The organism is Mycobacterium sp. (genome assembly GCF_052144515.1).
Classification (GTDB): domain Bacteria; phylum Actinomycetota; class Actinomycetes; order Mycobacteriales; family Mycobacteriaceae; genus Mycobacterium.
Map to the genome: position 1 here is coordinate 55617 of NZ_JBKQQD010000417.1, position 43261 is coordinate 98877.

The 43261-nt window shown below is 63.5% G+C and carries 37 protein-coding genes, 4 tRNA genes and 3 pseudogenes (1 of these 44 running past the window's edge); 24 read left to right on the forward strand and 20 right to left on the reverse strand.

The features are described 5' to 3' along the window. From purL to ACLP9N_RS27880, 3 genes are all read left to right on the forward strand, one after another. Nucleotides 1–199, forward strand: partial view of a phosphoribosylformylglycinamidine synthase subunit PurL gene (gene purL, locus ACLP9N_RS27870; RefSeq protein ID WP_442410428.1) — the 3' portion only. The gene continues 2066 nt to the left of window position 1, outside the view; the window shows 199 of its 2265 coding nt (coding positions 2067–2265); its start codon lies off the left edge, out of view; the stop codon is at nt 197–199. Beyond that, the gene (locus ACLP9N_RS27875; protein WP_442410429.1) at nt 196–816 is read left to right on the forward strand and encodes an Rv0804 family intramembrane glutamic endopeptidase; all 621 of its coding nucleotides are present in this window, start codon (nt 196–198) and stop codon (nt 814–816) included. Before purL ends, ACLP9N_RS27875 begins: the two co-directional genes overlap by 4 nt. Before the next feature lie 105 nt (nt 817–921). Beyond that, a complete protein-coding gene (locus ACLP9N_RS27880; protein ID WP_442410399.1) occupies nt 922–1878 on the forward strand; it encodes a phosphodiesterase in 957 nt (318 codons plus the stop codon). On the opposite strand, the gene ACLP9N_RS27885 is transcribed toward ACLP9N_RS27880, so the two are convergent. Next, entirely contained in the window at nt 1793–3424 is a 1632-nt protein-coding gene (locus ACLP9N_RS27885) for a stealth family protein (RefSeq protein WP_442410400.1), read from the reverse strand. The two genes, ACLP9N_RS27880 and ACLP9N_RS27885, sit on opposite strands and share 86 nt — an antisense overlap. A 407-nt stretch (nt 3425–3831) precedes the next feature. Between ACLP9N_RS27885 and ACLP9N_RS27890 the strand changes: the two genes are divergently transcribed. The 3 genes from ACLP9N_RS27890 to purM all read left to right on the forward strand — a co-directional run bounded on the left by ACLP9N_RS27890 (nt 3832) and on the right by purM (nt 7071). Beyond that, nucleotides 3832–4221 (forward strand): sterol carrier family protein, encoded by a 390-nt coding sequence (locus ACLP9N_RS27890; protein ID WP_442410401.1) that lies wholly within the window; start codon nt 3832–3834, stop codon nt 4219–4221. A 147-nt stretch (nt 4222–4368) separates the two neighbouring features. After that, nucleotides 4369–5895 (forward strand): amidophosphoribosyltransferase, encoded by a 1527-nt coding sequence (gene purF / locus ACLP9N_RS27895; protein WP_442410402.1) that lies wholly within the window; start codon nt 4369–4371, stop codon nt 5893–5895. 81 nt (nt 5896–5976) lie between these two features. Then, on the forward strand, nt 5977–7071 hold the full coding sequence (gene purM, locus ACLP9N_RS27900; RefSeq protein WP_442410403.1) for a phosphoribosylformylglycinamidine cyclo-ligase: 1095 nt from the start codon (nt 5977–5979) through the stop codon (nt 7069–7071). A 67-nt stretch (nt 7072–7138) separates the two neighbouring features. Here the strand turns inward: purM and ACLP9N_RS27905 are convergent, their stop codons facing one another. Next, nucleotides 7139–7336 carry a DUF3073 domain-containing protein gene (locus ACLP9N_RS27905; protein WP_442410404.1) on the reverse strand — a complete coding sequence of 66 codons (198 nt, stop codon included), beginning with the start codon at nt 7334–7336 and terminating at the stop codon, nt 7139–7141. A gap of 155 nt (nt 7337–7491) precedes the next feature. Then, complete coding sequence (gene ygfZ, locus ACLP9N_RS27910; protein ID WP_442410405.1) at nt 7492–8595, reverse strand: CAF17-like 4Fe-4S cluster assembly/insertion protein YgfZ; 1104 nt, start codon at nt 8593–8595, stop codon at nt 7492–7494. Between the two features lie 86 nt (nt 8596–8681). Between ygfZ and ACLP9N_RS27915 the strand changes: the two genes are divergently transcribed. After that, nucleotides 8682–9554, forward strand: a complete 873-nt coding sequence (locus ACLP9N_RS27915) for an aminodeoxychorismate lyase (RefSeq protein ID WP_442410430.1) — start codon at nt 8682–8684, stop codon at nt 9552–9554. Between the two features lie 389 nt (nt 9555–9943). On the opposite strand, the gene ACLP9N_RS27920 is transcribed toward ACLP9N_RS27915, so the two are convergent. From ACLP9N_RS27920 to lmeA, 7 genes and pseudogenes are all read right to left on the reverse strand, one after another. Further along, complete coding sequence (locus ACLP9N_RS27920; RefSeq protein ID WP_442410431.1) at nt 9944–10552, reverse strand: FABP family protein; 609 nt, start codon at nt 10550–10552, stop codon at nt 9944–9946. Nucleotides 10553–10750: 198 nt separating this feature from the next. After that, nucleotides 10751–11053 (reverse strand): DUF1416 domain-containing protein, encoded by a 303-nt coding sequence (locus ACLP9N_RS27925; RefSeq protein ID WP_442410406.1) that lies wholly within the window; start codon nt 11051–11053, stop codon nt 10751–10753. 1 nt (nt 11054) lies between these two features. After that, nucleotides 11055–11896 (reverse strand): annotated as a pseudogene (locus ACLP9N_RS27930) (sulfurtransferase). A gap of 38 nt (nt 11897–11934) precedes the next feature. Continuing rightward, nucleotides 11935–12408 carry a DUF4395 domain-containing protein gene (locus tag ACLP9N_RS27935; RefSeq protein WP_442410407.1) on the reverse strand — a complete coding sequence of 158 codons (474 nt, stop codon included), beginning with the start codon at nt 12406–12408 and terminating at the stop codon, nt 11935–11937. A 96-nt stretch (nt 12409–12504) separates the two neighbouring features. Continuing rightward, nucleotides 12505–12618, reverse strand: coding sequence for an Ms5788A family Cys-rich leader peptide (locus tag ACLP9N_RS27940; RefSeq protein ID WP_442410408.1), 114 nt, complete (start codon nt 12616–12618; stop codon nt 12505–12507). Nucleotides 12619–12623: 5 nt separating this feature from the next. Continuing rightward, complete coding sequence (locus ACLP9N_RS27945; protein ID WP_442410409.1) at nt 12624–13049, reverse strand: thioredoxin family protein; 426 nt, start codon at nt 13047–13049, stop codon at nt 12624–12626. Then, nucleotides 13046–13858 (reverse strand): mannan chain length control protein LmeA, encoded by an 813-nt coding sequence (lmeA, locus tag ACLP9N_RS27950; protein WP_442410410.1) that lies wholly within the window; start codon nt 13856–13858, stop codon nt 13046–13048. Before lmeA ends, ACLP9N_RS27945 begins: the two co-directional genes overlap by 4 nt. A 148-nt stretch (nt 13859–14006) precedes the next feature. Here lmeA and ACLP9N_RS27955 point away from each other — a divergent pair, with 148 nt between their 5' ends. From ACLP9N_RS27955 to pstB, 6 genes are all read left to right on the forward strand, one after another. After that, nucleotides 14007–14840 carry a winged helix-turn-helix transcriptional regulator gene (locus tag ACLP9N_RS27955; RefSeq protein ID WP_442410411.1) on the forward strand — a complete coding sequence of 278 codons (834 nt, stop codon included), beginning with the start codon at nt 14007–14009 and terminating at the stop codon, nt 14838–14840. Then, nucleotides 14837–15784 (forward strand): mycothiol synthase, encoded by a 948-nt coding sequence (mshD, locus tag ACLP9N_RS27960; protein WP_442410412.1) that lies wholly within the window; start codon nt 14837–14839, stop codon nt 15782–15784. The genes ACLP9N_RS27955 and mshD overlap by 4 nt, the downstream gene beginning before the upstream one ends. 211 nt (nt 15785–15995) lie before the next feature. Then, a complete protein-coding gene (gene pstS / locus ACLP9N_RS27965) occupies nt 15996–17093 on the forward strand; it encodes a phosphate ABC transporter substrate-binding protein PstS (protein ID WP_442410432.1) in 1098 nt (365 codons plus the stop codon). A gap of 28 nt (nt 17094–17121) precedes the next feature. After that, a complete protein-coding gene (gene pstC / locus ACLP9N_RS27970) occupies nt 17122–18165 on the forward strand; it encodes a phosphate ABC transporter permease subunit PstC (RefSeq protein WP_442410433.1) in 1044 nt (347 codons plus the stop codon). Next, a complete protein-coding gene (pstA, locus tag ACLP9N_RS27975; RefSeq protein WP_442410413.1) occupies nt 18162–19076 on the forward strand; it encodes a phosphate ABC transporter permease PstA in 915 nt (304 codons plus the stop codon). The genes pstC and pstA overlap by 4 nt, the downstream gene beginning before the upstream one ends. A 12-nt stretch (nt 19077–19088) precedes the next feature. Further along, nucleotides 19089–19865, forward strand: a complete 777-nt coding sequence (gene pstB, locus ACLP9N_RS27980) for a phosphate ABC transporter ATP-binding protein PstB (RefSeq protein ID WP_442410414.1) — start codon at nt 19089–19091, stop codon at nt 19863–19865. A 5-nt stretch (nt 19866–19870) separates the two neighbouring features. Here pstB and phoU read toward each other — a convergent pair whose 3' ends face one another. From phoU to ACLP9N_RS28005, 5 genes are all read right to left on the reverse strand, one after another. Then, nucleotides 19871–20539: a phosphate signaling complex protein PhoU gene (phoU, locus tag ACLP9N_RS27985; RefSeq protein ID WP_442410416.1), complete on the reverse strand. Its 669-nt coding sequence runs from the start codon at nt 20537–20539 to the stop codon at nt 19871–19873. Between the two features lie 59 nt (nt 20540–20598). Further along, on the reverse strand, nt 20599–22632 hold the full coding sequence (locus ACLP9N_RS27990) for an LCP family protein (RefSeq protein WP_442410417.1): 2034 nt from the start codon (nt 22630–22632) through the stop codon (nt 20599–20601). A 188-nt stretch (nt 22633–22820) separates the two neighbouring features. Next, the gene (gene dusB, locus ACLP9N_RS27995; protein ID WP_442410418.1) at nt 22821–23954 is read right to left on the reverse strand and encodes a tRNA dihydrouridine synthase DusB; all 1134 of its coding nucleotides are present in this window, start codon (nt 23952–23954) and stop codon (nt 22821–22823) included. 6 nt (nt 23955–23960) lie between these two features. Continuing rightward, the gene (locus tag ACLP9N_RS28000) at nt 23961–24977 is read right to left on the reverse strand and encodes an acyl-ACP desaturase (RefSeq protein WP_442410419.1); all 1017 of its coding nucleotides are present in this window, start codon (nt 24975–24977) and stop codon (nt 23961–23963) included. A 98-nt stretch (nt 24978–25075) separates the two neighbouring features. Next, nucleotides 25076–25690, reverse strand: a complete 615-nt coding sequence (locus tag ACLP9N_RS28005; protein WP_442410420.1) for a TetR/AcrR family transcriptional regulator — start codon at nt 25688–25690, stop codon at nt 25076–25078. A 69-nt stretch (nt 25691–25759) separates the two neighbouring features. On the opposite strand from ACLP9N_RS28005, the gene ACLP9N_RS28010 reads away from it, so the two are divergent. Further along, on the forward strand, nt 25760–26797 hold the full coding sequence (locus tag ACLP9N_RS28010; protein WP_442410421.1) for an oxygenase MpaB family protein: 1038 nt from the start codon (nt 25760–25762) through the stop codon (nt 26795–26797). A 26-nt stretch (nt 26798–26823) separates the two neighbouring features. On the opposite strand, the gene ACLP9N_RS28015 is transcribed toward ACLP9N_RS28010, so the two are convergent. Beyond that, on the reverse strand, nt 26824–27027 hold the full coding sequence (locus tag ACLP9N_RS28015; RefSeq protein WP_442410422.1) for a zinc transporter Slc39a7: 204 nt from the start codon (nt 27025–27027) through the stop codon (nt 26824–26826). Between the two features lie 44 nt (nt 27028–27071). Continuing rightward, nucleotides 27072–27473 carry an ArsR/SmtB family transcription factor gene (locus tag ACLP9N_RS28020; RefSeq protein ID WP_442410423.1) on the reverse strand — a complete coding sequence of 134 codons (402 nt, stop codon included), beginning with the start codon at nt 27471–27473 and terminating at the stop codon, nt 27072–27074. Between the two features lie 129 nt (nt 27474–27602). Between ACLP9N_RS28020 and ACLP9N_RS28025 the strand changes: the two genes are divergently transcribed. Next, the gene (locus ACLP9N_RS28025) at nt 27603–28502 is read left to right on the forward strand and encodes an SAM-dependent methyltransferase (protein ID WP_442410424.1); all 900 of its coding nucleotides are present in this window, start codon (nt 27603–27605) and stop codon (nt 28500–28502) included. Between the two features lie 26 nt (nt 28503–28528). Here the strand turns inward: ACLP9N_RS28025 and ACLP9N_RS28030 are convergent, their stop codons facing one another. Next, nucleotides 28529–29377, reverse strand: coding sequence for a TIGR04255 family protein (locus ACLP9N_RS28030; protein WP_442410434.1), 849 nt, complete (start codon nt 29375–29377; stop codon nt 28529–28531). Nucleotides 29378–29552: 175 nt separating this feature from the next. Next, a tRNA-Lys gene (locus ACLP9N_RS28035) sits at nt 29553–29625 on the reverse strand. A gap of 121 nt (nt 29626–29746) precedes the next feature. Here ACLP9N_RS28035 and ACLP9N_RS28040 point away from each other — a divergent pair. From ACLP9N_RS28040 to ACLP9N_RS28080, 9 genes and pseudogenes are all read left to right on the forward strand, one after another. Continuing rightward, nucleotides 29747–29819, forward strand: a tRNA-Glu gene (locus ACLP9N_RS28040). A 32-nt stretch (nt 29820–29851) separates the two neighbouring features. Beyond that, nucleotides 29852–29928: transfer RNA gene (locus ACLP9N_RS28045), tRNA-Asp, on the forward strand. 26 nt (nt 29929–29954) lie between these two features. Continuing rightward, nucleotides 29955–30031: transfer RNA gene (locus tag ACLP9N_RS28050), tRNA-Phe, on the forward strand. An 840-nt stretch (nt 30032–30871) separates the two neighbouring features. After that, complete coding sequence (locus tag ACLP9N_RS28055; RefSeq protein ID WP_442410425.1) at nt 30872–32185, forward strand: cation:proton antiporter domain-containing protein; 1314 nt, start codon at nt 30872–30874, stop codon at nt 32183–32185. Nucleotides 32186–32520: 335 nt separating this feature from the next. Beyond that, nucleotides 32521–34293: an NAD(P)/FAD-dependent oxidoreductase gene (locus ACLP9N_RS28060; RefSeq protein WP_442410426.1), complete on the forward strand. Its 1773-nt coding sequence runs from the start codon at nt 32521–32523 to the stop codon at nt 34291–34293. Between the two features lie 343 nt (nt 34294–34636). Continuing rightward, a complete protein-coding gene (locus ACLP9N_RS28065; RefSeq protein WP_442410427.1) occupies nt 34637–40255 on the forward strand; it encodes a type I polyketide synthase in 5619 nt (1872 codons plus the stop codon). An 85-nt stretch (nt 40256–40340) separates the two neighbouring features. Continuing rightward, nucleotides 40341–41192 carry an ABC transporter ATP-binding protein gene (locus tag ACLP9N_RS28070; protein ID WP_442410435.1) on the forward strand — a complete coding sequence of 284 codons (852 nt, stop codon included), beginning with the start codon at nt 40341–40343 and terminating at the stop codon, nt 41190–41192. Then, nucleotides 41192–42049: an ABC transporter permease gene (locus ACLP9N_RS28075; protein ID WP_442410436.1), complete on the forward strand. Its 858-nt coding sequence runs from the start codon at nt 41192–41194 to the stop codon at nt 42047–42049. Before ACLP9N_RS28070 ends, ACLP9N_RS28075 begins: the two co-directional genes overlap by 1 nt. A gap of 334 nt (nt 42050–42383) precedes the next feature. Continuing rightward, nucleotides 42384–42637 (forward strand): annotated as a pseudogene (locus ACLP9N_RS28080) (TPM domain-containing protein); the annotation flags it as partial. Nucleotides 42638–42935: 298 nt separating this feature from the next. On the opposite strand, the pseudogene ACLP9N_RS28085 reads toward ACLP9N_RS28080, so the two are convergent. After that, nucleotides 42936–43261 (reverse strand): annotated as a pseudogene (locus tag ACLP9N_RS28085) (hypothetical protein); the annotation flags it as partial.

A 43261-nucleotide genomic window follows, 5' to 3' on the forward strand; every position in this document is an offset into this window, starting at 1 on the left:
GGGCCGGGTGCTGGTGGCGGTGCCGCGCACCGAGGAGAGCCGGTTCCGTGCGATGTGCGAGGCGCGGGGATTGCCGGCGGTCCGCATCGGCGTCGTCGATCAGGGTTCCGACGCGATAGAGATACAGGCCCTGTTCACCGTGCCCCTGGCGGAACTGCGCGCGACGTCCGAGGCGGTGCTGCCGCGAATCTTCGGCTGAGTTTCCGTCGGGTACAAGCTCTTTCGTTAGCCGCTAGCCTGGTTGGTTGGAGCTTCCTGAGTCCCCGGCTGCCCGCCGTTTGGCGGGCAGCGTTGCAGGCTGGTGTGGGTGGGCTGCTGGCGCTGGTGACCCGTGCGCCGCTAGGCCTGCGTCCGCCTCGGTTATGGGCGGGGTTGCGGCTGGGGTCTGCGGCTGGAGCCGTCGCGGCCACCGCGATAGCGGCGACCACCTCGCTGCCGGCGGTGCGGCGGTCGATGTCTCATCGCGACTTGCCGGCATCGGTGCCGGGCTGGCTGGTTTTGCGGATACCCGTCGGCACGGTCTGGGCCGAGGAGGCCGCCTTCCGTGCGGCACTGGTGACGGCCGGTTCCACGGCCTTCGGCAACTCCGGTGGACGGCTCCTGCAGGCCGCGGCTTTCGGGCTTTCCCACATCCCGGATGCGCGCGCGATGGGTGAGCCGGTGGTGGCCACCGTGCTGGCCACCGGTATCGGGGGCTGGTTGTTCGGACGGATCGCCGACCGTTCCGGGAGCCTGGCGGCCCCACTCCTGGTGCACCTGGCCATCAACGAGGCTGGTGCGGTGGCGGCCCTGGCCGCGCGGCGTCGTTTCCGGTAGGCGCGTGGAACGGCTCACAAGCGCGCGGGTTTGGGCAGCAGCACAGTTATACTCAATGTTTCTTCTATGTAAACCGCTCGATCATGGAAGGGGTTGGCACCTCCGGTGCACAGACTCAGGGCCGCGGAGCATCCGCGGCCGGATTACGTCCTTCTGCACATCAGCGACACTCATCTCATCGGAGGGGACGACACTCTCTACGGGGCTGTTGATGCCGACAGCCGGCTTGGCGAGCTGCTCGAGCAGCTGAAGGAGTCCGGGCTACGCCCCGACGCGATCATCTTCACCGGCGATTTAGCCGATAAGGGCGAGCCGGAGGCATATCGAAAACTGCGCGGTCTGATCGAGCCGTTCGCGGCCGAGCTGGGTTCTGAACTCGTCTGGGTGATGGGCAACCACGACGACCGTGCCGAATTGCGCAGGATGTTGCTGGACGAGGCGCCCTCGATGGCACCCCTGGACCGCGTGCGCATGATCGACGGGCTGCGGATGGTCACCCTGGATACGTCGGTGCCGGGACATCATTACGGCGAAATCACCGCATCCCAGTTGGATTGGCTGGCCCGACAATTGGAAACCGAAGCCCCGGACGGCACCATTTTGGCGTTGCATCATCCGCCGATTCCGAGTGTCTTGGACCTGGCCGTCACGGTGGAACTGCGCGACCAGGCTTCGCTCGGGCGGGTGCTCAAGGGCAGCGATGTTCGTGCCATTCTGGCCGGGCACCTGCACTACTCGACGAATGCCACCTTCGTCGGCATCCCGGTGTCGGTCGCCTCGGCTACCTGCTATACCCAGGATCTGACGGTCGCCGCCGGGGGAACGCGCGGCAAAGACGGTGCGCAGGGTTGCAACCTCGTGCACGTGTATCAAGACACGGTCGTGCACTCGGTGATTCCGCTTGGCACCGGAAAAACCGTGGGCACCTTTGTGTCTCCCGAGCAGGCGCGACGCGAAATCACCGAAAGCGGCCTCTTTATCGAGCCGTCGTCGCGGGATTCCTTATTTGCGCACCCTCCAATGGTGCTGACGCCATCTGCGCCGCAAATCCTTGTCGACTGACGTCGTCCGCCGCGACCTTCTCCCAGGGCGCCGGTATCGGGAAATAGCGTTCCAGAAAACCCACGACGCGGTCTGCCCGCTCGTGGGCGGAGACCTCGGGAAAACTACTGTCGTTGAGACAGAAAAAGTCGTACCCGCGTCGCTTGCGCAGCTCGGAAAGTAGGTTGAGGCCGACGTGCGTGGTGGTATTCACGTAGAGGACTTTGGCCTTTTCTTGCTGGACGGCGCGTCCGGTCATGAGCGCGTAGTAGTGGTAGAACGAGTTGGTCACTGAGATATCGGTGCCGGAGCGGAACGGACTCGCCTGAGTGCGAGCGAATTCGTCGGGGAATTCGCGTTCCATCTCGATCAGCACGCTTTTGCGCAGCGGGACCGCAGTGTGCTCGAGGTGACGGGTGATGACGTGCCCGAACCGCTCGAAGAGGATCTGTCGGTTAACCCGGGCCGCATTCTCAAAGCCGCTGCGCGTGGGATCGTTTGCGCCGAGCCCGATCCGGGTCTTGGCCTCGATGAACCTCGTGACCCCACCCGGGGAGAAGAACATGCTGGCTTTGAGCGGCCGACCGAAGAACATGTCGTCGTTGGAGTACAGGAAATGCTCACTGAGGCCGGGGATGTTGTGCAGCTGGCTTTCCACCGCGTGCGAGTTATAGGTGGGCAGCGCTGCCCTGTCCGAAAAGTGTTCCTCCGCGGGGACAATGGTGATCACGGGGTGCTCAGCCAACCACGGTGGTGGGGTCGAGTCCGTCGCGATGAAGATGCGACGGACCCACGGAGCAAACATGTTCACCGAACGCAAAGCGTATTTCAACTCGTCGATCTGGCGGATTCGTGCCTCAGCCGCGTCGCCTTCACCCACCACGACCTGTGACATTTGCGCGGCACGTCGCGCCCGAAATTCCGGATCACTACCGTCGACCCAGGAGAACACCATATCGATATCGAACGTCACGTCGCTGGCGTGGGGAGCGAACATTCCCTCAATGGTCGGCCATTTATACCCGTAAAGCTTGACGGTTGTTGGCTTTATTTCATTGCGTGGCAGCACCTTGCGGGTTAGCGAGTTTTCCACCGGACAGCAGACCAGGGTCTCCTCAAACACCCAGAACTGGATTTCGACACCGAACCTCGGCCCGTACCGGAACCCTCCGGGCGCGATCCGCCGTCGGTACAACCGCACAATCCGTGGGTCGACCAGCCGGGAAAGATTGCCATCGGCCACCAACACGGGAGAAATTCCGCGCTGATCAATGGTTTTGGCATACATCGGCTCGCTGGCGCAGGCCGCCGCCAGTGCGCGCTCGACCGTCGGGCGCAGCTCGATGCTGATGGCGAGAATCGGCCGGCCTTTGTGGCTGCGGATAAGCAGGAAGGGAATGTCGGCCCGGTTCAACACCTTTCGCAGAAAAACCAGATCCTCGATCTGGGCCTCGTGCGGGGTCAACCTGGATTCCAGGCGGGCAATCTTCCCCCGTCGGGTAACGATGATGGGATCGAGGGTGCGCCGCGCGGGCCGACCCCCGTCGCGCGACACGATCTTGGACATCAGAACACCGCCTTAATTGATTGCGACCACGGCACCGCGAGAATCCCACACATTGAGCGTCGGTGCAGAACGAGAAACCCCACGCCAACAGGGCTCACAACTACATCGTGCCGGTAGTCCGGCAAGGCAGTCGATTTAGTGACTCGGAGAAACCTGTCTGCAACCTCTCGGTTGCACTCGTGTCATATCTGGTTCAGTTCCGGGCTTCACCTGGTTCGGTTGTCATGGCGCGTGTCTCGTCGGGGCTTGATGGTGTAGCCAACAACCCGCCCGCGGAGCAACCATCGTCAACTTCGTCTTCGGTGTGAAGGTCCCGCGGAATGGCAAATACCCGCCGACGCCGATCAGCGTCATCGCCGTCGGTGTCACCAGGCCGATGGTCTCGCATGATTTTGAGACCCTAAGGTATGGCAGCCCGAGATAGCGCTGATCCGACAGAGACCCGGCAGGCCGTGCTGGCCGTCGCGGACTGGCTGCGTGACGAAACCTGTCCTGCGCCCGAACGGGACGCTCTGGCGAAGGCGGTTCGGCTCACCGCGCGCACCCTTGCGGCACTGGCCCCCGGAGCCAGCGTGGAGGTCCGGATACCGCCGTTTGTCGCGGTGCAGTGTGTTGCCGGGCCTCGGCACACCCGCGGAACACCCCCCAATGTCGTCGAGACCGACCCGCGGACCTGGCTACTGCTGGCTGCCGGGCTGTTGCCCCCAGCCGAGGCGAAGGCCACCGGGGCGCTGGCGCTCTCGGGCTCCCGGGCCAGTGAGATTGAGCACTGGCTGCCCCTGATAGCTGTCAGCTAAATATAACCCTGAACTGCAGGTTTAGGGTGATGGACTCGATTTTGCCGAGTTTTCCACGGTCAACACGCCCGGTCGATTCCGCGGCGGCGCCGTCGTGCCCGTAGACTCCTGTACGTCACCATCCGTTCCCCGGGGAGCCGCCGAACCGTGACCGTCCAGGAACCCGAGCAGGACCTGAACTCACCCCGCGAAGAGTGTGGCGTATTCGGGGTCTGGGCCCCGGGCGAAGAAGTCGCCAAACTCACCTACTACGGCCTGTACGCGTTGCAGCACCGCGGGCAGGAAGCCGCGGGGATCGCTGTTGCCGATGGCTCCCAGGTGCTGGTCTTCAAGGATCTCGGCCTGGTCAGCCAGGTGTTCGACGAGCAGACGTTGGCAGCGATGGAGGGCCACGTCGCCATCGGCCACTGTCGCTACTCCACCACGGGCGACACCACGTGGGAAAATGCCCAGCCCGTGTTCCGCAACACCGCGGCGGGCACCGGGGTTGCGTTGGGGCACAACGGGAATCTGGTCAACACCGCTGCCCTTGCCGCGCGCGCCCGCGAAGCGGGGCTGATCGCAAAGCGCTGCCCGGCCCCGGCGACAACGGACTCCGACATCCTGGGCGCGCTGCTGGCCCACGGTGCGGCTGATTCCACCCTGGAACAGGCGGCGCTGGAGCTGCTGCCGACCGTGCGCGGAGCGTTCTGTCTGACGTTCATAGACGAAAACACCCTCTACGCGTGCCGTGACCCCCATGGGGTGCGGCCGCTGTCGCTTGGGCGGCTGGACCGCGGCTGGGTGGTGGCCTCCGAGACGGCCGCGCTCGACATCGTCGGCGCCTCGTTCGTCCGCGACATCGAACCGGGCGAACTGCTGGCGATCGACGCTGACGGCGTGCGGTCCACCCGTTTCGCCAACCCCACGCCCAAGGGTTGCGTCTTTGAATACGTGTATTTGGCGCGGCCGGACAGCACGCTCGCCGGCCGGTCCGTGCACGGCACCCGGGTGGAGATCGGTCGTCGGCTGGCCCGCGAATGCCCGGTCGACGCCGACCTGGTGATCGGCGTTCCGGAATCGGGCACTCCCGCCGCGGTCGGATACGCACAGGAGTCCGGCATCCCTTATGGGCAGGGCCTGATGAAGAACGCCTACGTCGGGCGGACATTCATCCAGCCGTCGCAGACCATCCGCCAGCTCGGCATCCGGTTAAAGCTCAACCCACTCAAAGAGGTGATCCGGGGCAAGCGGCTGATCGTCGTCGACGACTCGATTGTTCGGGGGAACACCCAGCGGGCCCTGCTGCGCATGCTGCGCGAGTCCGGCGCTCTTGAAGTGCACGTGCGCATCGCCTCACCGCCGGTGAAGTGGCCCTGCTTCTACGGCATTGACTTCCCGTCGCCGGCCGAGCTGATCGCCAACGCGGTCGAAGACAAAGAGGAGATGCTTGAGGCGGTACGGCATGCCATCGGGGCCGACACGCTGGGTTACATCTCGCTGCGGGGCCTAGTCGCCGCTTCCGAGCAGCCCGCTTCGCGGCTCTGTACCGCATGCTTCGACGGCAAATACCCGATCGAGCTGCCCAGCGAGACCGTGCTGGGCAAGAACGTCGTCGAGCACATGCTCGCCACTGCGGCGCGTGGGTCCGAGCTGGGCGATCTGGCTGCCGGCGAAGTCCCCGTTGGTCGCTGACGAGAATCACCCGTCGATTACCTTTGACCAGGTTGTGCAACTGATCCCGGCCGTGAGCGCCGCCCGGTAGCCTTTATCGCGATGACGGACTCCGGAAAAACCCACGGAAACGAGTTGGGCGCACTCGGCATCACGTATGCGTCCGCCGGGGTGGACATTGAGGCGGGCGACCGCGCCGTCGACTTATTCAAGCCGCTGGCAACCAAGGCCACCAGACCGGAGGTGCGCGGCGGGCTGGGCGGATTCGCCGGATTGTTCGCTCTTCGCGGCGGCTACCGCGAGCCGGTGCTCGCGGCCTCCACCGATGGTGTGGGCACCAAGTTGGCGGTCGCTCAGGCGATGGACAAGCACGACACCGTCGGCCTGGATTTGGTGGCGATGGTGGTCGACGACCTAGTGGTGTGCGGCGCCGAGCCGCTGTTCTTGCAGGACTACATCGCCGTCGGTCGAACAGTGCCCGAACGACTGAGCGCTATCGTCGGCGGTATCGCCGAGGGGTGTGTGCGCGCGGGCTGCGCACTGCTTGGCGGCGAGACCGCCGAGCACCCCGGCCTGATGGAGCCGGACCACTACGACCTGTCGGCCACCGGCATCGGCGTGGTCGAAGCCGACGACGTCCTGGGGCCCGACCGCGTGAAACCCGGGGACGTCATCATCGGGCTGGGGTCTTCCGGCCTGCATTCCAACGGCTACTCGCTGGCCCGCGCGGTGCTTCTGGAAATCGACCGGATGAACCTGGCCGGCTATGTGGAGGAGTTCGGGCGCACGCTGGGCGAAGAATTGCTGGAGCCCACCCGCATCTACGCCAAAGACTGCCTGGCGCTGGCCGCCGAAACCCACGTCCGCACGTTTTGCCATGTCACCGGCGGCGGGCTGGCCGGCAACTTGCAACGCGTCATCCCGCACGGGCTGATCGCCGAGGTCGACCGCGGAACGTGGACGCCCGCACCGGTGTTCGCCATGATCGCCCAGCGTGGCCGCGTCGCGCGCGAGGAGATGGAGAAGACGTTCAACATGGGCGTCGGCATGATCGCCGTCGTCGCGCCCGAAGACACCGACCGGGCCCTGGCCATCCTGACCGCGCGACACCTGGACTGCCGGGTGCTGGGGACCGTCTGCAAAGGCGGTAAAGACGCCCCGCGCGCCAAACTGGTCGGGCAGCACCCGAGATTCTAGGAATCGGGACTAGCTGGAACGAGCAGCGTGCCGATGCGAAGCGCATCGGCACGGGAAGTGGGATGGACTAGCGGCGCCAGTCGTCCTGGTCGCTCCATGAATTGTCGGGGCTGTCATCACCGTCCAAGCCGTCCAGCCCGTCGGAGTCGTCGCCGCTCGTACCTGACAGCTCGCGCTGAAGCCGCTGAAAGTCGGTCTGCGGGGAGCTGTATTTAAGTTCTCGAGCAACCTTGGTCTGCTTTGCCTTTGCCCGGCCGCGGCCCATGGGGGAACCCCCTCGCGCAATAACGGAGCGGCCTACGAGTAGGCGGCTCCGATCTCTTGGTGTCGTTTATTGTCCTGCCGACAGTTTACCGTGCTTCATGGTGGGGCGTCGGCGCCCCCCGCCGCTGTCGTGGACAACTTACAAGACTAGTCACGCTATCGCCCGCGCAACCGTTCAAGGGCCAGTCGTCCGGCGCCGATCTCGTCGGTGGGTGGCAGGGAGTCGGCATCGATCACCGCGGCGACTTGGGCGTCTGGGCCCTGCGGACCCGTCACCAGTTCGGTGTCTGCCGTCAGGCCGCGCTTGAGCAGCGCCAGCGCGATCGGCCCCAAGTCCACGTGCTCGACGACGGTTCCGAGGCGTCCGACGGCGCGCCCGCCGGCCAGCACCGCATCGCCTGTCGAGGGCCGCTCCACCGACCCGTCGAGGTGCAACAAGACCAGCATGCGCGGCGGTTTGCCCAGGTTGTGCACCCGTGCGACGGTCTCCTGCCCGCGATAGCAACCCTTGTCGAGGTGCACGGCTCCGTCGCCGGGACCGCCGATCCAACCCACTTCGTGCGGGATGGTGCGCTCATCGGTGTCGACGCCGAGGCGGGGGCGCAGCCCTGCCACTCGGTGAGCTTCATAGGCCCACACGCCGGCCGATCGCACGCCCGCCTGCGCCAAGCGGCCCTGCCAGTCGGCCGACGCGGTACGCGGCACCAGCAGATCCAGTTCTAGTTGGCCGGCTGGAGCCCCGGGCGTCCGGCGTAGGAAGCCACCGCCGGCGATGGAAACCGCCATCGACTCGGCCGGCAGGGCATCCAGGCCCAACACATCGAGCACCGCGCGGTCAGCCAATCGCGGACCCAGCAGGGACAGCACCGCAGTGTCGGCGGCGCTCGGGGTCACGTCGGACCAGAACACCATCTTGCGTAGGTATTCCAGCAGCGGCTCACCCCGCCAAGGTTCGGTGTCGAGATGGGTGGTGCCACCGAGCTCGGTCTGGATCCAGTGGTCCTCTACCCGGCCTTGACCGTCAAGGCTGAGATTCTGCGTGCTGGCACCGTCGGGGAGTTCGCTGACGTGCTGGGTCGAGATGCTGTGCAGCCAGCTCTGCCGGTCGTTACCGGTCAGGGTGAGCACCGCGCGGTGTGAACGGTCCACCAGCACGGCATCGGTTTCGGCGGCGCGCTGCTCGCCCAGCGGATCGCCGAAGTGCCAGATCGCACCCGCGTCGGGTCCGGGATCGGGCGCAGGGACTGCGTGGCGGTTCACACGTCAACTCTACGGACCGCCCGCCGAGCGTGAAGCTCGCTTCACGCTCGCGGCTAGGCTTCTCGTCCATGGCTAGGCAGACGACTGTGATCGTCACGCTGGACGGTGGCGTACACGCGCCGGGGACACCGCTGCTGCACCCCGATGACCTTGCCGTGGTTCGCGGCGACGGCATCTTCGAGACGCTGCTGGTTCGCGACGGCGGGGCATGCCTGGTCGAGTCGCATCTGCAACGGCTGACCCAGTCGGCCAAATTGATGGATCTGCCTGAGCCGGACCTCCCCAGCTGGCGGCACGCGATCGACGTGGCCGCGCGGCAATGGGCCGCGGGCAGCGCTGACGACGGCGCGCTGCGGATGATCTACAGCCGCGGGCGCGAAAGCGGCTCGGCGCCAACCGCCTACGTGATGGTCAACCCCTTGCCCGACCGGGTGGCCGCGGTCCGCCGCGAGGGGTTAGCGGCGGTGACGCTGGACCGCGGGTTGCCCGCCACTGGTGTCGACGCAATGCCCTGGCTGCTGGCCAGCGCCAAGACGCTGTCGTATGCGGTCAATATGGCCGCGCTGCGTCACGCCGCGCGGCAGGGTGCCGGTGACGTCATCTTCGTCAGCTCGGACGGCTACGTTCTGGAGGGCCCGCGCTCGACGGTGGTGATTGCCACCGACTCACACGAAAATGCGGACAGTGATCTCTGCCTGCTGACACCGCCACCGTGGTATCCGATACTGCGCGGAACCACGCAGCAGGCTCTCTTCGAGGTGGCCCGCACCAAGGGCTACGACTGTGACTACCGCGCCTTGCGGGTCGCCGATCTCCATGGTGCCCAAGGGATCTGGTTGGTATCGAGCATGACCCTGGCCGCCCGCGTGCACACCCTCGACGGCCGGCGACTGCCCCGCTCGCCGATCGCCGCGGAATTCGCCGAACTGGTCGACGCCGCGATCGTCAGCGACCGCTGAGCCGGTGAATTCCTGTTGTGGTCAGGCCGGACTGCGGGTACGTTCGGCCGTACACAAGGAAGGAGGTGGTCCGCGAATTGTTAGCTTCATGGACATGTGAGGTGGCTACGCGCTAGCTGCACCGGCTCGGAAGAGCTAGCGATCGTGCGCTGGCGAATTCCCCGTAGCCACCCGGCCCCCGAGCTTCCGGTTTTGTCCAACCAGGAGCTTTGCTCGGGGGCCGCTCCATGTCTTGGTGGCCTTAGAGGCGGACCGCATCCGCCGACCTCGGGGGATGCCCAATCTGAGCCGACGAGCGTGGGGCCTATGAACGATTTCAAGGGCAGTTCGCGTACTTAGGGCCCACGTTCGGCGAGATTTCGATCTGGTTGGGTGAAACCCCCACGCTGTCAGCCGGCGAAGCGAGACAGCCGCGCCGACAGATGCGGCACCAGCCCGCCGTCGGCGTCCACTCGCTCCTCGACGTAGGCCAGGTCGCCGCCCTCCACGATGCCGTAGAGCCGTTTGGCGCCACCGACCAGCACGCCGGATCTGCTGCGCGCCAGGGCATCGGTGACCAATTCCCACGACGACTGGGTACGTGGCCGCCCGTAGAACAATTCGACGTAACCGGCCGAATGGGCCAACAGCAATTCGATGGCCTGGGACTCGGTCGGGTCGTCCGGGTCGCTGACAAACCGCCAGAAGCCCGTCTCACGCAGGCCGGGTTCCAGGTAGGCGCCCGTGTCGCTGAGTCGCCAGGACCGGGCTTCCCAATTCAGATAGTCGCCGCCGTCGTGGGAGACCACGATCTGCTGGCCGAACCGGTAGTCGCCGTCGGCCGCGCGGCCCTCGCCTTCGCCGCGCCACACGCCGACCAGGGGCAGCAGCGCCAGCAGCGCGTCATTCAGGTTGGCGCCCTCGCGCAGATTCGCCGTATCGGCGGGGAGGGGCAGATCGTCGAACGCCGGGATGTTACGGGCCGCGGTCACCTTGGCGCGTTCAGCCGCGGCAGCCATCGCTCGGTCGCCGGAGTCCGGGCTCTCTTCAGGACTCACGACTCGTCAGTGATGAGCCGGTAAAGCGTGTACAGCGCGAACCACGAGATGACCGCCACGGACACGACCAGCATGATCTCGAAGAAGAGCACCACGGGGGCGAGTCTATTCGCCTTTGTTCGCCGGTGGCGGCTTCGGGGGACGGACCTTCGGGCAGTGTCAGGCGATCTTGACGTCAACCTCGTGGATGCCCGCTCCCGACGGGGCCACGATGGCGTCGCCGTTCCCGGCCGCGGACAACGCGCGCAGCGTCCAGGATCCTGGTGCGGCGAAGAACCGGAAGTCACCGGTGGCCGATGCGACGACCTCCGCGGTGAACTCGTCCGACGAGTCGAGCAGCCGGACGAACGCGCCACCCACGGCCTGGCCGTCGCGGTCCACCACGCGACCGGTGATCACGGTTTCCTTCTCCAGGTCGACGCTGGCGGGCAACGTCAGTCCTTGCTGTGGTCCTGAGCACATATCAGCTTCCCAACTCGATCGGGGCGCCCACCAGGGAGCCGTATTCCGTCCAACTGCCGTCGTAGTTCTTCACGTTTTGATGCCCGAGCAATTCCTGCAGCACAAACCATGTGTGCGATGACCGCTCGCCGATCCGGCAGTAAGCGATGGTCTCCTTCGACCCGTCCAGACCGGCGGCGGCGTACAGCTTGGCTAGCTCCTCGTCCGACTTGAAGGTGCCGTCCTCGTTGGCGGCCTTGCTCCACGGAACATTGATTGCGCCGGGGATATGCCCGGGCCGCTGGCTTTGTTCCTGCGGTAGATGCGCGGGCGCAAGGATCTTGCCGGAGAACTCGTCGGGGGAGCGCACGTCGACCAGGTTCTTGACGCCGATGGCTGCGATGACCTCGTCGCGGAACGCGCGAATGGTGTTGTCCGGAGGGGCCGCGGTGTAGGAAGTCGCGGGCCTGCTGACGGGGTCGCTGGACAGCGCGCGGCCGTCTAACTCCCATTTCTTGCGGCCGCCGTCGAGCAGTTTGACCTTGTCGTGCCCGTACAGCTTGAAATACCAGTACGCGTAGGCGGCAAACCAGTTGTTGTTGCCGCCGTGAGGATCACGGTGTCGTCGTTGGCGACGCCGCGCTCGCTGAGCAGTTTGGAGAACTGCTCAGCGTCTACGAAGTCGCGCTTGACCGGGTCCTGCAAATCGGTGCGCCAGTCCAGCTTGATCGCGCCGGCGATGTGGCCGGTGTCGTAGGCGCTGGCGTCCTCGTCTACTTCGACGAAGACGACGTTGGCGGCTCCGGGATCGCCGAGATTGCTCTCAGCCCAGTCGGCGGAGACCAGGACGTCCGAGCGTGCCATGGTGGGGATCCTTTCGATTGCTTCTGACGAACGGGGGGTTAAGCGGGGTGGGGGGTGCGCCGGAAGCGCGCGACAAGCGGGTAGAGCTGACAGCCCAGACAAATCCCGAATGCGGCGTTGAGGAAGGCGGCCACCAGCGCGGCCGCGGTGGCGATGACCCCGACCAAGAACGCGCCGGCCGCGAATGCGGCAGCGCCGATGACGGCAAAGATCAGGCCGACGAGCTGGGCGAACTTCAGCGGCGGCACCGGTTCGCGCTCCTTGACCGGCCCCAGCCGGGGCGCCACCAGGGTGGCGAACACCCGCCCATAGGGGCGCCGGCGCGGCCCGCCAACGGCGCCGATGGCAAAGATCAGGGCTTGCAGGCCCAAGATGACCGCGGCCGCCAGCGGGCTGAGCGCCGACACGATCAGCGTGATCACCAAGACGGCGGTGGTGACCCAGGCAGCGAACCTTGGTCCACGAACGTCGACGAGGTCCGGTTGGGTGGCGGCGGTGTTACTGCTCGACACGGGGCTACTCCTAGAAACTCCTATTGCACGGAAGGGTGGAGGCACGCCACGGAAGGCCCGAAGCTGCTCCGAGTCCTGCGCTAAGGGCGCGGCTACTCAGCAGCTACAGCAACAGCAACAACCCGCGACGCGGCACAGATCAACTGCGCGGCGCCTGGCGAGCGGGGGCTCGATGCGGGCTGGCACGTCGGACAGCTTACCCAAAGACATGGTGATCAAGCCAACAGCGGTTCCAGGGCGGACCGCAGGTCGGCGGTCTTGGGGACTCCGGAGGCCCGGTACCGCTGTCGTCCATCGACATCGAAGATCAACGTGGTAGGCAGCGACAGCACCGAGAATCGGCGCGCGGCCGCCGGATTGGCATCCAGGTCGATTTCGACGTGGGCCACATCGCCCAGGTCGCCGCAGACCTGATCAACCACCCGGCGCACCCGATCGCACGGCCCGCACCAGGGGGCGCTGAAATGCACGACAGTCGGTCCGGTACGGGAAAGGCCCAGGTCTGCGGTGTCGAGACTGTCTGAATCGGTACCTGGCGCCGATCCGATTTCCCGGACGGTTCCGGAGCGCCGGGTCAACAACCATCCGAGAAGGCCGGTGAGGACACCAGCGGCCACGATCGCGACGAGCACGGCAGTCATGACTGCTTAAACCCGTCGAGCGTGATACTTACTCCCCGGGTGATGCCTTCGATGATGACGTCGGAGCCGCGCGCGCCCTCGCTGGTCGGCGCTACCCCAAACGGCAGCCTCTGGTTGGGCAGCCTGGCGGTGAAGGCATGCAGCACCGCGTCCCGTTTGTCGTCCGGGACGGTTTGGTCGGCGGTGTCGGGTCCGGTCAGGATGCCGGTGGGGGTGAACACCAGCGTCGCCTGGTCGTCGGGGGCGATGGCCAGGTCCACCGAGACGCTCACCCGGTGGTCGAAGTTGGCCGACTTCGGCGTGCCGCTGAACACCAGCCCGTGGCTGCTCGAGATCCCCGATTCGGTGGTGCCGCCGGTGGCGTTGTTGGTTTCGGCGGGTGGTGCCTCCACCATCAGGTCGCTGATGCCCAGGTACCGGCCCAGATGCATCGAATCGATGATGATGCGACTCTCCAGCCTGCCGACTGGGAGCTTGGCATCGGGCCTGATCAGCCACGATGCATAGGTCAGGTCGATCGAGTACATCGTCGCTTCCAGCGTGGCCTTGCCGACCACCGCGTGATCGACGGCGTTGGCCTTGATTTCCAATTCGTTGTAGTGGCCGCGCAGTGCCTGCGGAATGAACGGGAATGCCAGGATGGCGACGAACGGGTCCGATCCCATATGTGCCGCTTTGCGTACATTGGACGACAACCGGTATTCGGCGTAGATGCTGGTTCCGTAATCGACGCCGATTGCGCCGATGGCAACCACGGCCACCGCGATCGCCCCTGCGACCACACCGATCAGCACCCTGGGCATCCGCATATTGTGGCGCAAATCTGTGCGACCGGTCCGTCGCGGACGCCTGGTGGCGGGGCTCACACTGTCCCGACTGATGCCGCCTAAGGCCTGGTGGCACGTTATCGTTAGATGTCCCGGTAACAAACGCCACACGGTGTTATCAATTTGGGGAATGGGATTCCCCCGAGGCTGGAGGGGGTCGTTGGAGCTACTACTGCTGACCTCGGAGCTGCATCCCGACCCGGTCTTGCCATCGTTGTCGCTGCTTCCGCACACGGTTCGGACGGCGCCAGCGGAGCCATCTTCGTTGCTGGAGGCCGGAACGGCGGATGCCGTGCTCGTTGACGCGCGCCACGATCTGTCGTCCGCACGCGGTCTGTGCCGCCTTTTGAGCACTGCGGGGCGCTCGGTCCCGGTCTTGGCGGTGGTGAGCGAAGGCGGGCTGGTGGCGGTCAGCGCTGACTGGGGCCTGGACGAGATCCTGTTGCCCAGTACCGGGCCCGCCGAGATCGACGCCAGGCTGCGGCTGGTCGTCGGTCGCCGCGGCGGGCTGGCCGACCAGGAGAGCGCGGGCAAGGTCAGCCTGGGCGAGCTGGTTATCGACGAAGGCACCTACACCGCGCGGTTGCGGGGCCGTCCGCTCGATCTCACGTACAAGGAGTTCGAGCTGCTGAAATACCTGGCGCAGCATGCCGGTCGGGTGTTCACCCGCGCGCAGTTGCTGCACGAGGTGTGGGGCTATGACTTCTTTGGCGGCACCCGGACCGTAGATGTGCACGTGCGCCGACTGCGGGCCAAACTCGGCCCCGAGCACGAAGCGTTGATCGGCACGGTGCGCAACGTGGGCTACAAGGCGGTCCGGCCGGCGCGCGGCCGAGCGCCGATTTCCGACCCCAACGATGATCAAGCTGATCAGGCTGACCAATTCGGCGAAGCCGCCGAGCCCGGCTCAGACGGCCACGACGATGTTCGGGATCCGCTGGTCGACCCGTTGCGCAGTCAGTGACGCTGCCGGTCTGGCGCTCCGCGCTGACCACCGAAGAGCAGCGGCAGGTGCGTGAACTCGCTGCTGAGGCAACCGAATTCGACGGGGTAGCCCCCGTCGGCGAGCAGGTGCTGCGCGAACTCGGCCACGAACGCACCGAGCACTTACTAGTCGCCCATCCGGGACGCGACGACGGAATCGCCGGCTACCTTCATCTCAGCTCGCCGCGTGACACGGATGCCGCGATGGCCGAGTTCGTGGTGCACCCGCGGGCCCGCCGCGGCGGGATCGGCGCCGCGATGGGGCGCGCCGCACTGGCCAAGACCGCGGGGCATAACCGGTTCTGGGCGCACGGCACGCTACCGCCGGCCCAGGCGACCGCGTCCGCGCTGGGTCTGGTCCCGGTTCGCGAACTGGTCCAGATGCGGCGCTCGCTGCGCAATGTCCCCGAACCGCAGATTCCCGCTCGCGTGCGGATCCGTACCTACGCCGGGACCACCGATGACGCGGAGTTGCTGCGGGTCAATAACGCGGCATTCGCCTACCACCCGGAACAGGGCGGGTGGACCTCGACCCAGCTGGAGGAGCGACGCAGCGAACCGTGGTTCGACCCCGCGGGGTTGTTCCTGGCGTTCGGCACATTCGACGCTGCTTCAAGCGGTCAAGAGGACCGGCTGCTGGGCTTCCACTGGACCAAGGTGCATTCCGACCAGGCGGGCCTGGGTGAGGTTTATGTCGTGGGCGTCGACCCGTCGGCGCAGGGCCGGGGCTTGGGGCAGGTGTTGACGGCGGTCGGGATCGCGTCGCTGGCAGAGCGGCTGGCCGGTCCGAATGTCCCCGGCGAACCCACCGTGATGCTCTACGTGGAATCGGACAATGTTGCCGCGGTGCGGACCTATGAGCGTCTCGGCTTCACCACCTACAGCGTCGACACCGCCTACGCGGCGACCCGCACTGGGAGCTGACCGACGGCGCGGACCCATCCGCGGCCTGCTGTTCACACCATGTTCACCGGATGGGCGTGCTCCTGACCGCCGCCGGAGCATACTTGCCGGGTGAGCTGGCGACCTTCTTTCGGGACGTCGTACGGGCGGGGCCAGCGGTGCAGATACGTGTCGAGAATGCGCTGAGAAAGTGACATAGGTGAGGCGCGGGGTGGGCAGGACGTCGGCCGCAGTGGTGGCGTTGATCATTACTTTCGTGGCTTCTGACGGCGTGCTGACTGCCTGCGGCAGCGACGACAACCGCGCCGCTTCGACGGCGGTCGTCTCGGGTGTTTCCGCCGGCGCCGTACCCTGCGGCGGCAAAAAAGCACTGACGGCCGAGGGGTCGACCGCTCAAGAGAACGCGATCGCATTGTTCAACCACTTGTGGGGACAGTCGTGCCCTGGCAAAAACGTGTCGTACAACCCCACCGGATCAGGTGCCGGCCGCGCGCAATTCGTTGCCGGCCACGTCGACTTCGCCGGATCGGACTCGCCTCTGACTTCGGACCAGATCGCGCCGGCCGCCAAACGCTGTAACGGAAACCCGGCGTGGGACCTGCCGCTGGTGTTCGGACCCATCGCATTCGTCTACAACCTGCCGGGCGTCCAGACCCTGGTCGTCAACAGTGACGTGCTGGCCAAGATCTTCAGTGGCGTGATCACGACGTGGAGTAATCCGATACTCACTGCACTCAATCCGGGCGTTGCCCTGCCCGACACACGGGTAACGGCGATCTACCGAACGGATTCTTCGGGAACCACTGACAACCTGCAGCGATATTTGACGGCCGACGCACCACAGAGTTGGACCACGGGGATCGGCACCGAGTTTCAAGGCGGCTTCGGCGAAGGTGTGCTGAAGTCAGCCGGTGTGGTTCAGGCGGTGCACGCCACGTCGGGCGCTATCGGATATGTCGAGAAGGGCTTCGCGGACCAGGCCCGTCTGCCATTCGCTCAGATCGACACCGGCAGCGGCGGAGTGCCGCTCAACGAGGACACGGCGCGCAACGCCGTCAACCTGGCCCATTTCGTGGCCGGCGGCAACGATCTCGTGCTGGACCTGAACGCGATCTATGGCTCCCAGGACCCGAGTGTTTACCCGTTGGTGATGGCCACCTACGAGCTTGTCTGCTCGGCGGGCTATGACCAGGACACGGTCGCGGCGATCAAGTCTTTCCTCAGCGTGGCCACGAATAACGGTCAGACCGATGTCTCGTCGGCCGGCGACGTACCGCTGCCCGATAAAGTCAAGGGGCGATTGGTGAGCGCGATCAACGCAATGCGGTAACCGTTGACCCAGCGCGAACAGTGACGGGATCCCAGTGACAACGCCAAACCCAAGCGACGCGGGTTCGGGCGCGGTCGTCGCTGCGCCCTTTCCCGAGCCGCCGATCGTGCCGTTGAACCCGTGGGGGAATGCCCGGCCGCGGCTGGGGGACCGCGTATTTCGCAGGCTGTCGGAGGGCTCCGGTGTCCTGATGGTGGTGCTGGTCGCCGCGATCGGTGTGTTCTTGCTGTGGCGGGCGGTACCGGCCTTGCAGCGCAATCAAGTGAATTTTTTCACTTACGGCGGCAAATGGGTCACCACGAACACCTCGGCTATGCGATTCGGGATCCTCAATCTGCTGCAGGTGACCGCGTTGGTGTCGGTGTTTGCATTGATTCTCGCGATGCCGATCGCTCTTGGTGTGGCCATCTTCGTCACGCACTACGCGCCGCGGCGTGTTGGCGGAGTGCTGGCGTACATGGTTGATCTGCTCGCCGCGGTTCCCTCGATCATCTACGGCGTGTGGGGTCTGTATGTGCTCGCACCGCAGCTGCGGCCCGTCGCAACCTGGCTCAACCACACCATGGGGTGGTGCTTTCTGTTCGCCAGTGGCAACGCGTCGGTGGCAGGCGGCGGCACCATCTTCACCGGCGGGATCGTGTTGGCGGTGATGATCCTACCGATCATCACCGCCGTTACTCGCGAAGTCTTTGTGCAGACCCCGCAGGACCAGATCGAGGCTGCGCTGGCGCTGGGCGCCACCCGATGGGAAGTCGTCAAGACGACCGTGCTGCCATTCGGGCGATCCGGATACCTCAGCGGCGCGATGCTGGGTCTGGGCCGCGCCCTGGGGGAGACAGTGGCGCTGCTGGTCATCCTGCGCGGCACCCAGACGGCGTTCGGCTGGTCGCTGTTCGACGGCGGCTCGACGTTCGCGACCCAAATCGCAGGCACAGCATCGGAATTCAACGACAAATACAAGGCCGGCGCCTACATCGCCGCGGGACTGGTGCTTTTTCTGTTCACCTTTGTGGTCGATTCGGTGGCGCGCGCTGCGGTCGCCGGAACCGGAGCCCGACGGGGCGCCCGATGACCTCGATCCTGGACCGCCCCCTCAAGCCACGGACGTTCTCGGGACCCGGCCCGCGTCGTCGAATAGCGAACGGCGCCGCGACGGTGTTGGTGACGTCGTCGACGGTGATCGCCTTGGCGCCTCTGGTTTTGGTGCTGTACACGGTGATCGCCAAGGGGTTCCGGGCGATCCTGTCCAGCGCGTGGTGGACGCATTCGCAAGCGGGTATGACGGCATTCGTGGCCGGCGGCGGCGCGTACCACGCGGTCGTCGGAACCTTGCTGCAGGGAGCGGTATGCGCCGCGATCTCCGTCCCGATCGGTCTCATGGTCGCGGTCTACTTGATCGAATACGGTGGCGGCACTCCGCTCGGCAGGCTAATCAGCTTCGTGGTGGATATCCTTACCGGTGTGCCCTCGATCGTCGCGGCGTTGTTCATCTACGCGCTGTGGGTCGCGACCCTGGGGCTGCCCCGCTCCCAGTTTGCGGTGTCGCTGGCGCTGGTGCTGTTGATGCTGCCGGTGATCGTGCGCGCGACCGAGGAGATGCTGCGGATTGTTCCGACAGACCTGCGCGAGGCCAGTTACGCGCTGGGCATTCCGAAGTGGAAAACCATTGCCCGAGTGGTGATGCCGACGGGGTTGGCGGGCATCATCACCGGCATCATGCTGGCGTTGGCCAGGGTGATGGGCGAGACGGCCCCGCTGCTGATCCTCGTCGGCTATTCGCAGGCAATCAACTTCGACATCTTCAGCGGGTTCATGGGGTCGTTACCCGGCATGATGTATGACCAGACATCGATGGGCGCGGGAGCGAACCCGATTCCCACGGATCGGCTGTGGGGCGCTGCGCTGACACTGATCCTGGTGATCGGGATCATCAATGTCGGGGCCAGGATGGTCGTGAGAATCTTCGCTCCCAAGAAGTCGTAGACAGGAAAGCACGTGGCCAAGCGGTTGGACCTCAAAGGCGTCAACATCTATTACGGGACTTTTAAGGCGGTTTCGGATGTGACGTTGTCGATTCTGCCGCGCAGTGTGACGGCGTTCATCGGCTCGTCGGGCTGCGGCAAGACGACTGTGCTGCGCATCCTGAACCGGATGCATGAGGTCGTCCCCGGCGCGCGGGTGGAGGGCATCGTGTTGCTCGACGACGAAGACATCTATGCCCCCGGCGTCGATCCGGTCGGTGTGCGCCGGGCAGTCGGGATGGTGTTTCAGCGCCCGAACCCGTTCCCCGCCATGTCGATTCGCGACAACGTGGTGGCCGGCCTGAAGTTGCAGGGCGTGCGCAATCGCAAGGTGCTCGATGATACCGCCGAATACTCGCTGCGCGGCGCGAACCTGTGGGATGAGGTCAAGGATCGCTTAGACAAGCCCGGTGGCGGATTGTCCGGCGGGCAGCAGCAGCGGTTGTGCATCGCGCGCGCTATCGCCGTACAACCCGATGTGTTGCTCATGGACGAGCCGTGCTCGTCTCTGGACCCGATCTCGACGATGGCCATCGAAGACCTGATCGGTGAATTGAAGCAGGATTACACCATCGTCATCGTCACCCACAACATGCAGCAGGCCGCGCGGGTCAGCGATCAGACTGCGTTCTTCAACCTGGAAGCCGTCGGGAAACCCGGACGGTTGGTGGAGATCGACGACACGGAGAAGATCTTTTCCAACCCGACCCAGAAAGCAACCGAGGACTACATCTCCGGGCGCTTCGGCTAAATCGGCTACCGCGCGGGTGGCGTCGCCTCGTCCTCGGGAAACTTGCCGGTTGCCTGGAAGATGACCCGCCGTGCCACTTCGACGGCGTGGTCGGCGAAGCGTTCGTAGAACCGGCCGAGCAACGTCACGTCGACGGCGGCCGCCACGCCATGCTTCCACTCGCGGTCCATCAGCACCGAGAACAAGTGCCGGTGCAGATCGTCCATCGCGTCGTCTTCCTCGCGGATCCGGGCGGCTTTCTCCGGATCGCGGGACAACACCACCTCTTGCGCGCTGTTACCCAATTCGACTGCGACTCTACCCATTTCGGAAAAATACCCGTTGACCTCTTCGGGCAGCACATGTTGGGGATGGCGGCGGCGGGCGATCTTGGCGACATGCAGGGCCAGCGCGCCCATCCGATCGATGTCAGCCACCATCTGGATGGCGCTCACGATGGCCCTGAGGTCGCCGGCGACCGGCGCTTGTAAGGCCAGCAAGACGAAAGCGCTCTCCTCGGCGCGCGCGCTGCGGGTCGCGATCTGTTCGTGATCGGAGATCACCTGCTCTGCCAGGACCAGATCGGCCTGCAACAAAGCTTGGGTTGCCCGCTCCATGGCCATACCCGCCAGCCCGCACATTTCGCCGAGCTGCTCCGATAATTCCGAGAGTTGCTCATGGTATGCGGTTCGCATGTGATCCAGCCTACGTTCTCGCCGCCGGAAAAGTCGGCCCGAGCGACGCCTGAACGGGGTTACTCGCAGCTGGTGTCGGCAGCATTGGTGACCGTCAAGTCCTCGGGCAGCTTGGTCGCCGGAGTGTTGGCGTTGCGGTCGATCTGCACACTGATCGACGAGCCGCTGGGCGGCGGAGCGGTCACCGAGCTGAAATCCGGGCCGAGCACCACTTGAACTACTTGACCAATGCCGTTGACCCGCGCGACCTTTGCGTTGGCGAACGCCGACACCACCGTAGCGGCCGCCTGCTCGTTGCCGGGCGAGAAGAACACCGTGGTCGCGTTCAGCGAATTCGGGTAGTCGTCCGGCGTCATCACGTTGAAGCCGTTGTGCTTGAGCTGGCTGGTTGCGGTGGCCGCCAGGCCGGTTTGGCCGGTCGCGTTGGAGACCTGCACCGTGACATCCTCCGGCGAGGTCGTCGTCACCTGCTCGCGCCGAGTATCGGAGGTTGCGCCCGGCGCTTTCTTGGTGGTGGACGGCGGGCCAGAGGGGCTAGAGGGCGTGGCCGTCGGCCCCGAGGCTGAGGAGGTCCCTAAACTCTGCGCGTTGTGATCGTTTTCGAGCGGCAGCGGATCGTCATTGATGATCGCGGCGAAAAGCGCCTTCATGTCGGCGGTGCGCGGCGGCTCGTCGCCGTTCTGGTCTGTCACGCCGGTCGGCACAGTAACGAACGTGATGTGCCCGGCTGCCATACCTTGCAGGGATTGGCCAAGCTGGACCAGGTCTTTGGTCTTGACATTGTCGACGTAGCTGTTGCCGATGAACATGTTCACGACATTGTTGAGCTTGTTCAGGTTGAGCAAGGTGTCCTCAGAGATCAGCGAGCGCAGCAGCGAGGACAGGAACAATTGCTGGCGTTTGATCCGGCCGTAGTCACCGTTGTTCTCGGTGGTGACCTGGCGGGCCCGCACGTAGCTCAACGCCGTTGTCCCGTTGATCACCTGGCGTCCCGAATGTTCGAGCACCGTGCCCAATTCGTAGTCCTGCAGTGGGGTGGTGCTGCACACCTCGACGCCGCCGAGCGCCTCGACCATCCGCGCGAAGCCGACGAAGTCGATGGCAATGAAACGGTTGATGCTCAAACCGGACAGCTTCTGGATTTCCTTCACCAGGCATTTCGGACCGCCGAAGGAGAACGTCGAATTCAATTTGGTCTCGGTGTAGACCATCCGGGGGCCATACTTTCCGGTCTTCTTGTCGTAGAGGGGTCCGTACTTCCCGGTTTCAGGGTCCCAGGCCTCGCATCGCATCGGGGTGATCGCCAGGTCGCGGGGGAACGACACCACCACCACGCGTTTGCGGTTCGCCGGAATGTTGACCAGCATCACGGTGTCCGATCGTGTGCCGTCGGCGTCCTGGGTGTCGCCGGCACCCATGTTGGCATTGGCCCCGGCGCGCGAGTCCATACCGACTAGCAGGAAGTCCTCATCGCCGTACTGGCCATTGGGATCGACGATGTCGCGCGACTGCGGGTCGAGCGCGCTGACGGTGTTCAGGCGGTTGTTCTTCGAGGTGCTCCATTGCCAAGCGCCGCCGGTGAGGGTCAGCGCCAGCACGGCGAACAGTGCCGCCAGCGAGCGCGCGGCCAGCAACATCGGCCGACGGCCGCGTTTGGCTTTGGGCGCCGCGTTCTCGTCAGCGTTGTCGTCGGGGTAGTTGGCGGAGCCGAGGTCGGGAAGCTCCGAGACGAGCTCAAGCGAGTACGCCGGGGTGTCGATGACCTGCGTGTCTTGCAGGTCGATGGGCATGTCCGACGCAACGTCGTGAGATTTGACATCCGCGGCCGCCTCATCGGGCTCGTCGGCCTCATCGGCCACGCGGTGATGGCTGGGCCGGTCGGCGGGCGGGGCGCCGATTTTGGCGATCAGGTCGGCGACACTGAGCGCGCCGTCGGCGTGACTTCCGCCCTTTTCGGTATCACCTCCCCGATCCTCGACGGGCGGCTCGGCCTGCCAGCGGTGGGCGTCGTCGGGCGAAGGTGCAGAAAATCGCTCCCACGGAGCAGACGCGCACCAACGATCAAGAGTGGCGTCGTGCTCGCCGTCACTCATGTCTCAGCGGCCTCCGAAACTCTCAAGCGGAAGTCAGTGTTGTCCGTGTCCGCGCCGCGCTACCGATGGGTCGCGCCGTACTTGTAGCCCTCGTGCGGCGGGATAAATCGATCCGCCACCGACGCCATCCAGCAGGCCCATATCGTACTGAGTTCTTGACGTATTCGCGATTTCGAGAGCGTTTCGGTTCAGCCACCCGAGTGCATCACGTCGGCTCCGGCCGGCACCGTGCAATCGTCCGGGTCGGCCAGCCAGCCCTCGGGCAAGGCCACGCGGGCAGGTGAACCCTGCCGGCCTCGCGGGCCGGTCGCGGCGTCCGGGAACGGGACAGCGCCGTCGAGTTGGTTCAGCAGCCCGTCGAGCTCGTCCAGCGTCTTGACCAGCGCCAGCGCTCGCCGCAACTCGGATCCCGCCGGGAAGCCGTGCAGGTACCAGCCGATGTGCTTACGGATGTCGCGCATGCCCTTGTCTTCCCCGGAGTGCGCGGCGAGTAGCGCGCCGTGCCGGCGGACGATGTCGGCGACTTCGCCGAGGGTGGGCGGGGTGGGTGGCGGGCTGCCGGTGAACGCGGCCGACAGCTCCGCGAACAGCCACGGCCGGCCCAGGCAGCCCCGGCCGATGACGACGCCGTCGCACCCGGTGGTGGCCATCATGGCCAGCGCGTCGTTGGGGTCGTAGATGTCCCCGTTGCCGAGTACCGGGATGGTGCGAACGTGCTGCTTGAGCTGGGCGATCTGTTCCCAATCGGCGCTCCCGGAATAGCGCTGCGCGGCCGTCCGGGCGTGCAGCGCGACCGCGGCGGCGCCCTCGGACTCGGCGATGCGCCCGGCGTCCAGATGGGTGTGGTGGTCGTCGTCGATGCCGATGCGGAACTTGACGGTGACCGGTATTCCGGTGCCTTCGGTCGCGCGCACCGCCGCGGCCACGATCTGGCCGAATAAACGCCGCTTGTACGGCAGCGCCGCTCCGCCGCCCCGTTTGGTGACCTTGGGCACCGGACAGCCGAAATTCATGTCGATGTGGTCGGCCAAGCCTTCGTCCGCGATCATCCTGGCGGCCGCGTAGGTGGTGGCGGGGTCGACGGTGTAAAGCTGCAGCGAGCGCGGCGACTCGTCCGGCGCGAACGTCGTCATGTGCATGGTGACAGGATGCCGCTCGACGAGTGCCCGTGCGGTCACCATCTCACAGACATACAGACCGCTGATCGTGCCGACCTGCGACTGTTCCAGTTCACGACACAGCGACCGGAATGCGACGTTCGTCACACCCGCCATCGGGGCCAGCACAACCGGGCTGGCCAGCGTGATCGGACCGATGCGCAAGGCAGGCTACCGGCGGCTCATCACCAGCTTGCCCGCGGTTTGATGCAGCTCGTATGCGGTGACCTTCTTGCCTGTGCGGGCTTCCCGCTCGAGTTGGCGGTGCTTGGACACCTCGAACTTCTCGCAGGACATCTCGAGTTCCTTGACCAGCAGCGCAAGATCATCGCGCAACTCGGCTGCCTCACCGGTGAAGTCCTCGCGCTCGAAGATGCGCCATTTCTTCAGCACGGGCATGACGACCTCGTCGAGGTGGATGCGCGGGTCGTAGACGCCTCCTACTGCGATGATCACGGCTTTGCGCCGGAACTCGGGTACCTGGAAGCCGGGCATCTGGAAGTTCCGCAGGATCATGTGCAGCGACTTCATCGCATGATTGGGAGCGAGGTCGAACGCGGCTTCGCTGACGTCGCGGTAGAAGATCATGTGCAGGTTCTCGTCGGCCGAGATCTTGGCCATCAGCTGCTCAGCGACGGGGTCATTGCAGGCCTTGCCGGTGTTGCGGTGCGAAATCCTGGTGGCCAGTTCCTGGAAACTGACGTAGAGGACGGAGTGGGTGAGGCTCTCGGCGAATAAGTCGCCTTGGCGGTTCTGACCCGGGCTGAAGCCCCGGTTGACCACTTCGATGCGAAGTTTCTCCAGCTCGGCGGGATCGACGGAACGTGTCACGACCAGGTAGTCGCGCAGCGCGATGCCGTGCCGATTCTCCTCGGCGGTCCAGCGGTTGACCCACTGGCCCCAGGCGCCGTCCATGCCCATGTTCATCGCGATCTCGCGGTGATACGACGGCAGGTTGTCTTCGGTGACCAGGTTCTGCACCATCGCTATCTGGGCGACGTCGGACAGCTTGCTCTGCTCTGGATCCCAGTCCTGGCCGCCGAGCGCATAGAAGTTCTTTCCGTCTGACCACGGGATGTAGTCGTGCGGGTTCCAGGGCTTGTGCATGCTGAGGTGTCGATTGAGGTACTTCTCGACGAGCGGTTCAAGCTCATGCAGCAGCTGTAGGTCGGTCAGCTGGGCTGACATGATCCCTCCAGTTATCTGTGTCTTTGGGTTGCAGTCAATATATCTGTGTACTCAAGTAGCATCAAGTTCCTCCCCGGCGTGGCACGCCGCAACCTCGCTCAATCGCGGGGCAGTGGCGGCAGGCTGGGGACATAAGTGGCGGCAGTGCTCATCAGCATCTCGACGCAATAGTCGATGAATTGTTCGCGCGTGGCGCCCAGCCGTCCGTTCAGGTACGCGGTGAACAGGCTCGTCAGGCCACCGATCAGGCTGGTGGCGACCATTTTCTGCAGCACCGGATCGCTGATCCGGGACAGCTTGCGTTGCAGCAGCTCGATGAAATTGGGCATCCACTCCGCGCCGGACCGGGTCAGCACCGGTTCGACCGCCGGTGCCAGTAGCAGCACGCGCCCGCGGACCGGATCGTCGACCATCAGCTCGACGAATTGTTCGACGGCTTCCCGGGGCGTTTTTGCCGACACCAGGGTCGCCATTGCTCTGGTGCACACGTCGTCGTAAACCGCGCGCACGAATTCGTCACGGTCGGAGAAGCTTTCGTAGAAGTAGCGCTCGGTCAGCGCGGCCTTACGGCATACCGCTCGAACGGTCAGCGCTGGGCCGCCGTCCTCGCCAAGCAACTGCACACCGGCGGCAATGAGGTTTTCTCGTCGGAGTGCGAGGCGACTCTCGAGTGGGACGCCGGACCAACGGCTCCGTCGTTGACCGGACGGCACTTCGCTCCCTAGACTTCAAAGTGACAACGCATGTAGTCAGAATCACGGAACTTTGTAGGAAATTGACCAGTGACTCAACATACGTCGCCACCATGCCCACTGACCAGCACCAAAGCCGATAGCGACGCGGTCCAACAGGGAGCGTCCGGTGTGGCCGGCGGTTGCCCGGTCTCCCCGCTGGGCTATGACGCACCGCCGGCCCCGCTCGGCCCAGATTCCCTGACATGGCGATACTTCGGTGATTGGCGCGGCATGCTGCAGGGCCCCTGGGCGGGATCCATGCAGAACATGCACCCGCAGCTGGGCGCGGCGGTCGAAGAGCACTCGACGTTCTTCCGTGAACGCTGGCCGCGGCTGATGCGGTCGTTGTACCCGATCGGCGGGGTTGTTTTCGACGGCGACCGTGCCCCGCTCACCGGCGCAGAGGTACGCGACTACCACACGACCATCAAGGGCACCGACGCACAAGGCCGCCGCTACCACGCGCTGAATCCCGATGTCTTCTACTGGGCACACGCCACCTTTTTCGTCGGGACCATCCATGTCGCCGAGCGGTTCTGCGGCGGCGTGACCGAAGCGCAGAAGCGCCAGCTGTTCGACGAACACGTCGAGTGGTATCGCATGTACGGCATGAGCATGCGACCGGTGCCGGCGTCCTGGGAGGAATTTCAGGAGTACTGGGATCACATGTGCCGCAACGTGTTGGAGAGCAACTTCGCGGCACGTGCCGTGCTCGATCTGACCGAACTGCCCAGACCCCCGTTCGCCCAACGGGTTCCGGATTGGATATGGGCTGCGCAGCGCAAATTGTTGGCCCCGTTCTTCGTGTGGCTGACCGTCGGTCTCTACGATCCGCCGGTGCGCGAGCTGATGGGTTACCGGTGGTCGCGACGCGACGAATGGCTGCACCGGCGCTTCGGCAAGATCGTGCGGCTGATCTTCGCCTTCGTTCCGCGCCGGTACCAGAAGCACCCGCGGGCGCGCGCCGGCTGGGATCGTGCCGTCGGGCGGATCCCGGCCGACGCCCCGTTAGTGCAGACGCCCGCGCGCAATCTGCCGCCGCTGGACGAGCGCGACAACCCGATGCACTACTGCCCCAAGGTCTGACGGGGAGCGGCCCTGGCGCTCGGCATTTACGCGTGGCTGTGGCTGTGCGCCTCTTCCAGGCCCGCCTGGTGCACGTGCTGATGAGTGTGCTCAGTCCCGTCGGCGTGGGCGTGGGGGTGCTCGTGGGTGACGTGGTCGTGCGCATGCGTGGTGTGTGCGTGCGTGTGAGCCGCTTGGCCGTGCTGGTGCTCGTGCGCGTGCGGCGCGTCGTGGGTGTGCTGATCGGACATGATTGTCAACTTTCTCTGCGAAATATGTCGTTTCTCTTGTGGATTCAGTTCGCCTGGGGTGCAGGCGCCGAATCGGCTGCGGCCTTCAGGGCCTTCAGCCCGCCGTCGGGCCGGTGATGACGGGGAACCCCGGGACCGGCGTGCTCGGCGTTGAAGACGGCATCGATGACGAGCTGGCGCACGTGCTCGTTTTCCAGGCTGTAGAAGATGGTGGTCCCGTCCCGGCGGGTGCGCACCAGACGCGCCATCCGCAGCTTGGCCAGGTGCTGAGAGACCGACGGTGCGGGCTTGCCCACGTGCTCGGCGAGTTCGTTGACCGACATCTCGCGATGCGTCAGCGACCAGAGCACCTGCACGCGGGTGGCGTCGGCCAGCATCCGGAAAACCTCGACCACCAGACCGGCCTGATCATCGGGCAACCGCCCTTCACTATTACCTGCATGCATACGCAGATAATAGCCGAAGCGCCGACGGCGCTGTCAACAGTGAGGTGTAGTCCCGAGCTGGAAGGTCGCCGCTGTGGTATTAACTAGACAGTCTATATTTATCCGGTGGTTTCGGGATGGGGAAGAACCATGGCGCGCTCCGATAGTGATCGCTGGGATCTCGCGACGAGCGTCGGGGCGACGGCGACCATGGTCGCCGCCCAGCGGGCGCTTGCTTCCGACGCAAAGTTCATCGACGACCCCTACGCCGCGCCGTTGGTGCGTGCCGTCGGAATAGATGTCTATGTTCGTCTGGTCAACGGCGAGATTCCCGTCGGCGGGGATTCCGAATTCGATCCAGACCGAATGGCCCAGGGGATGGCCTGCCGCACTCGGTTTTACGACAACTTCTTCCTCGATGCGGCACGGAGCGGCATTGGCCAGGTGGTGATCGTCGCGTCGGGTCTCGATGCGCGCGCCTACCGTCTGCCGTGGCCGGCGGGCACCGTGGTCTACGAAGTCGACATGCCCGAGGTGATCGAGTTCAAGACCCTGACCCTGGGTGATCTTGGCGCTGAGCCGACGGCCGAGCGGCGCACCGTCGCGGTCGACTTGCGCGACGACTGGGCCACGGCGTTGCAGGCCACCGGATTCGACCCGAAGGCTCCGGCCGCCTGGAGTGCCGAAGGATTGCTGGTCTACCTGCCCGACGAAGCTCAGGATGCGCTGTTCGACAACATCACCGCTTTGAGTGCGCCCGGCAGTCGGCTGGCCTTTGAATTCGTGCCCGACACTGCGGTTTTCGCCGACCCGCGATGGCGCGCACACCATGACCGGATGAGCGAACTCGGATTCGAAGTCGATTTCAATGATCTGGTCTATCACGGCCAGCGCGGTCACATCATCGACTACCTGAAGCAGCGTGCCTGGCAAGTCTCGCCCTACACGGTCGCAGAGCTGCACGCGGCAAACGGCTTCACCTATCCCGACGACGACGTAGCAAAGGCCTTCGCCGACGTGACCTACAGCAGCGCGGTGCTCGCGCGATAAGCCGTCCTAGTGGCTCCGATTGGCTCCTATTGGCGGAGCAAGTCGTCCTTCATGCGGCCGGTGAGCATTTCCTGAAAGACGGAACGGGCCGGATCGTATAAGGCTTGATACGTCGAGAGCAGTTCGTCCCGGCGGTATTCAGGAATGGAGCCGCTGGGCGTCCAGAAGCTGTCGATATCCATCAGGAAGTATGGGCCGGCTTGGACCGGGGTGACGCGGCGCAGGTGGTAATTCGCATCAAGCGCCTGACCGAAACCCGGACCATAGCGAACGACGAGCGACTTACCCGGTTGTGGCTCGCGGTAGACGGCGGCACCCTGCCACTCGGTGAGGAACAGACCGGCGGGAGCGAGACGCTCCGGCCCGAGCAGCGGCTCCGCGATCCAGTTGCTCCACTCGACACGGCCGTCGACCCCCACGGGAACCCGGATCTCGAGGACATAGCGCAGGCCGATGCGCTCCACTCCGACCAGGGACGAGACCTGTGCGCGGGCGTCCACGACGTGCATCGCAATGTCGCGCAAGGCCTCGAAGGTGGTGTAGTTGGTGGTCTCGATGACGACCGCTTGACTCTTGATCGAGGCGGCCAACGTGTTGTCGCGGTTGACGAAGCGGACGAAGCGCTCCGCGGTTGGCGTTGGGGCGGCACCGGGGGCGACCATTCCCCAACTCATGTCCTGGGCCTGCCGTTCGATCGGCAAGCTGTCAGCGAGCAGGTGTTTCAGCTCTCGGTTGGTCGACTCGGTCAGGGAATCCGTTGCAGGGTGACGGATTTCCATCGTGACCAAAGCGACGGGCGCGGCGACGGATGGAGCCACGGGCGCGGCAGCGGGCGGGGTGGGGTAGACGTCGTCCTCATTCATCTCGGGAAGCATAGCCATGCCGATGGACACCGAAACGGGCCGCCACGATCAAGCCACGCCGAGCTATGTCGTCCGGCGAGCGTGTTAAGAATCAGCCGAAGTAACTGTCACGCACCAGACGACACGCTGTCAGGCGTAACCCGAAGCCGACAGTCGAGCATCGGCCGAGGTCATACTCGGTTTTCAGTGCCCCCAGCAGGGCTCGAACCTGCGACCTGCGGATTAAAAGTCCGTAGCTCTACCAACTGAGCTATAGGGGCCGTGGAGATTCAGAATACTGTGTTGGAAACGACGCTCGTTTGAGGATTAGGCTTGGCGTGACCTAAGCTGACGTGGCTCCCAATGACCACGTTGCGAGTACCCCGGAGAGATTCGGTTCTGGCCCCCTTCGTCTAGCGGCCTAGGACGCCGCCCTTTCAAGGCGGTAGCGCGGGTTCGAATCCCGTAGGGGGTACTGCGACGCGGCGACGCGGAGCAGCAGAGCAAGGCCCTGTGGCGCAGTCGGTTAGCGCGCCGCCCTGTCACGGCGGAGGTCGCGGGTTCGAGTCCCGTCAGGGTCGCCAATACGGCGAGGCACACGCTGCCTTCCGGCCAGGTAGCTCAGTCGGTACGAGCGTCCGCCTGAAAAGCGGAAGGTCGGCGGTTCGATCCCGCCCCTGGCCACCACCATCAGTGCAGGTAATGGGCTCAGATCCACCACTCGACATAACCCGTGACCGGACCTTCGGCCCTTTCGTGCGGCCAATACGGCCAAGTCGCGGATTGGCCGCACGGCGGAAGATCGCTCGCCACGTCACGCCCAAGAACTTCCTCAGGCCGCTTTTCAAACGAGCACTTGTCAGGCGACGACTACTCGGGATCGCTCGCCAACCACATCGCAAAAGGCGAAAACGCGGTCGTGCGGCCATTGCCCAGAGGTAAGTCTCGCCGCCGACGACTCTGGCCGGCGGGCCAGCGACCGCCAGCGCCGGACCCTCAATGTAGCCAATCCATCACCGTCACTGCACACACTTACGCCGACCTCTTTGACGACGAGCTGGACCATATCGCAATGGCGCTCGACACTCTCTGAGCGACTTCTAGCAAGGCGTGGCCCATCGCTTTCCGGAGCAGGGCGTAACACGGTTCGCTTGTTACCGTTTATTCACCGCCAATGCCTGAGAAATGACCGGAATCAGCCTCGCCGCATAGGACATGTCGAGCGGTGAAACTACTTGGCCCACAAGGAAAGAAGGGCAATTATAGGCGTTGTCGAGATTCGGCTATCGGTAATCCGTTGGTCGCGGGTTCGAGCCCCGCCCGCCCCACACATAACATGTATGACCTCGGCTGATGGCCGACATTTCACTTTCGGGTGATGCCTGAAAGTGTTTCGGCTGATCCTTGACACTCCCTAGATCAGGGAGTTGAGCCACCGCCCCATCCGACGGCCGCCTGACTACGAATCAACCCGTAGCACCCCTGTCTGTAGCCTGTCCGCACTTCGAACCGCTAAGGACCTCATCAGTGCCCGCCGCAACAGCCGTCCATTTCTTCCTCGAACTGGCCGTCATCCTGGCAACTTGCCGTTTCGTCGGGCTGGTGTCGCAACGCTTAGGACAACCGCAAGTCGTCGGCGAAATGCTTGCCGGAGTGCTTCTGGGTCCCTCACTGCTAGGCCGGATAGCGCCCGGCGTGCAACATCACCTATTCCCGCCGGGACAAGCAAACGTCGTGCTGTACACCACGGCGCAGATCGGCCTGGTGCTTTACATGTTTCTCATCGGGCTCAACTTCGACGTCAACCTCATCAAACATCGGGTCGGCACCGCGGCGGCCGTCTCGGCAGCAGGCATCCTGACGCCGCTCGCTCTGGGAGCGCTTGTCGCTAAGCCCCTCTTGGCAGGTGGAATTTTCTTCGAAAAAGGCGTCACACTCGGCATGGCGATGATGTTCCTGGGCGCGTCGATCGCGACCACCGCTTTCCCCATGCTCGCGCGAATCATTTTCGAACAGAGGCTTTCCGGAACGCCTCTGGGCACGCTCGCCTTGACATGTGGTGCAACCGACGATGCGCTGTCCTGGTGCCTTCTGGCAATAGTGCTCGCTATCCACCGAGGTAAGCCGGCGTTGGCCGTCATAGCGATAGTCGGCGGAGCCCTATATACATTGCTGCTTCTCACGGTCGGGCGGAAGGCATTATATGTCTTGGGCCCATTAGCGGAACGCCGCAAAACGATCACCACGCCCATGCTCAGCACAATCCTTGTTTTGGTCATGATGTGCGCCTGGTTCACGGACACCATTGGGATCTACGCCATATTCGGCGCATTCATGCTCGGTGTTGCCATGCCATCGGGCTTCTTCGCGCAACACCTCACCGCTCAACTTGAGCCGATCGTAACGACGTTTCTCTTGCCTCTTTTCTTCGTCTATTCCGGGCTGAACACGCAAATCGGCTTGGTGAACAGCCTGACATTGTGGGCGGTGACACTGGGAATACTCGTGATATCCATCGCGGGGAAAGGGATAGCGTGCACAATAGCCGCACGGCTGAACAAGGTCCCGCTCCGCGAATCTGTCGCGCTAGGTTCGTTGATGAATGCCCGCGGCTTAATTGAACTCATTCTTCTCAACATCGGGCTTGAAGCTGGCATCATCACTCCTAGGCTGTTCACCATCCTGGTCTTCGTTGCGATCGTCACCACACTGATGGCCACTCCGATATTCGAACTCGTTTATGGGCGACGCCGCGTAGACGAGCCTTCCGCCGTAAGCGAGCAACGAACTACAGATCTTGACGGCTCTTCCGCACTCGGAGCACGGGTACCAATCAAGTGAGGTTGTGCAACGTAGTAAGCGGCGCAGCTCACAGACGATGGACACCGGCATCGCTGCTGTTCTGTCTGACGCTGCTGCGTCTGAACGTCGGTCGTTGGCCGTCACCTCGCACTCGCGGTTCGACCAGCCCCCAACGCCGTCGAGTGCTGCGCAAACGCGCCACAGCGATCAGACGAAGAACGAAGGTAACAGCCGAGTTGGCCAACCACTCACATGGAGTGTTTCTCCGCGCGCCGACTCTGTGGAGATGCGCTTCTCCGCTTGCCAGGCAGCTGATTGCGTGTAAATTCTTAACTATTAAATATCTTAACGGACTGACTCGGGGAGCGGGACACGTGGACTTACGAACGCAGCTGGCGCAACTGAGCCCGGAGGCGCGACATGCTTTGGCGCATAAGATAAAGACTCACCTGTTGGATGCCGACACCGCCGCCGCGGATCACGATGTCACCATCGTCGGAGGTGGCGTGGCGGCTTTCACTCTTGCGCTGGAGATTCGCAGCAAGCGCCCTCGAACGCGCATCCTGATCATTCAGCCAAACCCGCACCCGGTACCCGAGATTACCCACACGGTCGGAGAATCGACAGTCGAGATCTCCGCGCTCTACCTGCGGGATCGCATCGGATTGGGTGACCATTTGCACACCGCACAGATTCGCAAAATGGGTTTGCGAATGTTTTTCTCACACGACGGAAACACCGATATCACCCAGCGGACGGAGCTCGGCAGCTCCGCTTTTATACCTCAGGTAACTTATCAAATCGACCGCGGCAGGTTAGAGAACGAGCTCCACCGACGTTGCCTGTCGAATGGCGTCGAAATCGCCTCAGGCCGCGTCAGATCTGTTGATTTTGGTTTTGGCGGCGATCGTTCACACACCATCTCCTTCCAAAGCGGGGACACAATCACTCAGACGACAGCTCGCTGGGTGGTCGACGCATCGGGACGAAACCGGACGCTTTCTCGACAATTGGACTTGAAGCGCGCCAACGAACACAACTGCAATGCCGTTTGGCTGCGTGTCGCGGCTGAGATCGACATCGGCCAGTGGAGCGACGACCCAAGGTGGCAGTCGCGGATCATCGAGGGCGACCGTGCGCTATCCACCAATCATCTGATGGGCGAGGGTTATTGGGTCTGGCTCATTCGACTCGCGTCCGGAGCGACTAGCGTCGGCATTGTTGCCGACCCAGCTGTTCACGAGTTCGATCGTTTCAACACGCTCGCCAAAGCCCGATCGTGGCTTTGCGAGCACGAACCGCAGTGCGCTGCGGTCCTCGCGAAGCATGAGCACCTGATCAAAGACTTCAGGGTGATGAAAAAGTACAGTCACGGCGCCGCCAAAGTATATGACGGCCGCAACCGGTGGTGTCTGACCGGAGACTCCGGGGTTTTTCTAGACCCCCTGTATTCGTCGGGGCTGGACTTGATCGCGATCGGTAATGGACTCATCACCGACATGATCGCCCGTGAGCTCGATGGCGAAGATGTCGTCGCGCGGTCCGGGATCAGCGATTCGCTATTTCGATCCCTTACCGATATGTGGCTTGCCGTCTATTGCAATCAGTACACGCTGATGGGGTCGCCGCCCGTGATGTCGGCAAAAGTGATTTGGGACATCGCGTTTTACTGGGGTTTTCTGGGACTGCTTTACAGCAACGGTCGGTTCGTCAGTGTCGCGGACGACCCCGAGGTTGTGCCACACCTAGAAGGGCTCATCGACCTCAGTAACCGCATGCAGAAATTCTTCCGAGAATGGGCCGCGATTGAAGGCGCGCAACCCTCGGGCCGCTTCATCGACCTCTACTCGCCACTGAATTTCATGGTGACGCTACACACCGCGATGATTGGAAAGGCCCCCGACTTCACCGCGAGATTCGACGCGAACGCCCGGTTGCTCCGTCAGGTAGCAGGCCAGTTGATCGAAACCGTAGTTGCAGAAAAAAGCAACAGATTTTTCGACGACGATGCCGTGCGGCAGGTGCAGGCGTGGCAACGAGACTCTCTGTTGCGAGAACTCCGATCCGTCTACCGCCACGAGCAAACCCGCAATCCGATCAGCCAAGATTGGATTCTCACCACCACGCCTGAACTCGAATTCCGTTGAAAAAGCAAAGGATTCACGCCAGCTCGCGTCTGGCCGCACCGCGCAACAGTAGTCGGCGCCATCTGCTGCCGCAGGCTGAATCACACGACCTCGTTGTCGGGTCAGCGACGAGGTCGCTTGCGCACGCAGGCCTCAACCTGGCCGCCTCCCGAAGATGGTAAGAGCTCTCACGGGTCGGCGAGCGGGCGATCGTGGTGCGACCTATGGCCGAATGACTTCGCGCGGCTGTGTCAAGCAAAGTGGATCGAAAGGTCCGAATTTGCATCAATCGGTCATGGAACGAATCCCCCTGCGGCGATTCAGCGAGAACTCCTGACAGGTTTAGTAGGGCGAAAGGATGGACATGCTTGCCGAACAAGGCACTCGCAAGCCCCTGGCGATCGTCGGAATTGGGTGTCACTTTCCAGGCCGTGCCCATACTCCGGACAGCTACTGGAGCCTGCTGTGCAGTGGAACCGACGCCACGTGCTCGGTCCCTGATACACGCTGGAACGCCGCGAAATACTACGACCCGAATCCGGCGAAAGTCGGCAAGATGGTGACTCGTCGAGGCGGGTTCCTCAGTGAGATTGATCAATTCGACCCCCAGTTCTTCGGTATATCCCCCCGAGAAGCGAACCTCCTTGATCCGCAGCAGCGCCTTTTGCTGCGGACCACGTGGGAGGCTTTGGAGGACGGCGGTATACCCGCAGATAGCTTGGCCGGTACTGAGGTCGGTGTCTTCGTCGGCGGTTTCACCCTCGACTATCAACTCTTACAGAATCAGGGTCGCACCAGCCGCTACCGCCTGAAGAACCACTCCGCCACCGGAATGATGATGACGATGCTGGCGAACAGGATCTCGTACTCATTCGACTTCCGCGGGCCGAGTATGACAATCGACACGGCGTGCTCAAGCTCTCTCGTCGCGGTACACCTTGCGGCGCTGAGCATCTGGAACGGCGAATGCGGTCTCGCGCTTGCCGGCGGCATCAATATCATGATCGGCCCCAACACAGCTATCGCCGAATCAAAGAGTGGATTCCTCAGTCCGGACGGGCGCTGCAAGGCCTTCGACGAATCCGCGGACGGTTATGCACGCGGAGAAGGTGGCGCGGTCGTCGTCATCAAACCTCTCGAGCAGGCGCTACGCGATGGCGACGAAATCTACGCGCAGATCCTTGGCACAGCGGTCTCACAAGACGGTCACACCGACAGCATCACCGTGCCCAGCGCGGAGGCGCAAGAATCAGCGATCAAAACAGCCCTGCGGCGAGCGGGCGTTCACCCCGACGAAGTCGGATATGTGGAGGCGCACGGCACCGGAACGCCGGTCGGCGACCCCGTCGAGGTCCGGGCCCTCGCCAATGCGCTCGCTTCAGACCGGCCGGCAGCAAACCCGCTGCTGATCGGATCGGTCAAGACCAACATCGGCCACCTCGAGGCCGGCGCAGGTGTGGCCGGACTGATCAAAACAGCGTTGGTGCTCAAATACGGGTATATCCCGGCGACCCTGCATTTCAAAAACCCTAGCGGCCAAATTCCGCTCGGAGACTTGAGTATTGACGTTCCACGAACTGGTCGCCAGTTTCCCGATTGCAAGCGACGCATCGCGGGCGTCAACTCTTTCGGCTTCGGCGGCACCAATGCCCACGTCGTGCTCGCTGAACCCCCCGCCCCGGTCCGCGTCCCGAACCAGTCTCAGCACCTGCCGCTGGCCGTGTTGCCGATCTCGGCGCGCACAGAGGAAGCGGTAGCAGCGACGGCCCACCGGTTGGCCGAGTACGTGAGCGCTCACTCCGACGTCACCTTGCCAGATCTCGGCTATACGCTCAGTCAACGACGCGCTCACCTGAACTATCGCCGCACCATCGTGGCGGACAGCATTGCCGACCTGCGAGACCAGCTTCAAGCCCTCACCGACGGCGGGCAGATCCGGGCGGGCAGCACAGACCCCACAGCGCCCAAATTGGCATTCGTCTGTACCGGCATGGGACCACAGTGGTGGAGGATGTGCCGCGGACTGCTTGACGTCTATCCCGCTTTCACCGAAAGCATTCTGAGCAGCGATCGTGAGCTATCTCGTTACACGAACTGGTCTTTGGTCGACGAACTTCGACTCGATGAAGACCGATCTCGTATGGCGGAAACCCATGTTGCGCAACCCGCTAACTTCGCCATTCAGGTAGCGCTCGCTGAACAGCTCAATCAGTTCGGTATCAGGCCTGACGCAGTGATCGGACACAGCGCCGGTGAAGTGGCCGCCCATTATCTCGCCGGTGTCCTGACCTTCGAACAAGCGATTCGAGTGATTTATCATCGAAGTCGCCTGCAGCAACGCACACGCGGAATGGGCCGCATGCTCGCGGTGGGCTCCAGCGCCGAGTCGCTGATGGAAACGATCGACGGCGGAACGCTCGATGACGTCGGACGAAGGGTATCCATCGCAGCAATCAACAGTCCGTCAGCAGTTACCCTCGCCGGCGACAGCGACGTTCTTGACAAGATCTCCCGCCAATTGGACGAGTTCGGGATCTTCAATCGGTTCCTCTCCGTGCAGGTGCCGTATCACACCCATTACATGGACGCCTTGAAGGATGACCTCTGCAGCGCCTTAGAAGGGCTCTCTTCGGATGCGGCGGCGATCCCGCTGTACTCCACTGTGACCGGCGAACGGTTGGACAGTTACGCCGCCGGTGCAGCGTACTGGTGGCAAAATACCCGTGCGACAGTCCTGTTCGAACCCGCGATGCGCCAAATGCTCGATGACGGATACACCCACTTCGTCGAGCTGGGCCCGCATCCTGTTCTGGCGGCATCGATTGCTGAGATCGCCGGAAGCCAAAGGGCGAACGTTGTCGTCGTGGCGAGCCAGCGACGCAATGAAGACGACAGCCGTACGCTGCTGAACTGCGTTGGCACACTTCACTGCAACGGGCACACGATCGCGTGGGACGCTTTATACCCCCGAGAAGGGGCGCGACTGCTGAAGCTCCCGCTATACCCTTGGCAATCCAAGCGCTTTTGGAACGAAACCCAAGAAGCGGCGGAAGACTTGCATTACAACCCGGTGCATCCGCTGCTGGGACAAGCGGTGAGCGCCGTGCACCCGACCTGGGAAGTCGAGTTGAGCACGGCCATCGTCCCCTTCCTTGCGGATCACGAGGTGCAGGGAACCGTTCTCGTACCGGGGGCGGTGTTCATCGAAATGGCCCTGGCGGCCGGGACAGCTGCCTACGGGTCAACAGACCACAGCGTTGACAACCTGACCTTGAAGCGCGCCCTCATCCTCGACGAAACCTGCGACCCCATAGTCAGGACTATGCTCAACCGGGACACAGGCGCATTGGAATTCGCCGCGTTCACAGCAACAGCTGCCGGGGACCTGAATTGGACAATAACGGCGACGGCAGAACTCAACACACTGTCAAAATCGCCTGGCCGCCGCGATACCACAAGTGGCGCAGAGCAGGTCACCACAATCACGGGTGACGAGTTCTACGGCCGCGCCCGAGCCGCCGGGTTCGCCTACGGAGACGCGTTCCAGACCATCACGGATATCACTTCCGGAGATGGTTGGGCGACAGCCCGAATAGCCAGCCCTGCGCAGATCACCGACGAACTGGCTACCTACCGATTCCACCCGGCGCTCATCGACGGAGCTTTCCAGACACTGCTCGGCACACCACTTTTCGGGGACGACGCAAACAGCGGCCCCTACCTACCCACTCGAATCCGACGAAGTGCCATCTACCGTTCGCCCGAAGAAACCATGACCGCCTACGCGCGCGTCGTATCGGCCACTAGAGACGAGATCGAAAGCGACATAACGCTAACGACCGACGAGGGGGAGCCGGTCGCCGTCTTCACCGGCTTCACCGTGCAATCACTGAGCGCCTCATCTCGCATGTCGCCCGAGCGGCTGGACAAGGGACTCTATGAGATTCACTGGATCGCGAACTCCGACATCCAGCCGGATTGGCGTGAGAACGCGACGTCGCCAGACAGCTTGTCCTGGCTCGTCTGCCTCGACACCAACGGTGTTGGGGCAACGCTCGCGGAGCAACTGCATCGCAGCGGCCAACGTGTCCGAACAGTCGCCTACCGACCCGTCAACGCGCTGACCGAAATCGACGGCGGGTACGCGCTGGACCCGCGACAACCTCAGCAACTATGCCAGTTGCTCGAAACGCACGTCGAAAAAGAAGGCGGCCTCGCAGGCATCGTCAGCTGCTGGCCGCTGGACATGTGCGCCCACGGCGATAGCCAATCATTGCACTCAGGGCCAACGGTGAATCCAAGTCCAGGCGACAAGCGGGTGGTTACCGACGCCGCCGAGACGGACCGCCTGACAGGTGTCTTCGCGATTCTTCATCTTGTCAAAGCCTTGGCTGACCACGACACCATCCAGCCCCGCCTCTATTTGGTTACCGCCAAAGCGCAACCGGCACTTGGAACCGAAGCGCTGGCCGTGGAACAGGCGGCCATCTGGGGGCTCGGCCGTGTCGTCGGCCAGGAATTCGTCAAGCAGTGGGGAGGACTTATCGACATCGATGACGCCGACGACCGCGTTGAGACTGCAGGGCGCATCTGCCGGCACGTTCTGGCTGATGACCCCGAGGATCAGATCGCGATCCGCGGTCGAACGACGTTTGTTCCGCGTCTCCGCTCAAGCAAGAGCTTAACCACAGCCTTCCCAACCAAACTCACGCCTGATGCCACCTACGTCGTCACCGGTGGAGCCGGAGCCCTCGGCCGCATCGTGGCCACATACCTTGCAGAACGCGGGGCACGTCATATTGCCCTGCTGTGCCGCCGCGAGATCCCACCGAGAAGCCGCTGGTCGCTGCTACCACGCGATGACGTGCTCTATGCAATCGTCGAGACGATACAGAAGATTGAACAGCTCGGTGCTCGAGTGATCACCAGCAGTGTCGATATCACGGACGCCGACCAGGTGAAAACGTGGTTGAGTGACCACACCCGACAGGGAGGCCGACCAGTACGTGGAGTTGTCCACGCCGCAGGATCCGTCGACGACCAACTCCTGGTGAACATGACCGAAGCCGCTTTCACCAAAGTCATGGCTCCCAAAATCACTGGTACTCGCGTGCTCCACAAGGCTTTTGAAGGGCACGATCTGGAATTCTTCGTCATGTTCGGTTCCGCAGGCTCGGTCATCGCCTCGCCCGGTCAAGGCAACTACGCCGCCGCTAACGCATTCCTCGACGCCTTCGCGCACTACCGACAGGCCGAGGGACTGCCAGCTCTTACTATCGGGTGGGGGCCCTGGTCGGTCGGAATGGTCGAGGAACTCGAGCTGGAGAAAATCTACGCCCAGCGAGGAATCGAGCTCATTACGCCCGCAGCGGGCACCCGCATCCTCGATCGGCTCATCAATCAAAAAACACCCAACGTCATCGCTATCAGCGCCGACTGGACGCAGGCCCGCCGTGTCGCGTTCGGTGGACGGCTGCCACCAATATTCTCCGAACTTGGCACAGCCGAAGCGTCGGCCGATCACGCCGAGTCGGAATCGTCGATACTCGAGCTCCTTTCGAGATGCCCGGAAGCCGATAGGCTCCGTGTGGTCGCAGACCAGGTCCGACAAATCGTCGCCGCAGTCTTTGACTGCGCCGTTTCTGACGTTGGATCCGACGACAGTCTCGACGACTTCGGCTTGGACTCAATGATGGCAATGGATTTCAGAACCAGAATCAACGCAATTTTCGCGATCGACCTACCGGTGCTGGAACTGCTCAGAGGCGCAAGCATCAATTCACTGGCCGTCCGAATCCATGCCGAGCTCCAACTGGCCGGCACCGAGCCACCGGCGGTCACCGAGCAGCGATCCGACTCCACTGCCGCTGCCGACGACGTCGACCGACTGATCGAGCAATTATCTGATGCCGACCTTCGGAAGCTGCTGGCAGAACTCGAAACACAACCCAGCGAGCAGGAAACCGGAGGGCCGCACTCATGAGTAACGCACCCGCTACCTGCATGCCCTGCTACCAGAAATAGCGGAGACGCCTGGCGGCGAGCGCAGGAAGGTTCGGTCAATGGCAATGAAGCATGCGGATCAGTCGTTGGCGGTCCACGTCCGAGGTCTGACGAAGGCCTACGGGCGAATACACGCGGTACAGGACTTGGACCTCGACGTCGGCTATGGCGAGATTTTTGCGATCCTTGGTCCGAACGGAGCGGGCAAGTCGACCACCATAGAAATACTCGAGGGCCACCGGAAACGCGATTCTGGGCATGTGCGTGTTCTGGGTGAAGACCCCGGGACTGCGGGCAGGAGCTGGCGCGCCAAGATCGGCATAGTGCTGCAAGAAGCCAGCGATTTCGGGATGCTGACAGTGTCTGAAACTGCGCAGATGTTCGCGAAGTGCTACGGGAAAGCCCGACTCCCCCAGGAGCTACTGGAACTCGTCGGACTCGGCGCAGTTTCCGACTCCAAAGTGAGGAGCCTGTCAGGCGGGCAGCGCCGTCGGCTCGACGTCGCTCTCGGCATCATCGGCATGCCCCAACTGCTCTTCCTGGACGAACCGACGACCGGATTCGATCCAGAAGCCAGACGACGATTCTGGGACCTCATCAAGCTATTGGCAAACGATGGCACGACCATTCTGCTGACTACCCACTACCTCGAGGAAGCCGCCACTCTGGCAGATCGCGTCGCAGTCATCGCCCACGGCAGGGTGGCCGCAGTCGACTCGCCGGCCAAATTAACCGGATACGTGAGCTCGGCCGCGACGGTCCGGTGGATGGAGGGAGAAGAGGAGCACATGGAGGAGACAGATCACCCGACCGACTTGATCAGGAAGTGGTCGCAGGATGGCGCAGAACTGGCTCAGCTGACAGTCTCTCGACCAACCCTCGAAGACGCTTATCTGCGATTGATCGGCCAGAAATGATGAACATCTACCAGGTGGAGAATGCTTTATCGGCGCGGCACCGTGCGACAGAGTCGCAGTCACCACTTCCGTCTCCGTTGCGCATCGGGTTGTCGAGAGTCTTCCCCGAGTTGAAGATGTTCTACCGTCGGCCGGAGCAGCTGGCTCTGACATTCTCGATGCCGGCCGTGATTTGCCTATTATTGGGCTCGATTTTTTCGACCAATCTGCCGAATAGCGATACCAGCACCGGCTCAGTAATCGCGGCGAGCATCCTCGCTTACGGGATTTTCTCGACATCATTCATCAATCTTGGCATCAGTATTGCCGCCGACCGCGACACTGGCGCCTTACGGCGACTGCGTGGAACGCCGGCGACCGCAACGTCGTACTTCGTCGGAAAGATCTTTCTGGTTGCCGTCGCCAGTCTTGCCGAGGCCATCGTTCTGTTGTCAGTGGGGGTGCTCGTCTTCAAACTTCGCCTCCCTACAAGTGTTTTCGGGTGGTTCACCCTGGCCTGGGTGTTTGTCTTGGGTATTGTCAGCTGTTCGTTGTTAGGCATATTCATCAGCAACTTCGCCAGCAACGCGGTGTCGGCTGCGGTCATCACCAACGGGCCAGCGGTAGGACTCCAGTTCGTGTCGGGCACATACGTGCCGCTTCTCGCTTTGCCGACGTGGATGCTGACTGTCGGCTCTATCTTTCCAGTTAAATGGATGGCTCAAGGATTCCGGTCCGTGCTGTTGCCACCGCAAATGGTCGCCTTCGAACCGGCCGGTAGCTGGGAACATTGGCAGATATTTTTTGTTCTCACTGCATGGAGTATCGGCGGTTTAATTGCCTGCCTCACAGTTTTCCGGTGGTCGGACACAAATTGATAGAAGCCCGACTACGACCGGCAAGATCACGCGGTTCCGTCGCAGCCTGCGCGCAGAATTCTGCAAGGCGAATCTCGCAGCCGTCGTCGCGTTCCTGCTCTCCGACGATGCCGAGCGGATCAACGGGCAGATGTGGTCGATCGACGGCGGGGTGAACCTGCGCCAGTAACGCAGGCTCACCCCACAGAAACCGGTTCAGTCGGCCAGGAACGCGACCGCCTTCGGTGCGAATTCGGCGTGATACTGAAAGATCCCGCCAAGGCCGGAGTTCGGGCGGAAGCTGGAACCGGGCACGGTGCTGCCCCCACCAGTGGATCACGGCTAAATTGCCCGTATGCGCGTCATTCGCCTGTGCGGTGTAGTCCTGATGATCCTCACAGCGGGGTTGCTGCTGGTAACGCCCGCTGGCGCGCAACCGCCGTCCAAGCTCACGGATCACACACTGACAGCACCGGGGTGTTGACGGGTTCCGGTCCGGCGGCGGTCAGCTCGGCAATCGACCGGCTTTACCGCGATCGGCACATTCAACTGTGGGTGGTCTACATCGACAACTTCGCCAGGTTCAAACCCGACAACTGGGCCTGGCGAGCCCCCGATATTGAGTCCACCCGGTTTTGGAGTCGTTGTCTTCGTTCCGGATTCAGTTGATCTCGCAGGCCACCGGGTGGGTGTGACTGCACGTCGTGGTGTACTCGGCCGACGTTCGGTAACCCAGGGCCGAATGCCGGTGGCGGTGGTTGTTCTCGTGTTTGAAGTTGCCGATGACGTTCGACGACTTCGCGATCGTCATCATCATCCAGCAGGAGCCCAGGGGGTTCCGCTCGCTCAACAGACTGCACCCGGATCTGGCGCGACGGCCGGGTCGAGCAGCTGGGCTGGCCGCGGGTGCCATCGGCGCGCACAGCCACCACATGCCCTCGAACAGCGGGTCGGCGGGACGGCCGGCCGGTTCGGGTTCACCGATCGGGCGGATACCCCACGACCGGTCCGGGGTACCGATCCACGTTGCGGTGTCGACTGCGATCTCCTCGCCGGCGTCGGCGGTGTCGATCACGATCTGCCCTTTCCAGGAAGCCAATTGGGCGAACCGCTGGGCATCCAGGGTCACCCGGTTGCGTGAGCGCAGCACATGCCGCTGCTCCTGCACCACCGGGAACAGCCCCTCCCAGGTGAGGTCGACCGCCACCCCTTTGGTCTCCTCCATGATCGGAA

Excerpts from the sequence above, each read along its gene's own strand:
- ACLP9N_RS27885 (WP_442410400.1), bottom strand. The coding sequence starts at position 3,424 with ATGTCCAAGATCGTGTCGCGCGACGGGGGTCGGCCCGCGCGGCGCACC.
- ACLP9N_RS27890 (WP_442410401.1), top strand. The coding sequence starts at position 3,832 with ATGGCAGCCCGAGATAGCGCTGATCCGACAGAGACCCGGCAGGCCGTG.
- purM (WP_442410403.1), top strand. The coding sequence starts at position 5,977 with ATGACGGACTCCGGAAAAACCCACGGAAACGAGTTGGGCGCACTCGGC.
- ACLP9N_RS27905 (WP_442410404.1), bottom strand. The coding sequence starts at position 7,336 with ATGGGCCGCGGCCGGGCAAAGGCAAAGCAGACCAAGGTTGCTCGAGAA.
- ACLP9N_RS27920 (WP_442410431.1), bottom strand. The coding sequence starts at position 10,552 with ATGGCTGCCGCGGCTGAACGCGCCAAGGTGACCGCGGCCCGTAACATC.
- ACLP9N_RS27925 (WP_442410406.1), bottom strand. The coding sequence starts at position 11,053 with ATGTGCTCAGGACCACAGCAAGGACTGACGTTGCCCGCCAGCGTCGAC.
- ACLP9N_RS27940 (WP_442410408.1), bottom strand. The coding sequence starts at position 12,618 with ATGTCTTTGGGTAAGCTGTCCGACGTGCCAGCCCGCATCGAGCCCCCG.
- ACLP9N_RS27945 (WP_442410409.1), bottom strand. The coding sequence starts at position 13,049 with ATGACTGCCGTGCTCGTCGCGATCGTGGCCGCTGGTGTCCTCACCGGC.
- lmeA (WP_442410410.1), bottom strand. The coding sequence starts at position 13,858 with ATGCGGATGCCCAGGGTGCTGATCGGTGTGGTCGCAGGGGCGATCGCG.
- ACLP9N_RS27955 (WP_442410411.1), top strand. The coding sequence starts at position 14,007 with ATGGGATTCCCCCGAGGCTGGAGGGGGTCGTTGGAGCTACTACTGCTG.
- pstA (WP_442410413.1), top strand. The coding sequence starts at position 18,162 with ATGACCTCGATCCTGGACCGCCCCCTCAAGCCACGGACGTTCTCGGGA.
- phoU (WP_442410416.1), bottom strand. The coding sequence starts at position 20,539 with ATGCGAACCGCATACCATGAGCAACTCTCGGAATTATCGGAGCAGCTC.
- ACLP9N_RS27990 (WP_442410417.1), bottom strand. The coding sequence starts at position 22,632 with ATGAGTGACGGCGAGCACGACGCCACTCTTGATCGTTGGTGCGCGTCT.
- ACLP9N_RS28000 (WP_442410419.1), bottom strand. The coding sequence starts at position 24,977 with ATGTCAGCCCAGCTGACCGACCTACAGCTGCTGCATGAGCTTGAACCG.
- ACLP9N_RS28015 (WP_442410422.1), bottom strand. The coding sequence starts at position 27,027 with ATGTCCGATCAGCACACCCACGACGCGCCGCACGCGCACGAGCACCAG.
- ACLP9N_RS28020 (WP_442410423.1), bottom strand. The coding sequence starts at position 27,473 with ATGCATGCAGGTAATAGTGAAGGGCGGTTGCCCGATGATCAGGCCGGT.
- ACLP9N_RS28025 (WP_442410424.1), top strand. The coding sequence starts at position 27,603 with ATGGCGCGCTCCGATAGTGATCGCTGGGATCTCGCGACGAGCGTCGGG.
- ACLP9N_RS28030 (WP_442410434.1), bottom strand. The coding sequence starts at position 29,377 with ATGCTTCCCGAGATGAATGAGGACGACGTCTACCCCACCCCGCCCGCT.
- ACLP9N_RS28065 (WP_442410427.1), top strand. The coding sequence starts at position 34,637 with ATGCTTGCCGAACAAGGCACTCGCAAGCCCCTGGCGATCGTCGGAATT.
- ACLP9N_RS28070 (WP_442410435.1), top strand. The coding sequence starts at position 40,341 with ATGAAGCATGCGGATCAGTCGTTGGCGGTCCACGTCCGAGGTCTGACG.
- ACLP9N_RS28075 (WP_442410436.1), top strand. The coding sequence starts at position 41,192 with ATGAACATCTACCAGGTGGAGAATGCTTTATCGGCGCGGCACCGTGCG.